General features: G+C 65.1%; 61 protein-coding genes and 1 riboswitch (2 of these 62 only partly in view). Of the genes, 33 read left to right on the forward strand and 28 right to left on the reverse strand.

What is annotated here, in order from left to right; all coding sequences use genetic code 11:
- The 3 genes from M2334_RS14190 to M2334_RS14200 all read left to right on the forward strand — a co-directional run.
- Positions 1-365: the 3' end of a methyltransferase domain-containing protein gene (locus tag M2334_RS14190; RefSeq protein WP_264605752.1), read on the forward strand. It extends 442 nt beyond the left edge of the window; 365 of the gene's 807 nt are visible here — the last part of the coding sequence; its start codon lies off the left edge, out of view; the stop codon is at positions 363-365.
- Positions 358-891 (forward strand): GNAT family N-acetyltransferase, encoded by a 534-nt coding sequence (locus M2334_RS14195; protein WP_264605753.1) that lies wholly within the window; start codon positions 358-360, stop codon positions 889-891. The genes M2334_RS14190 and M2334_RS14195 overlap by 8 nt, the downstream gene beginning before the upstream one ends.
- 188 nt (positions 892-1,079) lie before the next feature.
- Positions 1,080-2,123 carry a CAP domain-containing protein gene (locus M2334_RS14200; RefSeq protein WP_264605754.1) on the forward strand — a complete coding sequence of 348 codons (1,044 nt, stop codon included), beginning with the start codon at positions 1,080-1,082 and terminating at the stop codon, positions 2,121-2,123.
- 42 nt (positions 2,124-2,165) lie between these two features.
- On the opposite strand, the gene purL is transcribed toward M2334_RS14200, so the two are convergent.
- Together purL and M2334_RS14210 are read right to left on the reverse strand one after the other, a co-directional pair.
- Positions 2,166-4,403, reverse strand: coding sequence for a phosphoribosylformylglycinamidine synthase subunit PurL (purL, locus tag M2334_RS14205; RefSeq protein WP_264605755.1), 2,238 nt, complete (start codon positions 4,401-4,403; stop codon positions 2,166-2,168).
- Between the two features lie 142 nt (positions 4,404-4,545).
- Positions 4,546-4,923, reverse strand: a complete 378-nt coding sequence (locus tag M2334_RS14210) for a hypothetical protein (RefSeq protein WP_181558733.1) — start codon at positions 4,921-4,923, stop codon at positions 4,546-4,548.
- Between the two features lie 124 nt (positions 4,924-5,047).
- Here M2334_RS14210 and M2334_RS14215 point away from each other — a divergent pair, with 124 nt between their 5' ends.
- The 5 genes from M2334_RS14215 (at position 5,048) to queA (ending at position 8,650) form a co-directional block, all read left to right on the forward strand.
- Positions 5,048-5,293, forward strand: a complete 246-nt coding sequence (locus tag M2334_RS14215) for an exodeoxyribonuclease VII small subunit (RefSeq protein WP_264576537.1) — start codon at positions 5,048-5,050, stop codon at positions 5,291-5,293.
- Positions 5,294-5,300: 7 nt separating this feature from the next.
- Entirely contained in the window at positions 5,301-6,203 is a 903-nt protein-coding gene (locus M2334_RS14220) for a polyprenyl synthetase family protein (RefSeq protein WP_264605756.1), read from the forward strand.
- Positions 6,204-6,213: 10 nt separating this feature from the next.
- On the forward strand, positions 6,214-6,732 hold the full coding sequence (coaD, locus tag M2334_RS14225) for a pantetheine-phosphate adenylyltransferase (protein ID WP_264605757.1): 519 nt from the start codon (positions 6,214-6,216) through the stop codon (positions 6,730-6,732).
- Between the two features lie 77 nt (positions 6,733-6,809).
- A complete protein-coding gene (locus tag M2334_RS14230) occupies positions 6,810-7,526 on the forward strand; it encodes a peptidylprolyl isomerase (RefSeq protein WP_264572047.1) in 717 nt (238 codons plus the stop codon).
- A gap of 92 nt (positions 7,527-7,618) precedes the next feature.
- Positions 7,619-8,650 (forward strand): tRNA preQ1(34) S-adenosylmethionine ribosyltransferase-isomerase QueA, encoded by a 1,032-nt coding sequence (queA, locus tag M2334_RS14235; protein ID WP_264605758.1) that lies wholly within the window; start codon positions 7,619-7,621, stop codon positions 8,648-8,650.
- A gap of 18 nt (positions 8,651-8,668) precedes the next feature.
- Here the strand turns inward: queA and M2334_RS14240 are convergent, their stop codons facing one another.
- Together M2334_RS14240 and M2334_RS14245 are read right to left on the reverse strand one after the other, a co-directional pair.
- A complete protein-coding gene (locus M2334_RS14240) occupies positions 8,669-9,076 on the reverse strand; it encodes a DUF1489 family protein (RefSeq protein WP_264576541.1) in 408 nt (135 codons plus the stop codon).
- Positions 9,077-9,162: 86 nt separating this feature from the next.
- On the reverse strand, positions 9,163-9,501 hold the full coding sequence (locus M2334_RS14245; protein WP_319801352.1) for a GIY-YIG nuclease family protein: 339 nt from the start codon (positions 9,499-9,501) through the stop codon (positions 9,163-9,165).
- Between the two features lie 239 nt (positions 9,502-9,740).
- Between M2334_RS14245 and cobA the strand changes: the two genes are divergently transcribed.
- The 6 genes from cobA to M2334_RS14275 all read left to right on the forward strand — a co-directional run bounded on the left by cobA (position 9,741) and on the right by M2334_RS14275 (position 15,253).
- Complete coding sequence (gene cobA, locus M2334_RS14250; protein WP_264592748.1) at positions 9,741-10,541, forward strand: uroporphyrinogen-III C-methyltransferase; 801 nt, start codon at positions 9,741-9,743, stop codon at positions 10,539-10,541.
- Positions 10,542-10,545: 4 nt separating this feature from the next.
- Positions 10,546-10,845 (forward strand): DUF2849 domain-containing protein, encoded by a 300-nt coding sequence (locus tag M2334_RS14255; RefSeq protein ID WP_264605759.1) that lies wholly within the window; start codon positions 10,546-10,548, stop codon positions 10,843-10,845.
- 99 nt (positions 10,846-10,944) lie between these two features.
- Positions 10,945-12,576: a nitrite/sulfite reductase gene (locus M2334_RS14260; protein WP_264578182.1), complete on the forward strand. Its 1,632-nt coding sequence runs from the start codon at positions 10,945-10,947 to the stop codon at positions 12,574-12,576.
- Positions 12,569-13,009: a DUF934 domain-containing protein gene (locus M2334_RS14265; RefSeq protein WP_264574461.1), complete on the forward strand. Its 441-nt coding sequence runs from the start codon at positions 12,569-12,571 to the stop codon at positions 13,007-13,009. The genes M2334_RS14260 and M2334_RS14265 overlap by 8 nt, the downstream gene beginning before the upstream one ends.
- Positions 13,002-13,781, forward strand: a complete 780-nt coding sequence (locus tag M2334_RS14270; protein ID WP_264574460.1) for a phosphoadenylyl-sulfate reductase — start codon at positions 13,002-13,004, stop codon at positions 13,779-13,781. The genes M2334_RS14265 and M2334_RS14270 overlap by 8 nt, the downstream gene beginning before the upstream one ends.
- 287 nt (positions 13,782-14,068) lie before the next feature.
- Positions 14,069-15,253, forward strand: a complete 1,185-nt coding sequence (locus tag M2334_RS14275; protein ID WP_264595113.1) for an NAD(P)/FAD-dependent oxidoreductase — start codon at positions 14,069-14,071, stop codon at positions 15,251-15,253.
- A gap of 163 nt (positions 15,254-15,416) precedes the next feature.
- On the opposite strand, the gene M2334_RS14280 is transcribed toward M2334_RS14275, so the two are convergent.
- Entirely contained in the window at positions 15,417-16,919 is a 1,503-nt protein-coding gene (locus tag M2334_RS14280) for a replicative DNA helicase (protein WP_181558720.1), read from the reverse strand.
- Between the two features lie 161 nt (positions 16,920-17,080).
- Between M2334_RS14280 and M2334_RS14285 the strand changes: the two genes are divergently transcribed.
- The gene (locus M2334_RS14285) at positions 17,081-17,380 is read left to right on the forward strand and encodes a GIY-YIG nuclease family protein (RefSeq protein WP_264595114.1); all 300 of its coding nucleotides are present in this window, start codon (positions 17,081-17,083) and stop codon (positions 17,378-17,380) included.
- A 78-nt stretch (positions 17,381-17,458) separates the two neighbouring features.
- Here M2334_RS14285 and bcp read toward each other — a convergent pair whose 3' ends face one another.
- Both bcp and M2334_RS14295 read right to left on the reverse strand, forming a co-directional pair.
- Positions 17,459-17,923 carry a thioredoxin-dependent thiol peroxidase gene (gene bcp / locus M2334_RS14290; protein ID WP_264606094.1) on the reverse strand — a complete coding sequence of 155 codons (465 nt, stop codon included), beginning with the start codon at positions 17,921-17,923 and terminating at the stop codon, positions 17,459-17,461.
- Positions 17,923-20,640, reverse strand: coding sequence for a bifunctional [glutamine synthetase] adenylyltransferase/[glutamine synthetase]-adenylyl-L-tyrosine phosphorylase (locus M2334_RS14295; protein ID WP_264605760.1), 2,718 nt, complete (start codon positions 20,638-20,640; stop codon positions 17,923-17,925). Before M2334_RS14295 ends, bcp begins: the two co-directional genes overlap by 1 nt.
- A gap of 128 nt (positions 20,641-20,768) precedes the next feature.
- Between M2334_RS14295 and M2334_RS14300 the strand changes: the two genes are divergently transcribed.
- Complete coding sequence (locus M2334_RS14300; RefSeq protein WP_264605761.1) at positions 20,769-21,557, forward strand: ArsR/SmtB family transcription factor; 789 nt, start codon at positions 20,769-20,771, stop codon at positions 21,555-21,557.
- On the opposite strand, the gene M2334_RS14305 is transcribed toward M2334_RS14300, so the two are convergent.
- The 3 genes from M2334_RS14305 to tgt are packed head-to-tail and all read right to left on the reverse strand — an operon-like array spanning position 21,554 to position 24,448.
- Complete coding sequence (locus tag M2334_RS14305; RefSeq protein WP_181558716.1) at positions 21,554-22,102, reverse strand: pseudouridine synthase; 549 nt, start codon at positions 22,100-22,102, stop codon at positions 21,554-21,556. The two genes, M2334_RS14300 and M2334_RS14305, sit on opposite strands and share 4 nt — an antisense overlap.
- Before the next feature lie 7 nt (positions 22,103-22,109).
- Entirely contained in the window at positions 22,110-23,252 is a 1,143-nt protein-coding gene (locus tag M2334_RS14310; RefSeq protein WP_264605762.1) for a cupin domain-containing protein, read from the reverse strand.
- Positions 23,253-23,260: 8 nt separating this feature from the next.
- Positions 23,261-24,448 (reverse strand): tRNA guanosine(34) transglycosylase Tgt, encoded by a 1,188-nt coding sequence (tgt, locus tag M2334_RS14315; RefSeq protein ID WP_264605763.1) that lies wholly within the window; start codon positions 24,446-24,448, stop codon positions 23,261-23,263.
- 441 nt (positions 24,449-24,889) lie between these two features.
- Here tgt and M2334_RS14320 point away from each other — a divergent pair, with 441 nt between their 5' ends.
- The 5 genes from M2334_RS14320 to thiC all read left to right on the forward strand — a co-directional run bounded on the left by M2334_RS14320 (position 24,890) and on the right by thiC (position 29,409).
- Positions 24,890-25,297 (forward strand): hypothetical protein, encoded by a 408-nt coding sequence (locus M2334_RS14320; RefSeq protein ID WP_264605764.1) that lies wholly within the window; start codon positions 24,890-24,892, stop codon positions 25,295-25,297.
- Positions 25,298-25,496: 199 nt separating this feature from the next.
- On the forward strand, positions 25,497-26,327 hold the full coding sequence (locus tag M2334_RS14325) for a MipA/OmpV family protein (protein ID WP_264592249.1): 831 nt from the start codon (positions 25,497-25,499) through the stop codon (positions 26,325-26,327).
- Positions 26,328-26,360: 33 nt separating this feature from the next.
- Complete coding sequence (locus M2334_RS14330; protein ID WP_264576553.1) at positions 26,361-26,900, forward strand: hypothetical protein; 540 nt, start codon at positions 26,361-26,363, stop codon at positions 26,898-26,900.
- 4 nt (positions 26,901-26,904) lie between these two features.
- A riboswitch (TPP riboswitch) is annotated at positions 26,905-27,015 on the forward strand.
- 58 nt (positions 27,016-27,073) lie between these two features.
- Positions 27,074-27,484: a DUF2065 domain-containing protein gene (locus M2334_RS14335; RefSeq protein WP_264605765.1), complete on the forward strand. Its 411-nt coding sequence runs from the start codon at positions 27,074-27,076 to the stop codon at positions 27,482-27,484.
- 29 nt (positions 27,485-27,513) lie between these two features.
- On the forward strand, positions 27,514-29,409 hold the full coding sequence (gene thiC / locus M2334_RS14340) for a phosphomethylpyrimidine synthase ThiC (protein ID WP_264605766.1): 1,896 nt from the start codon (positions 27,514-27,516) through the stop codon (positions 29,407-29,409).
- A gap of 35 nt (positions 29,410-29,444) precedes the next feature.
- On the opposite strand, the gene M2334_RS14345 is transcribed toward thiC, so the two are convergent.
- Genes M2334_RS14345 through M2334_RS14355 form a run of 3 tightly spaced genes read right to left on the reverse strand, consistent with a single transcriptional unit; the run spans position 29,445 to position 30,959 of the window.
- A complete protein-coding gene (locus M2334_RS14345; protein ID WP_264595122.1) occupies positions 29,445-30,389 on the reverse strand; it encodes a hypothetical protein in 945 nt (314 codons plus the stop codon).
- Positions 30,390-30,435: 46 nt separating this feature from the next.
- Positions 30,436-30,702: a Txe/YoeB family addiction module toxin gene (locus M2334_RS14350; RefSeq protein ID WP_264574446.1), complete on the reverse strand. Its 267-nt coding sequence runs from the start codon at positions 30,700-30,702 to the stop codon at positions 30,436-30,438.
- Positions 30,699-30,959: a type II toxin-antitoxin system Phd/YefM family antitoxin gene (locus M2334_RS14355; RefSeq protein ID WP_264574445.1), complete on the reverse strand. Its 261-nt coding sequence runs from the start codon at positions 30,957-30,959 to the stop codon at positions 30,699-30,701. Before M2334_RS14355 ends, M2334_RS14350 begins: the two co-directional genes overlap by 4 nt.
- Positions 30,960-31,022: 63 nt before the next feature.
- On the opposite strand from M2334_RS14355, the gene M2334_RS14360 reads away from it, so the two are divergent.
- Together M2334_RS14360 and M2334_RS14365 are read left to right on the forward strand one after the other, a co-directional pair.
- Positions 31,023-31,412: a nuclear transport factor 2 family protein gene (locus M2334_RS14360; RefSeq protein ID WP_264574444.1), complete on the forward strand. Its 390-nt coding sequence runs from the start codon at positions 31,023-31,025 to the stop codon at positions 31,410-31,412.
- A 91-nt stretch (positions 31,413-31,503) separates the two neighbouring features.
- Positions 31,504-31,746, forward strand: a complete 243-nt coding sequence (locus tag M2334_RS14365; protein ID WP_264572022.1) for a hypothetical protein — start codon at positions 31,504-31,506, stop codon at positions 31,744-31,746.
- On the opposite strand, the gene M2334_RS14370 is transcribed toward M2334_RS14365, so the two are convergent.
- The 3 genes from M2334_RS14370 to M2334_RS14380 form a co-directional block, all read right to left on the reverse strand.
- On the reverse strand, positions 31,743-32,159 hold the full coding sequence (locus M2334_RS14370; protein WP_264605767.1) for a DoxX family protein: 417 nt from the start codon (positions 32,157-32,159) through the stop codon (positions 31,743-31,745). The two genes, M2334_RS14365 and M2334_RS14370, sit on opposite strands and share 4 nt — an antisense overlap.
- Positions 32,160-32,172: 13 nt before the next feature.
- Positions 32,173-32,307, reverse strand: coding sequence for a hypothetical protein (locus M2334_RS14375; protein ID WP_264572020.1), 135 nt, complete (start codon positions 32,305-32,307; stop codon positions 32,173-32,175).
- Between the two features lie 104 nt (positions 32,308-32,411).
- Positions 32,412-32,666 (reverse strand): DUF2061 domain-containing protein, encoded by a 255-nt coding sequence (locus M2334_RS14380; RefSeq protein ID WP_264595124.1) that lies wholly within the window; start codon positions 32,664-32,666, stop codon positions 32,412-32,414.
- Between the two features lie 209 nt (positions 32,667-32,875).
- On the opposite strand from M2334_RS14380, the gene M2334_RS14385 reads away from it, so the two are divergent.
- On the forward strand, positions 32,876-33,331 hold the full coding sequence (locus M2334_RS14385; protein WP_264595125.1) for a COG3650 family protein: 456 nt from the start codon (positions 32,876-32,878) through the stop codon (positions 33,329-33,331).
- A gap of 14 nt (positions 33,332-33,345) precedes the next feature.
- Here M2334_RS14385 and M2334_RS14390 read toward each other — a convergent pair whose 3' ends face one another.
- Positions 33,346-34,128, reverse strand: coding sequence for a transglutaminase-like domain-containing protein (locus M2334_RS14390; protein WP_264576563.1), 783 nt, complete (start codon positions 34,126-34,128; stop codon positions 33,346-33,348).
- A 139-nt stretch (positions 34,129-34,267) separates the two neighbouring features.
- Between M2334_RS14390 and M2334_RS14395 the strand changes: the two genes are divergently transcribed.
- Both M2334_RS14395 and M2334_RS14400 read left to right on the forward strand, forming a co-directional pair.
- The gene (locus tag M2334_RS14395; protein ID WP_264595126.1) at positions 34,268-35,845 is read left to right on the forward strand and encodes a hypothetical protein; all 1,578 of its coding nucleotides are present in this window, start codon (positions 34,268-34,270) and stop codon (positions 35,843-35,845) included.
- Between the two features lie 425 nt (positions 35,846-36,270).
- On the forward strand, positions 36,271-36,966 hold the full coding sequence (locus M2334_RS14400; protein WP_264584266.1) for a PEPxxWA-CTERM sorting domain-containing protein: 696 nt from the start codon (positions 36,271-36,273) through the stop codon (positions 36,964-36,966).
- A 90-nt stretch (positions 36,967-37,056) separates the two neighbouring features.
- Here M2334_RS14400 and M2334_RS14405 read toward each other — a convergent pair whose 3' ends face one another.
- Positions 37,057-37,926 carry a 3-hydroxybutyryl-CoA dehydrogenase gene (locus tag M2334_RS14405; RefSeq protein WP_264595127.1) on the reverse strand — a complete coding sequence of 290 codons (870 nt, stop codon included), beginning with the start codon at positions 37,924-37,926 and terminating at the stop codon, positions 37,057-37,059.
- 134 nt (positions 37,927-38,060) lie between these two features.
- Here M2334_RS14405 and M2334_RS14410 point away from each other — a divergent pair, with 134 nt between their 5' ends.
- Positions 38,061-39,164, forward strand: coding sequence for a DUF1176 domain-containing protein (locus M2334_RS14410; RefSeq protein ID WP_264605768.1), 1,104 nt, complete (start codon positions 38,061-38,063; stop codon positions 39,162-39,164).
- Between the two features lie 19 nt (positions 39,165-39,183).
- On the opposite strand, the gene M2334_RS14415 is transcribed toward M2334_RS14410, so the two are convergent.
- The 4 genes from M2334_RS14415 to M2334_RS14430 form a co-directional block, all read right to left on the reverse strand.
- Entirely contained in the window at positions 39,184-39,765 is a 582-nt protein-coding gene (locus tag M2334_RS14415) for a MarR family winged helix-turn-helix transcriptional regulator (RefSeq protein ID WP_264576568.1), read from the reverse strand.
- A gap of 130 nt (positions 39,766-39,895) precedes the next feature.
- The gene (locus M2334_RS14420; RefSeq protein WP_264605769.1) at positions 39,896-42,814 is read right to left on the reverse strand and encodes a TonB-dependent receptor domain-containing protein; all 2,919 of its coding nucleotides are present in this window, start codon (positions 42,812-42,814) and stop codon (positions 39,896-39,898) included.
- A gap of 201 nt (positions 42,815-43,015) precedes the next feature.
- A complete protein-coding gene (locus M2334_RS14425; protein ID WP_264605770.1) occupies positions 43,016-44,272 on the reverse strand; it encodes a gallate dioxygenase in 1,257 nt (418 codons plus the stop codon).
- Between the two features lie 230 nt (positions 44,273-44,502).
- Positions 44,503-45,108 carry an SOS response-associated peptidase gene (locus M2334_RS14430; protein WP_264605771.1) on the reverse strand — a complete coding sequence of 202 codons (606 nt, stop codon included), beginning with the start codon at positions 45,106-45,108 and terminating at the stop codon, positions 44,503-44,505.
- 80 nt (positions 45,109-45,188) lie between these two features.
- Between M2334_RS14430 and M2334_RS14435 the strand changes: the two genes are divergently transcribed.
- The 3 genes from M2334_RS14435 (at position 45,189) to M2334_RS14445 (ending at position 47,008) form a co-directional block, all read left to right on the forward strand.
- Entirely contained in the window at positions 45,189-45,647 is a 459-nt protein-coding gene (locus M2334_RS14435) for a cupin domain-containing protein (protein ID WP_264595129.1), read from the forward strand.
- Positions 45,648-45,725: 78 nt separating this feature from the next.
- Positions 45,726-46,142, forward strand: coding sequence for a group II truncated hemoglobin (locus M2334_RS14440; protein ID WP_264595130.1), 417 nt, complete (start codon positions 45,726-45,728; stop codon positions 46,140-46,142).
- 209 nt (positions 46,143-46,351) lie between these two features.
- The gene (locus M2334_RS14445) at positions 46,352-47,008 is read left to right on the forward strand and encodes a flavin reductase family protein (RefSeq protein ID WP_264586555.1); all 657 of its coding nucleotides are present in this window, start codon (positions 46,352-46,354) and stop codon (positions 47,006-47,008) included.
- Positions 47,009-47,317: 309 nt separating this feature from the next.
- Here the strand turns inward: M2334_RS14445 and yihA are convergent, their stop codons facing one another.
- The 6 genes from yihA to rpmH all read right to left on the reverse strand — a co-directional run bounded on the left by yihA (position 47,318) and on the right by rpmH (position 51,528).
- Positions 47,318-47,980 (reverse strand): ribosome biogenesis GTP-binding protein YihA/YsxC, encoded by a 663-nt coding sequence (yihA, locus tag M2334_RS14450; RefSeq protein WP_264578152.1) that lies wholly within the window; start codon positions 47,978-47,980, stop codon positions 47,318-47,320.
- A gap of 67 nt (positions 47,981-48,047) precedes the next feature.
- The gene (locus tag M2334_RS14455) at positions 48,048-48,701 is read right to left on the reverse strand and encodes a TrmH family RNA methyltransferase (protein WP_264578151.1); all 654 of its coding nucleotides are present in this window, start codon (positions 48,699-48,701) and stop codon (positions 48,048-48,050) included.
- A gap of 54 nt (positions 48,702-48,755) precedes the next feature.
- The gene (gene yidC, locus M2334_RS14460) at positions 48,756-50,477 is read right to left on the reverse strand and encodes a membrane protein insertase YidC (RefSeq protein WP_264605772.1); all 1,722 of its coding nucleotides are present in this window, start codon (positions 50,475-50,477) and stop codon (positions 48,756-48,758) included.
- Between the two features lie 49 nt (positions 50,478-50,526).
- Entirely contained in the window at positions 50,527-50,739 is a 213-nt protein-coding gene (yidD, locus tag M2334_RS14465; protein WP_181558690.1) for a membrane protein insertion efficiency factor YidD, read from the reverse strand.
- A gap of 169 nt (positions 50,740-50,908) precedes the next feature.
- A complete protein-coding gene (gene rnpA / locus M2334_RS14470; protein WP_264606095.1) occupies positions 50,909-51,349 on the reverse strand; it encodes a ribonuclease P protein component in 441 nt (146 codons plus the stop codon).
- A gap of 44 nt (positions 51,350-51,393) precedes the next feature.
- Complete coding sequence (gene rpmH, locus M2334_RS14475) at positions 51,394-51,528, reverse strand: 50S ribosomal protein L34 (RefSeq protein WP_014074358.1); 135 nt, start codon at positions 51,526-51,528, stop codon at positions 51,394-51,396.
- A gap of 263 nt (positions 51,529-51,791) precedes the next feature.
- Here rpmH and ruvA point away from each other — a divergent pair, with 263 nt between their 5' ends.
- The 3 genes from ruvA to ybgC all read left to right on the forward strand — a co-directional run.
- Entirely contained in the window at positions 51,792-52,409 is a 618-nt protein-coding gene (gene ruvA, locus M2334_RS14480) for a Holliday junction branch migration protein RuvA (protein WP_264572363.1), read from the forward strand.
- A gap of 34 nt (positions 52,410-52,443) precedes the next feature.
- On the forward strand, positions 52,444-53,463 hold the full coding sequence (ruvB, locus tag M2334_RS14485) for a Holliday junction branch migration DNA helicase RuvB (protein WP_264572002.1): 1,020 nt from the start codon (positions 52,444-52,446) through the stop codon (positions 53,461-53,463).
- A gap of 116 nt (positions 53,464-53,579) precedes the next feature.
- Positions 53,580-53,993: the 5' portion of a tol-pal system-associated acyl-CoA thioesterase gene (ybgC, locus tag M2334_RS14490; protein WP_264605773.1), read on the forward strand. 45 nt of this gene lie beyond the right edge of the window; the window shows 414 of its 459 coding nt (coding positions 1-414); the start codon lies at positions 53,580-53,582; the stop codon falls past the right edge of the window.

Below are 53,993 nucleotides of genomic sequence, written 5' to 3' on the forward strand. Positions count from 1 at the left end.
GCCTTTTGGCGCCGGGCGGGAGCCTCTGCTTCGCCACAATGGGCGCCGAGAGTTTCAGCGACTGGCGCATGACCCATGCGCGCGAAGGGCTGGCTTGCGGCTTGCGCGACTATCCGAGCCGCGATGAGGTGGCCCCGATGGCGCAGGCTTTGGGCCGGTGCGATCTTGTCGAGGAGCTGGTCCCGCTGCCCGTGCCCGGCGGGCTGGCGCTGGCCCGGCATTTCCACGCCATCGGCGCGCGGGTGCCGCAGCCCGGCTATCGCCGCCTCGCGCCCGCTCTGCTCCGCCGCGTGATGGCGCGGTTCGATGCCGATGGCGGGACTTCAAACTACCACATCATCTATGGCAGGCTGTGGCATGACTGATCGACCGACCCTGCGCAGGGCAGTAGCCGAGGATGCCGAAGCCCTGGCGAGGCTGAAGCTTACCTGCTTTCGCGAGACCTTTCTGGAGGACTTCGCGGTCCCTTATCCGCCCGATGACCTCGCCCGGTTCGAAATTGAAGCCTATGGCACGCAGGCCGTCGCCCGCGAACTGGCAGACCCGACCCACGCCAGCTGGGTGTGCGCCACCGCGTCTGGAGAGCTGGTTGCCTATGCCCACGCCGGGCCGAGCAAGCTGCCGCACCCCGAGGTCACCGCGCACTCCGGCGAACTCTATCAACTCTACGTCCGCCGCGGCCATCAAGGGTACGGGTTGGGAGGCGCCTTGCTGAAAAGCGCGCTGGATTGGCTTGCAGAGCGCTATCCGGGGCCAAGCTGGCTGGGCGTCTGGTCCGGCAATGACCGGGCGCAGGCAGTCTACGCGGCCGCCGGCTTCCACAAGGTCGGCGATTATCTGTTTCATGTCGGTGACCACCGCGACGAGGAATATATTCTGCGCCGCGACTGAAAGCGATGCAGCGTTTCTGCCGCCCGACGAACCGCAGCACCGTTTAGAGTTTTGCCATAGTTCGGCGCCTAGCCTGCGCCAGAACGACACGGTGCCAAAAGCCGTGGCAAAGCTGGGAACGGACGGACAAGATGCGGGCTGCAGAAATCCTCAACAGGTCGGACCTGCCGCGTGGACAGCAGATATGGATGGGGCTCGCCTCAAGCCTGCTGGCGCTCTCGCTGGCCGGCTGCGGTGGCAGTGACAGTGGCGGTAGCGGATCCACGCCGATCACGGTAGCGCCGACCCCCACCCCCACGCCCGCGCCAACCCCGGCGCCCACACCCACGCCAAGTCCTACGCCGACGCCGACGCCGACCCCCACCCCAACGCCGACAAGTTGGACGGCGGCGGCGGCCGCGCTCTACGATACGCAACCGAATGTCGCCTCGTGCAACACCGGCGTGCTCAAGACCAGCGTGCGGATGGACATGCTGGCCAAGGTGAACGCGGTGCGCGCGCTGCATGGGCTTCCCGCCGTCGTTTACGCGGCGTCTGCCAATCAGGGCGTCGACGATTCCTCGCTCATGATGGCCGCGAACAGGACGCTCGACCACAATCCTCCACCCACATGGACATGCTACACGACCGCAGGTCGCGACGCCGCTGCCTCGGGCAATCTCATCGGCGGATGGGGGTCATTGCCATGGCGGACCGAAGACGATCTGCTGGCGGGATGGATGACGGAGCGCAATAGCCTCTCGATCGGCCACCGTCGCTGGATCCTGAACCCGTTCCTCGGTCAGATTGCTTATGGGCGGTCCGTGTATCAGCTGCCTTCGGGCGAACGCGCAGATGGCGCGACGATGAAGGTCTTTGGTTTCAGCACCAGCGTCGCGGCACCAGCCCCGAGCAGCCTGCCCGATTTCATCGCCTATCCGCAGGGCAATTATCCGCAGCGTTACTTCGGCGCGAGCGACATTCTCTCGTTCACCGTGCTCGCCAACAAGACCGGGGCCTATGGCGCCAACGGAAACGTCGGCTTTAGTGGCGCCATCATCACGGTCAGCAGCGGTGGCACGAGCCTGCCGGTCACCAACGTGAAGTATGACAATGACGGATATGGGGTGCCGAACAACATCGAGTGGCGCGTGACGGGCCTGCAGGCCAACACAACCTACACCGTCAAGATTGTAGGCATCACCGGCGCCCCGCAGAGCGGCTACGAATACACTTTCCGCATGGTGCCCTGACCCGGCCGCATGGCGCCCTGAGCCGGCACCGACGGGCGCCGGTCAGGCGTCCATCAGGGCCGGGAAGAAGCCTTCGTGCGCGGTGCGCAGATCGGCCAGCGCGACCGAATGGTCGCTCTCCGGCAGCTCGAAGATGATGCGATTAGCAATGGTGCGACCCAGCCGCGCGACCGTGACGCCGCGCGCCTCGGCATGGCTGAGCATCTCGACCAGCGCCGCATCGCGCACGGTCACGACATACAGGCCCTGATCCTCGGCGAAATAGGTTTCCGCCGTCGTGCCGGCCAGCGGCTGATCGAGGATCGCGCCGATGCCGCCGGCAAGCGCCATCTCCGTCACCGCGACGGCGACGCCGCCATCCGACACGTCGTGACAGGCCGTGATGGCGCCGCAGCGAATGGCCTCGCGCACGAAATCGCCGGTCCGGCGCTCGGTGGCGAGATCGACCGGCGGCGGCGGCCCCGCATCGCGGCCTTCCAGCCCATGGACCTGCCGCAGCCAGAGCGACTGGCCGAGCGATCCGGTGCGCTCTCCGACCAGAAAGATGATGTCGCCGACATCCTTGAACGCGATGGTGCACATCCGCTCGACATCCGGGAGCAGGCCGACCCCGCCAATCGCCGGCGTGGGCAGGATCGCGCTGCCGCCGCCGGTCGCCTTCGATTCATTGTAGAGCGAGACGTTACCCGACACGATGGGATAATCGAGCGCCCGGCAGGCCTCGCTCATGCCCTCGAGACAGCCGACGATCTGGCCCATGATCTCCGGGCGCTGCGGATTGGCGAAGTTGAGGCAATTGGTGATGGCGAGCGGCTGGCCGCCGACCGCCGTGATGTTCCGCCACGTCTCGACCACCGCCTGGCGACCGCCCTGCACCGGATCGGCATAGCAATAGCGCGGCGTGCAGTCGGTGCTCATCGCCAGCGCCTTCTTGGTGCCATGCACGCGCACGACGGCCGCGTCACCACCGGGCGCCTGCGCGGTGTCGGCGCCGACCATGTGGTCATATTGCTCCCAGATCCAGCGGCGCGATGCGAGATCAGGCGAGCCTATCAGCGCGAGCAGATCGGCTGCCGGGTCCTTACTATCCGGCGCGCTGGCGAGCGGTACGAGCGGCGGAGTCGACACATGCGGGCGATCATAGAGCGGGGCATCGTCGGCCAGCGGGCCGAGCGGGATGTCGCAGACGGTCTCGCCATGGTGGACCAGCACCATCCGGCCCGTATCGGTCACTTCGCCGATGACCGCGAAATCCAGCTCCCATTTGTGGAAGATCGCCTCAGCAAAGGCCTCCTTACCGGGCTTGAGCACCATGAGCATCCGCTCCTGGCTCTCCGAGAGCATCATCTCATAGGCGGTCATGCCGGTTTCGCGCTGCGGCACCTTGTCCATGTCCAGCCGGATGCCGACGCCACCCTTGGAGGCCATTTCCACCGATGAACTGGTCAGGCCTGCCGCGCCCATGTCCTGAATCGCGACGATGGCGTCAGAGGCCATGAGTTCGAGGCAGGCCTCGATCAGCAGCTTTTCGGTGAACGGATCGCCGACCTGAACGGTGGGGCGCTTCTCTTCTGAATCCTCGCCGAAATCGGCCGAGGCCATGGTCGCGCCATGGATGCCGTCGCGCCCGGTCTTGGAGCCGACATAGACGATCGGATTGCCCACACCGGAGGCTGCGGAATAAAAGATCTTGTCCGTCTCCGCGACGCCCACCGTCATCGCGTTGACGAGGATGTTGCCATCATAAGCGGCATGGAAATTGGTCTCGCCGCCGACCGTCGGCACGCCCACGCAATTGCCGTAACCGCCAATGCCCCGCACGACGCCGGAGATGAGGTGCTTCATGCGCGGATGATCGGGCCGGCCGAAGCGCAGCGCATTCATGTTCGCGATCGGACGCGCGCCCATGGTGAACACGTCGCGCAGGATGCCACCGACGCCGGTCGCCGCGCCCTGATAGGGCTCGATGTAGCTCGGGTGGTTATGGCTCTCCATCTTGAAGATCGCCGCCTGCCCATCGCCAATGTCGATGACACCGGCATTCTCGCCGGGACCGCAGATCACCCAGGGCGCCTCGGTCGGCAACTTCTTCAGGTGGATGCGGCTGGACTTGTACGAGCAGTGCTCACTCCACATCACCGAGAAGATGCCGAGCTCCGTGATATTCGGCTCGCGGCCGATGGCGTTGACAACGCGCTCATATTCCTCGGGGGTGAAACCGTGTTCGGCGACGATTTCGGGGGTGATGCCTGAGGCGCTTGGGGTGGTGCTGGTCGACATGAGCGGCCTTTATCGCCGCCAGCGGGCGGGCACAACCGCCCGATCGGCCCTTGTAACGAAAAAGGCCGACCCTCTCGGGTCGGCCATTCTTTGAGCATCGGCCCGCCAGGGCGGACCGTGCGGTTGAACCAAGATCAGCCGATCAGCCCGCCTTGCAGGCCTGGCCGTTATACGTGACCGTCTCGCCGGCGCCTTCCAGCTTCGTCGCGCCATCGGCGGAAACGAAGGGCTGGCCGGCTTCCGGTGCCTTGAGACCGGTGATCGGGCCGCCACGTTCGGTGCGCAGGTTCGCCGTCACATCGTCTGTCATGAAGTCGACGAAGATCAGGCTATTGTCCTTGCAGCGATAGGTGGTGCTGGCACGGAGCATGGGAGGCAGGGCGACGTTACCGGCATTAGCCAGTTCCGCAGCCATCGGGTCGTTCGTGCCAGTGTTGAAGGTTTCAGGCTCGGACTTGCACGCAGACAAGGCGAGCGCGGCCGCGCAAAGCGCGATTGAGGGGTATGTGAGGGTTTTCATAGCCCCGCGGCTATTGCGATTCGCTCCCGCGAGGTCAACTTGATTTGCGTGACAATACGCCATTTTTCGGGGGAACGCTGAGAGCACGCTTGACCCTGTGGGGGAGCCGGGTCAATGCATGGGCATGGCAGACGAGACCGAGAACGGCACCCTCAGCTTCGAGGACGCGCTCAAGCGCCTGGAGGCGATTGTCCAGCAACTGGAGCGCGGCGACGTGCCGCTGGACCAGTCCATCACCCTTTATCGCGAGGGCGAGGATCTGCGGCTGCAATGCCAGAAGCGGCTCGATGCCGCGCAGGCCCGGATCGAGCAGATCACGGCGAGCGCCGATGGGTCCGCCGCGCGGACCGCCCCTTATCCCAGTGAATGATCCGCTGATGCGCCAGGACGCCGGAACCCGGCTCGAAGCCGCCCTGACGGAGATTGCCGAGGCGATCGACGTGCAGTTCGACCGGCTGCTGCCGGTGCCGGAGGACCAGCGCGCGCGGCTTTACGAGGCGATGCGCTATAGCGCCATCGGCGGGGGCAAGCGCCTGCGCCCGCTGCTGGTGAAGGCAAGCTGCGACCTCTTCAACATTGGCTGGGAAAGCGCGGTACGCGCCGGCCTCGCCGTCGAGTGCATCCACGTCTATTCCCTGATCCACGACGATCTGCCCGCGATGGACAATGACGATATGCGGCGCGGCAAGCCGACGGCCCATCGCGCCTTCGATGAGGCAACGGCAATCCTGGCCGGCGACTGCCTGCACGATCTCGCCTTCGCCGTGCTTGCGGACGAGCGCACGCACGCTGATGCCGCCGTGCGCTGCGAACTGATCGCCAGCCTGGCCCAGGCCAGCGGCCCGGCGGGCATGGCCGGCGGGCAGATGATGGACCTCGTCGCTGAAACGACGCAGTTCGATCTGCCGGCGATCACGCGACTGCAATTGCTCAAGACCGGCGCGCTGATTGTCTTCTGCCTGGAAGCCGGCGCCATTTTCGCGCGGATCCCCGAGGAGCGACGCACGAGCCTGCGCGGCTATGCGCATGATGTCGGCCTCGCCTTCCAGATCGCCGACGATCTGCTCGACATCGAAGGGGACGCTGCCGTGACCGGCAAGGCCGTGGGCAAGGACGCCGCCGCCGGCAAGGCAACCTTTGCCTCGCTGATGGGCGTGGAGAAGGCCCGGCAGCAGGCCTCCCTACTGGTGGCGCAGGCCAAGGACCATCTGCGCGATTTCGGCGAGGAAGCCGATCTGCTGCGCGACATTGCCGATTTCGCGATCGGCCGCAGCTATTAAGGACGCGCACATGGTTCACCGCATCGGCCTTTATCCGGGAACCTTCGACCCTATCACGCTCGGCCATATGGACATCATCCGGCGCGGATCGAAGCTGGTCGACCGGCTGGTGATCGGCGTGACGACCAATCCCAGCAAGTCGCCTTTGTTCACGCTGGACGAGCGGCTGGCGATGATCCGGCGGGAATGTGCGGAAATCGATGCCGACATCGACGTGCGGCCCTTCGATTCGCTGCTGATCGATTATGCCCGCTCGGTGGGCGCCTCGCTGATCCTGCGCGGCCTGCGCGCGGTGGCGGACTTTGAATATGAGTATCAGATGGCGGGCATGAACCAGTATCTCGATGCCAGCATCGAGACGGTGTTCCTGATGGCCGACGTCGCGCTGCAGCCGATCGCCTCGCGCCTCGTGAAGGAAATTGCAGGGCTGGGCGGCGACATCGGCAAGTTCGTTTCGCCCGGTGTTCGCACCGATGTGATGGCCCGGCTCGGCATGAGCGTCGACGTCGGCAGGGCAGACGAGACTTGACGGGTCATCATTGGTTCAGCCATGCGACGCTAGTTGGCGGCCGGGCCCGGTTCGGCCGTGGAATGAGGATGGACGACATGCGTGTTACCCGACTGTTTGGCTCCGGCATTGCGCTTGCCGCCGCCTGCGGCCTCATGCTGGCCAGCGCCAATTCCGCGCAGGCCCAGCCGGGCGGCGGTGCGCAGGATGCCCTGGCGAAGGCCGAAATGGCGGCCCGCGCGCAGAAGGATGCCGACGCCCTGCGCGAGGACGCGGAGAAGTCCACGGACAAGCCGCTTGTCGCGATGACGCCGGTCACGCCCGAAAACACCTGGGTGCTGACGCTCTCGGATGGCGCCACCGTGCGCATCCTGCTCCGCCCGGATGTGGCCCCCGGCCATGTCGAGCGGATCAAGACGCTGACGCGGGAAGGCTTCTACAACGGCCTCAAGTTCCACCGCGTGATCGATGGCTTCATGGCGCAGGGCGGCGACCCGAAGGGTGATGGCACCGGCGGCTCGCCGCTGCCGGATCTCAAGCAGGAGTTCAGCTGGCTGCCGCACATGCGGGGCACCGTCTCCATGGCGCGCGCGCAGAGCGATGACAGCGCCAACAGCCAGTTCTTCATCATGCTGATGCCACGCATGCAGCTCGACCACAAATATACGGTGGTGGGCCGGGTGATCGATGGCATGGCCGGTGTCGACCAGATCGCCAAGGGCGAGCCGCCGGCCCAGCCGACGACCATCGTGCGCGCCTATATCCAGAGCGATCAGCAGGCCGCTGCACCGGCCGGCAGCAACACCGCAGGCTGAGCGCGCCGACACGCGCGAGGGATTACCGGCCAGCAGGACCTCGCTGACCGGCACCTGTTCAACGCCCGCCGCAGACGCTAAGGGCGCCAGCCATGCGCGTTGACCTTTTCGATTTCGACCTGCCGCCCGAGCGGATTGCCCTGCGTCCGGCCTCGCCACGCGATGCCGCGCGGATGCTGGTGCTCCAAGGCCAGGACGGGGGCCTGCGCGACATGGGCGTGCGCGATCTGCCGACCGTGCTCCGTGCCGGCGACTGCCTTGTCTTCAACGATACGCGCGTCATCCCCGCCCAGCTGGAGGGGCAACGCGGCGAGGCAAAGGTCGGGGTGACGTTGCACAAGCGCCTGGGACCGCGCGACTGGCAGGTCTTCGTCCGCAACGCCAAGCGAGTGCGGCCCGGCGACATCATCGCCTTCGCGCAAGGCGTGCACGCGCAGGCCGGCGAGCGGGACGCGGATGGCGGCATGACGCTCAGCTTCCTCGGCGACGAACCGGTGGAACTTCTGCTCGAACGCGCCGGCCAGATGCCCCTGCCCCCCTATATCGCCAGCAAGCGGCCCACCGACCAGCGGGACCGCGAGGACTATCAGACGATGTTTGCGCAGGAGCCGGGTGCCGTCGCGGCGCCCACAGCAGCCCTGCACTTCACGCCCGGCCTCGTCGCAGCGCTCGCCGACGCGGGCATTGGCCAGGCGACGCTTACTTTGCATGTCGGTGCCGGCACCTTCCTGCCGGTCAAGGCCGAGGATACCGACGAACACCGCATGCATGCCGAATGGGGGCGGATCGACCAGGCGACGGCGGATCGGCTGAATGCAGTCCGCGCCAAAGGCGGGCGCCTGATCGCGGTGGGCACGACCAGCCTGCGCCTTCTCGAAAGCGCCACGGGGGAAAATGGCATCATTCGGCCGTTCGCGGATGAAACGCGCATTTTCATCACCCCGGGCTATCGCTTCCGCGCCATTGACGGGCTGATGACCAATTTCCACCTGCCCCGCTCGACCCTGTTCATGCTGGTCAGCGCCCTGATGGGGCGCGAGCGGATGCAGGCGGCCTATGCCCACGCCATCGCGCAGGGTTATCGCTTCTACAGCTATGGCGATGCGAGTCTGCTGCTCCCCTGAGGGCGCGCAGCGCCGCGCCTAGATCAGCCCGAGCCGGCCGAGATCGGCCGCCAGCTGATCGGGCAGCATATCACCGCCCTCGCCATCCCCCATGTCCGGCGGCGCATCCTCGTCAGCCAGATAGCGCCAACCCTGATGGGCGCGCTTGGGTCGCGGCACCACCGGAATGAGTCGCGGCGCAAGGCGTATCCATTGCCGCCCGTCCGACCGCGCCTCGAACCCGAGCAGCGGACTGCGCCCGACGATCTGATGCGCCAGTACCCAATAGAGCGATCCGCCCGCCATCTCTTCATGCCGCTTGGGCAGATAGCGCGTCGTCAACCGCGCCTCGCCACCCTCTCCGGCCTGTGCATGGCTCTCCAGCCAGTCCCGCAAAGTGGCGGCGCTCTCCGACTGAAAGGCGATCTTGGTCATATGAAGGGGCATGATGCCGATCTAGGGCTTGGGGGCGAATTGGCAATGGCGGCGGTTGGTCGATTTGGAGGATGCGGCCGGCTCACGCGATATCTTCGTCATTCCCGCGAACGCGGGAATCCAGTCAATCGAGCGGCGCAAAACCGAGGCTGACTGCAAAGTCCGGCCAATCGGGATTTGGCTTGCTCGATCAGATCAAGTTTCCAGGCTCTGCGCCACTTCTTGATCTGCTTCTCGCGTAGGATCGCATGTTCCATCGTCGCGTGCTGCTCGAACCAGACCAACAGCTTGACTCCATGTTCCGCCGAAAAGCCGCCGAAGGTTTCAGTACGGTGCTGAGCCACGCGCTGCATCAAATCGGATGTCACGCCCAGATAGAGCGTCCCATTGCGGCGCGACGCCAGCAGATAGGCATAAGGTTCGATGCTCCGCTTCATGGCGAGCTCGCTACTGGATTCCCGCGTTCGCGGGAATGACAGGTGAGTGCCCCGTCCCGACAGCCAGTCGCCACCCACTCGCAGACAGCAGACCTCCCCACATTCATTTCCATCCCTCCGTCATAACGAAGCATCCACCACCTCGCCCAAGCCACCCAAAGCCCCCACAATAGTTTCGCTTCGGCCTGCTAAAGCAAGCGTCGGTTGCGGGCTTGGGTCCTCGAACGCATCTACCACCCATGGCGCACTCTGAGTCCTTTACGGCCGGCACGGTCTATCTCGTTGGCGCAGGTCCGGGCGATCCTGATCTGCTGACGGTGCGTGCTGCCCGTTTGATCGGCCGGGCGAGCCTGATCGTGCATGACGGTCTGGTCGATGCCGCCATCCTCGCTCTGGCTTCGCCGGAGGCGGAGCTGATCTCAGTCGCCAAGCAACGCTCGCGCCATTCGATGAAGCAGGAGGCGATCAATTCGCTGCTCGTCGGCGAGGCGCTTTCGGGCCGTGATGTCGTGCGCCTCAAGGGCGGCGATCCCTTCATTTTCGGCCGTGGCGGCGAAGAGCTGGAGGCCTGCCGCGAGGCTGGTGTGCGCTGCGAGGTCGTGCCCGGCATCAGCGCGGCGGTCGGCGGCGGCGCCAGTGCCGGCCTGCCACTCACGCATCGCGAGGATGCCAGCATCGTCAGCTTCGTCGCGGGGCAGTGCAAGGGTCTTTCCGAGCAGAATTGGGTTGGCCTTGCCGGGCCCGGACGCACGCTCGTCATCTATATGGGCCTCGCGACCAGCCAGGATATTGCCGAGAAGCTGATGCGCGACGGGCTCTCGCCCTCGACGCCGGTCGCGGTCATTGAGAAAGCGACGCGCCCCGATCAGCGCGTGCTGCGCAGCCTGCTCGCCGATCTCGGCGATCTTGTGGCGCGCGAGGCGGTCGAGAGTCCGGCGCTGATCGTGGTGGGCGAGGTCGTGCGGCATGCCGATGCGCTCGATTGCCTGCCGCTTGGATCATTTCACATTCAGCACAGCACAGGTGCGGGGAGCCACTGACGACATGAATATCCTGACCGGCAATGATCTCGCCACCGGCGACGTCATCTGGTGGACTGGCCAAGGCTGGTCCATCCATGTGAACGACGCCGTGGACGTCGGCGAGAAGGGCGCGGAAATCGCCCAGGCCGAAGCCGCCGCGCGTCGCGTGAACGAAGCCTATGTGATCGACGGCGAGCAGGACGGAGAAGGCAGTATCCGCCCCGCCCACATCAAGGAGCGTATCCGCGCGCTCGGCCCGACCGTGCGCCTCGACCTGAGCCTCAAACCCGCCGACCCCAATGCCGGCAACTGGGTGATCTGATGGCGCGCCAAACCACCCTGCCGTTCGTGTCGAGCGAAGTCGAGACACGCCGCACCCAACGCTTCTCGACTTCGCTCGAAGCGAACGGAAAGTAAGACCATGTATCAGTACGACACTTACGATCAGGCGATGGTGGATGCCCGCGTTGCCGAATTCCGCGACCAGACCCAGCGTCGCCTCGACGGGCAGCTGAGCGAGGCGCAGTTCCGCCCGCTCCGCCTGATGAACGGCCTGTATCTCCAGTTGCACGCCTATATGCTGCGCGTCGCCATTCCCTATGGCACGCTGTCGGGCAAGCAGATGCACATGCTCGCCCACATCGCGCGCAAATATGACCGCGATTACGGCCATTTCACCACCCGCCAGAACATCCAGTATAACTGGATCAAGCTCGCGGACGCGCCGGACATTCTCGCCGATCTGGCTTCGGTGGAGATGCACGCCATCCAGACCAGCGGCAACTGCATCCGCAATATCTCGTCCGACCAATATGCCGGCGTCTCCGCCGACGAGGTCGCCGATCCGCGCCCGCTCGCGGAACTGCTGCGCCAGTGGTCGAGCTTCCACCCGGAGTTCACCTATCTGCCGCGCAAGTTCAAGATCGCGGTGATCGCGAGCGCAGAGGATCGCGCGGCCATGCGCCTGCACGATATCGGCATCGAGCTGGTGAAGAAAGACGGTGAAATCGGCGCCCGCGTGTTCGTCGGCGGCGGCATGGGCCGCACGCCGATGGTGGCGCCGGAAATCCGCGATTTCGTGCCCTTCGCCGAAATCGTCTCCTATCTGGAGGCGTGCCTGCGGGTCTACAATCGCCACGGCCGGCGCGACAATAAGTACAAGGCGCGGATCAAGATCCTCGTCCACGAGATGGGCCGGGAGGAATATACCCGCCAGGTCGAGGAAGAGTTCGCGCATATGAAGACGCTCGGGCTCGATCCGCCGCTGGCCGAACTGGCTCGCATTGCCGATCACTTTGCGCCGCCCGCCTATGAGACCGGTCTTTCGGACGAGATCGACCTCTCCGACCGCGATTTCGCGGCTTGGGTGAGCACGCAGGTGAAGCCGCACAAGGTGCCGGGCTATGCCATCGTCAACATCAGCCTGAAGCCCATTGGCGGCATTCCGGGCGATGCCTCCTCCGCGCAGATCGACCTGATGGCCGACCTGGCCGAAAAGTATAGCTTCGATGAGCTGCGCGTTACCCACGCCCAGAACATCGTGCTGGCGCATGTGAAGAAGGCGGATCTCTACGCGCTGTGGAAGGCGCTGGAAGAAGCCGATCTCGGCACCGCCAATCTCGATCTCATCAGCGACATCATCGCCTGCCCGGGCCTAGATTATTGCAGCCTTGCCAATGCGCGCTCGATCCCGGTCGCGCAGAAGATCGCGCAGCGCTTCTCCGATCTCGATCGGCAGAAGGAGCTGGGCGAACTGAAGCTGAAGATCAGCGGCTGCATCAATGCCTGCGGCCACCATCATGCCGGCAATATCGGCATTCTCGGCGTCGACCGGAAGGGTGTGGAGAATTACCAGCTCCTGCTCGGCGGTTCCGGCGCGGACGATGTCAGCCTCGGCCAGATCACTGGTCCTGGTTTCGACGAGAACGGCATTGTCGATGCGGTCGAGAAGGCCACCAACGTCTATCTCGCCAACCGGCAGGAGGGCGAGCGCTTCGTCGACACCTTCCGCCGGATCGGCATGGCCCCGTTCAAGGAGGCACTTTATGCTTGAATATCTGTCCCTGCGTGAAGGCGGCGAGGCAGCCGAATTGCCCGCCGTGACGCTGGAGGCCTTTTCCGGCCAGAGCAATTCGGCCGCCGTGCGCATCGAGCCGGGCGAGGACGCCCGCGAGTTGCTGCCGCATCTGGACCGCGTGGCGCTGGTGGAAGTGAACTTCCCCGTGTTCGGTGACGGACGCGGCTATTCGGCGGCGCGCATCCTGCGTGAGGCTGGCTATGCCGGCGAGTTGCGCGCGGTGGGTGATGTCGCGGTCGATCAGATCAGCCATATGGTTCGCTGTGGGTTTGACAGCTTCCGGCCGGACAAGCCGCTCGACCCTGCGCTGATCGAAGCAGCGCTCAACCGCTTCCCCGGCGTCTATCAGAAGACCGTCGATCCGCGCGCGCCGATCTGGGCGCAGCGCCACGGAGCAAGCAATGGCTGAAGCCGCTCGCCAGATCGACCGGATCGACGCCGCCCCGCGCTGGACGCAGGCGGATGCGGACGCGCTCAACGCGCGCTTTGCGGGCGTGGATGCGGGCACGATGCTCAAGACGCTGTTCGCCGAGGATGCGCTGGGCACGGTCGCCGTCGTCTCCTCCTTCGGCACGGAAAGCGCGGTGCTGCTTCACCTCATCGCGCAGGCGGACAAGAGCGTGCCGGTGATTTTCGTCGATACGCTCAAGATGTTCCCCGAGACGCTGGACTATCGCGATACGCTGATCCGCACGCTCGGCTTCACCGATAGCCGCGTGGTCGAGCCGAAGGCCGACGTGCTGGCGGCGAAGGACGACAAGGGCCTGCGCTGGTCCTACGACCCCGATGGCTGCTGCGAAATCCGCAAGGTCGAGCCGCTGGCGCGCGCCAAGCAAGGCCTCGATGCGTGGATTAGCGGGCGCAAGGCCTTCCAGTCCGTGACGCGCCAGAACCTGCCGCGCTTCGAGATCGAGGACGGGCGCCTGAAGATCAATCCGCTGGGTGATTGGGACAAGGCGGCGCTGGAAGCCTATTTCACCGCGCACGACCTGCCCCGCCATCCGCTGGAAGCACAGGGCTATCTCTCGATCGGCTGCGAACCCTGCACCAGCAAGGTGATGCCGGGCGAAGACCCGCGTGCCGGTCGCTGGCGCGGCTGGGACAAGGTGGAATGCGGCATCCACACCAGCTCGACGCCGCTGGCGGACCCGGAAGACCCGGCCAACCAGCCGGCGTTTTGAAGGGGAAGCTCGGCGCCGAGGGTCTCGGGGCCTGTTCGAGATTGCCGCTTGATCTATCGTCACCCCGGGCTTGACCCGGGGTCCAGCTAACTGAATAGCCCTCTCCCCTTAAGGGGAGAGGGTTGGGAGAGGGGAAACTCGGCGCAGCAACTCGCCCCTCTCTACTCCGGCTAGCCGATAAATCGGCAAGCCTGCGTATCTCTCCCCTCAAGGGGAGAGAGTAACTTGCCCAAACCTGGTCGTCACGGCGTAGGCATTGCGCCTCATCCTTAGGTTCGAAAGCCCCCATGCCCACCTCCCCCACCCCCTATGACGCCATTATCCTCGGCGCCGGCGCGGCGGGGTTGATGTGTGCGGCGGTGGCCGGGCAGCGGGGGCGCAAGGTGCTGCTGCTCGATCATGCCGACGAGCCGGGCAAGAAAATCCTCATTTCCGGCGGCGGACGGTGCAATTTCACCAACCTCCACACCGCGCCGGATCGCTACCTCTCCAGCAATCGCCATTTCGCCAAATCCGCGCTCAGCCGCTACACCGCGCAGGATTTCCTCGCGCTGGTCGAGCGCTACGGCATCGCCTGGCACGAGAAGACGTTGGGGCAACTCTTCTGCGACGGTAGCGCGCGGCAGATCGTCGCCATGCTCCTGGAGGAGTGCGCGAAGGGCGCTGTCGACATCGCCTGCGCCTGCCCGATCCGGGAGGTCACCCATGCGGATGGCCAGTACCACGTCGACACGCCGCGCGGCATCGCGACCGCGCCGGCGCTGGTCATCGCCACCGGCGGGCCGTCCATTCCCAAGATGGGCGCGACCGGCTTTGCCTATGATCTTGCCCGCCAGTTCGGCCTCAAGATCGTGCAGCCGCGCCCGGCGCTGGTGCCGCTGACCCTCAGCGGTGACGATGCGCTGTTTCGCGAGCTGTCCGGCGTCTCGGCCGATGTCGTCGCCCGCACCGGCAAGACGCGCTTTCGCGAGGCGGCGCTGTTCACACATCGCGGCCTCTCCGGTCCGGCGATTCTGCAAATCTCCTCCTACTGGCGCCATGGCGAGGGCGTTGGCATCGATTTTCTGCCCGATCATCCGCGCGACTGGCTGCTTGCCGCCAAGCGCGAGGCCCCGCGCATGACCCTGCGCCGCCTGCTCCGCGCCGCGCTGGCGGAGCGCCTCGCGGACCGGCTGGCGGCCGATCTTGCGCTGGAGGCGGAGCTCGGCAACCTGCCCGACCGCGCCCTTGCCGCCGCACAAGCGCGTCTGGCGGACTGGACGTTCATGCCCAATGGCAGCGAAGGCTATGCCAAGGCGGAGGTGACAGCGGGCGGCGTCGATACCGCCGGCCTCTCCTCGCAGACGATGGAGGCCAAGGCGGTTCCAGGTTTGCACGTGATTGGTGAGGCGGTGGATGTGACCGGCTGGCTGGGCGGCTATAATTTCCAGTGGGCGTGGGCCAGCGCCCATGCGGCGGGACAGGCGGTTTAAGTCCGCCGCACCATCATCGCACCCACGTGCTCCTGCGGAGGCAGGAGCCCAGGGCGGAGAAGCCGGTCGATTGTGCCCTGGGTTCCTGCCTTCGCAGGAACACAACATCTGCCACAACCGCCCCTAGCCGCCGGGAAGAGCTCAGGCGCCCTCCTTCAATCCTTCACTCATAACCATCATCCGCCCCGGCATAGCTATCGTCCGCCAGATCGGTGAACCGCGTGATCTTGGAATCGAAGTAGAGCCGCACCTTGCCCGTGGCGCCGTGGCGCTGCTTGGCCACGATCAGCTCGGAATGGCCGGTGATCCGGTCCATCTTCTCGCGCCAGGCGGCATAAGCGCCCTCGTCCTCGATCTTGGGCTCCTTGCTCATCTCATAATAGTCCTCGCGGTAGAGGAACCACACCATGTCGGCGTCCTGCTCGATCGAGCCGGATTCGCGCAGGTCCGAGAGTTGCGGGCGCTTATCCTCGCGGCTTTCCACCGCGCGGCTGAGCTGGGAGAGCGCGATCACCGGCACCATCAGCTCCTTGGCGAGGGTCTTCAAGCCACGGCTGATCTCGGAAATCTCGTTGACGCGGCTGTCGCCGGTCTTGCCCGAGCCTTGCAGCAGCTGGAGATAGTCGACCACGATCATGCCGATATTGTGCCGGCGCTTGAGGCGGCGGGCACGGGTGCGCATCGCCGCGATGGTGAGGCCAGCGGTATCGTCGATGAACAGCGGTAGATCCTGCAACTCGCGCGAGGCGCGGACGAGGTTCTGGAACTCGCTATGGTTGATCCGCCCCATGCGCAGCTTCTCGCCGCTGATGCCCGACTGCTCGGCGAGAATACGCGTCGCCAGCTGGTCGGCGGACATTTCCAGGTTGAAGATCGCAACCGGCGCGCCGATCGACTTTTCCGGCGGGATGCCGTCGGCCATGTCGCGCATCCACCGGCTGGCGGCATTATAGGCGATGTTGGTCGCCAGCGAGCTCTTGCCCATGCCCGGGCGCCCGGCAACGATGATGAGGTCCGACGGATGAAGGCCACCGGTGCGGTTGTTCAGGCCATCCAGGCCCGAGGTGATGCCCGAGACATGGCCGCCGGAATTGAGCGCCTTCTCCGCCATGCCGACTGCAAGCCGCGTCGCCTGCGCGAAGGTCTTCATGCTGCCGGTATCGCCGCCCTGCTCGGCCACGGCATAGAGCGCCAGTTCCGCCTGCTCGATCTGCCCCTTAGGGTCGATGGCATCGGAGGTATCGAGCGCCTTGTCGACCAGCTCCCGTCCGACGCCGACCAGCTCGCGCAGCAGCGCCAGATCATAGACCTGCCGCGCAAAATCGCGCGCGCCGATCACCGCCGCGCCGCTGCCGGTGAGCTGCGCGAGATAGGCCGGGCCGCCCAGTTCCTTGAGCGCCGGGTCGCTCTCCAGCAGTGGCTTCAAGGTCACCGGATTGGCGACCATGTTGCGATCGACCAGCTTGAGGATCGCCTCATAGATGCGCCCGTGCAGCGGCTCGAAGAAATGCTCGGCGCGCAACTCCATCTGCACGTCCTCGACGATCCGGTTGTCGATCATCAACGCGCCGATCAGCGCAGCCTCCGCCTCCACATTGCGCGGCATACGGGCTTCAGAGCCGGGCACATCGGGCACCGGAGCAAGACGGATCGTGTTTTCTGACATGGGGGAGGCATTGTCCTCTCTTCCGAGGTGCGGCGCAAGAGCCGAGGGTGCGTCCAACTGTGGAGGACTGTGGATAAGACTGGGGATGGATTTTGGAAGCGCCACCTCAACTCCGTCACCCCGGGCTTGACCCGGGGTCTCGCTTCTCAGCACATAAGTCCATGGATCGGGAGCGACAGGGTGGCTGGGTCTACATCATGGCAGATCGCTATCGCGGCACGATGTATGTCGGCGTGACCGCTCATCTCGGCGCGCGCGTTCTTCAGCATCGCAGCGGAACAGGATCGGACTTCTGCGCCCGCTATGGATTAGCCCGACTGGTGTGGGCGGAGCCGGGCGAGGACATTGCCCAATGCATCGCTCACGAGAAACGGCTCAAGCGCTGGCGACGCGAATGGAAGTTCGCGCTGATCGAACGGGATAATCCCGACTGGAATGACAGGTTCGATCTGCTTGTCTGAAGAAGCGGGACCCCGGGTCAAGCCCGGGGTGACGCGAGAAGAGAGGTCGATCTGCCGCGCAATCCGTGGCACAAACCCTCATCCCAGCCCCTTCACCGCCTCCAGAACCTCGGCGGCGTGACCCTTCACCTTCACCTTGGGCCACACGCGCACGATCTTTCCGTCCACATCCGCCAGGAAGGTCGCGCGCTCGATGCCCATATATTTGCGGCCATAAAGGCTCTTCTCGACCCAGGTGCCGAAGGCCTCGCACACGCTGCCATCGCCATCGGACGCCAGCGTGACGGCGAGGCTGTGCTTGTCGGCGAAGCGCTTGAGCTTGGCCGGCGCCTCCTTGGAGACCGCGATCACCGGCACGCCCAGCGCGCCGAAATCACCGATCAGCCCGGTGAAGTCGATCGCTTCGGTGGTGCAACCCGGCGTATCGGCCTTGGGGTAGAAATAGACGACCAGCGGCTTGCCACGAAAATCCGCGAGCCGGATCGGCGCCTCGTCCGCACCGGTGAGAGTGACGTCGGGCAGGGTATCGCCTTGGCTCAGCATCATGTCGTTCCTTCCGATGGCGCCGCCTGGCCGGCCAGCGCGTTCCAGCTCGTGGCGATGATCTGCCGCGCGGCATCGATTCGGGCAAGCAGCTCGCCCCAGTCGCGGGCCCCGCAGGCCCGTGCGACCAGCCAGCGGCTTTCCTCCACCGGTTCGCTCGATTGCGGCGCGACGAGGCGAGCGACGACCAGATAGCGAGTCAGCAGGTCCGCGGCCTCACGCAGCGCGTCATCAAGGAGCCCGGCGGCGACCAGTTTCTCCAGCGCGATGTTGAGACTGGGCGAGAAGCCAGTGCGATGGGTGAGCTGCGTCACATGGATGAGGAATTCCAGATCGACGAGGCCGCCCGGCATCAGCTTCACGTCGAGTGGCCCGGCTGGCGGCTTGTGGGTGGCGATGTCGCGCCGCATCTTCACCGCCTGCGCGAGCAGTTGCGCGAGGTCGCGTTCGACCATCAGCGTCTGCCGGACGATCTCGTCCAGCGCGGCGCGGGCGCTGGGCGATCCGAACACCGGACGGGCACGGGTGAGCGCCAGATGCTCCCAGGCCCACGCCGCCTCCGCCTGATAGCGCGCAAAGCTTTCGAAGCTGACCGCGAGCGGCCCCTGGTTGCCCGAGGGGCGCAACCGCGTATCGACTTCATAAAGCGCTCCGGCGGCCGTCGGCACGGAGAGCGCGTTGATCACCCGCTGGGAGAGGCGGTTATAATAGAGCGTCGCGCCCAAGGGCCGGCGCCCGTCCGATTCCGCGTTGAAATCGCCGCTGAACAGGAAGATCAGATCGAGGTCGGAGGCGTGGGTGAGCAATCCGCCACCGAAACGCCCGAGCGCCAGGATGGCCAGCTCGCTACCCGGCACCCGGCCATGGGTCTGCTCGAACTCCGCCACGGCAGCTGCGGCGAGCACATCCACCGCCGCCTCCGCCACCCGCGCATAGCCTCGCCCGACCTCAAGCGGATCGACCTCGCGACTAACGATCTGCACGCCCAGCGCAAAACGCCGCTCGCCCACCACATGGCGGACATGATCGAGCCGGTGCTGGAAGTCATCGCCAGCATCATGCGTGCGCATCGTCTCGATGAGCGTCGGCACATCGGGCGGCAGATCGAGCGCGCTCTGGTCGATCAGCCCGTCGAACAGCGCCGCGCGGCGCCCCAGCGCATCGGCGAGCGTGGGCGCGTGCGAGAGGATCGTCACCAGCGTCTCGGCCAGCGCCGGGCGGGCCACCAGCAGGCGCAGCAGATTGACCGCCGTCGGCAGGCCTTCGATCACCTGATCTAGCTTGTTGAGCGCGGTAAGCGGCGCGGGCGCACGGGCGATCTGGCGCATCAGGCCGGGCAGCAGCTCCTCCAGTGCCTCGCGCGCCGGGGCGCTGCGCAGCGGGCGCAGGCTGCCGTCCCGCCAGCGGGTGATGCGCGCGACGAAGGGCTCGGTCTCCTCGATGCCGATGTCTTCCAGCCGCTGCGCCAGCGCGCGCGGCTCATCGGGCAGGCGATCATCGCCCTCCTCATCCTCGCCGACCAGACCATCGAAGGTGAGGCCGGTCGCTTCGACATGCGGCCGCAACGCCGCAAGCAGTGCCGCGCCGTCGGCATAGCCGGCCAGCTGCGCGACATTGTCCAGCGCGGCCGGGCTTTCCGGGAGCATGTGCGTCTGCCGGTCATCGACCATCTGCAGGCGATGCTCGATCGTGCGGAGCATCACATAGGCCGCATCGAGCCGCGCGCGCTCGTCAGGCTGGATCAACCCCGCCTCGCCCAGCACGCGCAGCGCCGCGCGCGTCGCCGGCGCCCGCAGCGCAGGGTTGCGCCCGCCCTGAATGAGCTGGTGCGCCTGCGCGAAGAACTCCACTTCGCGAATGCCGCCGCGCCCGCGCTTCAAGTCGAAGCCGGGGCCAAAGCGCTGGCCACTGGCATAATGCGCGCGGATGCGGCGCGAGACATCGCTGATCGCCCGGATCGCGCCGAAATCGAGACTGCGCCGCCAGACGAACGGCCGGATCGTGCTGAGGAACTCCTCGCCCAGCGTGATGTCGCCAGCCGCCGCGCGGGCGCGCACGAACGCCGCCTGCTCCCAGCCGACTGCCGCGCTCTCATAATAGCTGATCGCCGCTTCGACCGGCAGGATGATCGGCGAAACCTCGGGCGATGGGCGCAGCCGCAGGTCGACCCGGAAGACGTACCCGTCCCCGGTCCGCTCGGTGAGCAGCGCCACCATCCGCCGCGCCAGCCGCAGCGCTGCTTCCTGCGGCTCTTCCTTGCCGCGCGTCGGGATCGTCTGTGGATCGAAGATCAGGATCGGGTCGATGTCCGAGCTGTAATTGAGCTCCCGGCTGCCATGCTTGCCCAGCGCGATCACCGCGATGCCGCGCGGCGGCTCATCCGGGTAGCGCTCGGCAAAGGCCGCGTTCAGCGCCGTTTCGATGGCTTCGTCAGCAAAGTCGGAGAGCCGCCGGGTGACGATATCCAGATCCCAGAGCCCGGCCAGATCGGCAATCGCTGCCACCAGCGCCAGCCCGCTGCGCCGCGCCCGCAGACGCCGATCCACCGCCGCATCGGGCTCCAGCGCCCGCCCGGCCGCCCATGCGGCCTCCGCATCCCCCTGAAGCAGCAGCGCGACCAGCTCGGGATAGACATCGATCTGGCGCGCCAGAAACGGCGAATGCGACCGCGCGCGGGCGAGGGCATCGGTAATAGGGGTGGTGGTCAGGCTCTCCATTGCCGCCTCTTAGCGACAGGAGGGTTGGGCGGAAAGGTCCGTCACGGCCCCGCCGCCACGCCTGCTCCCATCCAACTGCCCGCCGACTGATTGACATGTGACTATATGGTCACTTATCAAGCTGGCCCATGGACGCAGTCTTCGATGCTCTCTCCCACCCCGATCGGCGCGCGCTGCTTGACTTGCTGTTTGAGCGCGACGGACAGAGCGTGAGCGAATTGCAGGCCCGGTTTCCCGTCTCCCGCTTTGCGGTGATGAAGCAACTAAAGCTGCTTGCTGCGGCCGGGCTCGTCACAAGCCACAAGAGCGGGCGGGAAAAGCGCCACTATCTCAATCCCGTGCCGATCCGCCTCGTCGCGGATCGCTGGATATCCCGCTACGCGGCACCCTTTGTGGGGGCGCTCGCTGATCTCAAGACACAGGCAGAAAGGACCTCAGCCGTGGTCGATCCAAGGCATGTTTACGAACTCTATGTGCGCGCGCCAGCCCAGGCGGTGTGGGACATTCTGACCGATGACGCCAAGACGCCGCTCTACCAGCATTTTAACATGACCTCACAGACGGAATGGCGCGTCGGCGGTGCGATTTCCTTCATGATGGACGACCGCCCAGTGATCGTCGGCGAGCTTCTCGCGCTCGAGCCGCCCAAGCGTCTGGTCATGACCTTTCACGCCCGCTGGTCAGCGGAAGTGGCTGCCGACAAGCCATCACGGGTAACTTGGACCATGGAGGATATCCCCGGCGGGGCCTGCAAAATCACCCTGATCCACGATGACTTTGGTGGGGATAGTGCCACGAGCCGTCAGGTCGGGGGTGGTTGGCCGGAAACCCTATCGCGTCTCAAAACGCTGGTGGAGACCGGCACGCCTTTTGAAATCACCCCGGCTTATGCCCCCGCGGGCGGTGACAGCGCCTAAACCGCCACCTCGCGCCACGCCCCCGGCGCCAGGCCGTCCAACGTCCACTGCCCCACTTGCCAGCGCACCAGCCGCAGGGTCGGGTGGCCGACCGCTGCGGTCATGCGGCGCACCTGGCGGTTGCGGCCTTCGCTGATGGTGAGGCGCAGCCAGCAATCGGGCACGCTCTTGCGCACGCGAATTGGGGGATCGCGCTCCCAGAGGTCCGGCGGTGCGATGCGGTCGGCCTGCGCGGGGCGGGTCATGCCGTCATTGAGCATGACGCCGCGCCGCAAGCGCTCGAGCGCCGGCTCGTCCGGCTCCCCTTCCACCTGCACGAGATAAGTCTTGGGCGTCTTGTAGCGGGGATCGGAGATGCGCGCCTGCAAGCGGCCGTCATCGGTGAGCAGCAGCAGCCCCTCGCTGTCCCGGTCCAGCCGACCGGCAGGATAAACGCCCGGCACATCGATATAGGCCGAGAGCGTCGGGCGCGGCGACGGCGAGCGCGCATCGGTGAACTGCGGCAACACGCCATAGGGCTTATTGAAGAGGATGAGCCGCGCCATCGTCCGCTTAATCCTCTGGATCGAGGGTGACGCTGCCCTGACTGGCCAGCGCCGCGATCAGCGCCAGCACCGCCGCATCCGGGGTCTTCACCGGCACGTCATCCCCTGCGCAGAGCTGCTCGGCGAAGCGCGCCGCCTCCCCCGTGCAGGCAAACGCCTCGCCATCGACGAACAGCGTCAAGGCATCCGCCCCGTCACGGACAAACACGAACCGGCTGGCCGGATTGCGTCGCACCGGCAAGCCGTCGTTCAGCGCATCCTGCACGTCCTCCGCCAACACCGGCGCTTCAGGCCGCCAGTCTGCCTGCGGATATTTGGGCGTGCTGCTCGCTTGCCCGAACCAGCGCGCGAATCCGGCGCGATCCGCCAGTGCCTGCGTCGCCAGATCGTGCAGCCGCGCCAGTGCCTCGGCTGTGATCTCGCCAGGATTGGTCTGTAGCGGCAGGCCGGGGTCGGCATAACGATCATCCTCGGCCAGCCCTTCTGCGACATGGGCGCTCCAGTCCTCGATCAGGTCGCGCTGGGAAGGCGCGCGAAAGCCGATGGAATAGGTCATGCAGTCCGGCCCGACCGCCACGCCATCATGCGCGATGCCCGGTGGCAGATAGAGGATGTCGCCCGGCTCCAGCACCCATTCCTGCGTCGGCACGAAGTCCGCCAGCAGGCGCAGGTCGTCATGCGGGCGCAACGGCGTCGCCTCGTCGCACAGACCGCCGATCTGCCAGCGCCTTTTGCCTGCGCCCTGGATGAGGAACACGTCATATTGGTCGAAATGCGGCCCGACCCCGCCACCATCGGTGGCGTAGCTCACCATCACATCATCCATCCGCCAGTTGGGGATGAAGCGGAAGGGTGCCATCAGCGCGGCTACCTCCGCGACATAATGGTCGACCGCCTGCACAAGCAGCGTCCATGGCGCATCGCCCAGCTCGCCAAAGCGCGCCTCGTGCAGCGGGCCGTGCTCGACGGCCCAGTCGGTGCCGGCCTGCGTAATGAGGCGCGATTCCACCTCCTCCTCGCAGGCCAGGCCGGCGAGATCATCGGGCTCCAGCGGATTGACCCACTCGGCCCACGGATTGCGGATGAGCAGCGGCTTGCGCTGCCAATACTCCCGCAAGAACAGGTCGATATCGAAATCGGCGAGCGTCATCGCCGCGCTCAAAACGCCTTGCTCGCATAATCGGCGCGGAAGCGGCTCGCGAACTCGGTGAGCCGCCCGGCGGCGATCGCATCCCTCAGCCCCGCCATCAGCGCCTGATAGAAATGGAGATTGTGCTGCGTCATCAGCATCGCGCCCAGCATCTCGCCGGCCTTGACCAGATGATGAAGATAGGCACGGCTGACGCTGCCGCAGACCGGGCAGGTGCAGCGCGCATCGAGCGGTGTCGGATCCTCGGCAAAGCGCGCATTGCGGATGTTGAGCGGCCCGGCCCAAGTGAACGCCTGCCCGTTCCGCCCGGAGCGGGTCGGCAGCACGCAATCGAACATATCGATGCCGCGCTCCACCGCACCGACGATATCGTCCGGCTTGCCCACGCCCATCAGATAGCGCGGCTTTTCGGCCGGCAGATGGCCCACGCAATGGTCGAGGCAGGCGAACATCGCCTCCTGCCCCTCGCCCACGGCAAGGCCACCGACGGCATAGCCATCAAAGCCGATCTCAACGAGCGCCTGCGCAGACTGCTTGCGCAGCTCCTCATCGAGCGCGCCCTGCTGGATTCCGAACAGCGCCGCCCGCGCGGCATGGTCTCCGCCCGCATCGAAGCCCGCGCGCGAGCGCGCCGCCCAGCGCATCGAGCGCTCCATGGCCTGCGCCTGCGCATCGCGGCTGGTGGTGGTCGGAACCAGCTCGTCAAAGCACATCACGATATCGCTGCCGAGCAGCCGCTGGATTTCCATCGATCGCTCGGGGCTGAGCATATGGCGCGAGCCATCGATATGGCTGGCAAAGGCGACGCCCTGCTCGGTGACCTTGGTGAGCGCAGACAGGCTCATCACCTGATAGCCGCCGCTATCGGTGAGGATCGGCCGCTCCCAGCCGGAGAGCGCATGCAGCCCGCCCAGCGCCGCCACCCGCTCCGCACCGGGTCGCAGCATCAGGTGATAGGTATTGCCCAGGATGATATCCGCGCCCGCCGCGCGCACTTCCGCCGGACGCATCGCCTTGACGGTCGCCGCCGTGCCGACCGGCATGAAGGCCGGCGTGCGGATCACGCCGCGCTTCATGACGATCTCGCCGGTGCGGGCCTTGCCGTCCGTGGCGGCGATGCTGAAGGCGAACCGCGCCGACTGCGGATCGGCGGGCACGCGGAAGGGCGGGGGAGTATGCGGGGCGCTGTCGCTCATGCCCGCGCCATAGCGCGCCGCGGCCGCATTGACACCCCCCGGCGGGCGACGTGTGTCAAGCCAAGAGGATATAGCGAACACCCTTCACCCTTCTCCCCTTGAGGGAGAAGGATCCGCAGCCTTGCCGCCTTCTGGCGGCTAGGCGGAGTTGGATGAGGGGTGGCGGATCTCTGATCCGCGCGATCCTGGGGATCGCTCACCCCTCTCCCAGCTTCGACTAAGGCAGCAGGCTGCCAAGTCTGCGCATCCCTCTCCCTCAAGGGGAGAGGGCATGAAACCCACCGGCAACCTTCCTTCACCGCCGTTAGATAATCCCGCAAAATTCCATCTGGACCGCCCGCGCACCCGCGCTAAAGTCCGCGCCAGCCGAGGAGCCCACAAGGCCCCGGACCAATCGCCTGCCCCATGCTGCCCGGGGGCGGGCATCATCGGGAGAGATCAGTGGCAGAGTTCGACATGATTGATGCAACGGCCTGGGCGGCGATGCTGCTCGGGGCCTTTACGCTGGCCACCGCCATCGGCGCGCTGCGCAAGCCTGGCCTGTGGCAGACGATGGTCAAGGAGATCGAGCAATCGCCTGCGCTGCAATTGCTGTGCGGACTGGTAGAATTGATTCTGGGCGCCGCGGTCTATCTCGCCAATCCATGGATTCCGGCGGATATCCTCACCTGCATCATGAAGGCCATTGGCGGCATCATGATGATCGAGGCGCTGGTCGTGCTCGCCTTCTCGGACCTCTACTTCCACTTCTGGCTGCGCAATCTGGCAAACATGCAGCGCATCTGGGTGGCGCTGACGCTGGCCTGCGGGCTGGCCCTCACCGTGGCGGGACTGATGCGGCTCAACTGACCGCGCGCGGCATGCTGCGTGATGCCGGAAGGACGCAGGCTGACAGGATTGTGGACGGTGAGACGGGCGTGATCGGCGCAGCGGGAGCCTTCTGCCTCCTGCGGCGTTGCACGGATCAGCCTCTTGTCGGAGTTTCAACTTGCGCCCTTTCCCTTCCCTATCCCCTTGTCTTCTCGCCATTCTGGCCGTCGCCCCCGCTTTGTCGGCACCCGCCCTCGGCCAGACCACAACGGCGGCAAGCGAAGCTGCCGAGCAGCGTGAAGCCGCACGCGCCCGCGCGGGGGACCGGCTGACCATCGGCCTGGGCGCCGCAGTGATCCCGGAATATGAGGGCGCCAACGGCACCAGCATCACGCCCGTGCCCGGTGCGGTCGGCAAGTTGGGCGGCCTCAACTTCCTCTATGTCGGCAATCGCGCCAGCATCGATCTGATCAACGATGGCGGCTCGCGCTGGGATTTCCAGCTCGGTCCGGTCGCCACCATCGGCCTCAACCGCACCAATGTCGACAAGATCGACGACGAGCGCATCCGCGCGCTCGGCAAGGTCGGCACCTCGGTCGAGCTGGGCGGCTATGCCGGCATTGCCCGCTGGGGCCTTATCACCAGCAACTATGACCGCCTCTCTGCAACGGTCACCGCGCGCAAGGATGTCGCCGGCGCCCATGGCGGCACGATCATCACCCCCTCGGTCAGCTACATGACACCGCTGAGCACCAAGAGCCTCGCGGTCGTGTCCTTTAGCGCCAATCATGTCGATGGCGATTATGCCGGCACCTATTTCTCGATCACCCCCGCACAGAGCGCCGCAAGCACCCTGCCCGTCTACACCGCCGGCAGCGGCTGGAAGGACTGGACGCTCGCCGCCGCCGGCAACATCGCCCTGACGGGTGATCTGTCGGGCGGCCTCTCGCTGGTCGGTGGCGTCGCCTATACCCGCCTGCTCGGCGACATCGCCGACAGCCCGGTGGTGCGCCTCGCCGGATCGCGCAACCAATGGATGTTCGGCGCGGGACTGGCCTACACATTTTGACGAAATGGCGGCGCGCCGGTACGCCGGTGCGCCATGGAACGTTGGACCCAAGCGCTTTTCACGCACTCATCGACCCGAGAGGCTATTCTCGAACACCGTTTTCTTGCGGCAATAGGGAGTCAGCTTTGGGAGGAAGGCGAATTCGACCTCGCTGTCTCGCATAGCGAGGTCGACAATGCCGGGCATGACGTGATCATCGAAGCGCGCGGGGTAGTGAGGCACATTCAGCTCAAGGCGCTCCATGCGGCCGGGCGTGCTCGCCATTTTCCTGTTCAAAAGCGCCTGGAGGATAAACCTTCAGGTTGCGTCGTTCTTATGCGTCATGATCTCAGAACGCTGATGATCACTGGATATGGCTTCTACGGAGGCATGCCCGGCGAAAAAATGCCTAGCTTGGATGGAAAGATCGTCAAGCACAGCAAGGCAGATGCAAAAGGGAACAAAGCCCTACGCCCGGGCTTGCATCTGCTGCCAGTTTCCCGCTTCCAACCGGCCCCGGACGCGCAGTCTCTGACGCGACTGCTCTTCGGCGAGCCCGGTTTACAGCTTGGCCCCGTCGACAAAGCAGGGTAAGGATAGCCCTTCCCCGGGGAGCCTGCTGACTGGCTGAGAGGGATGGGTAGCGCCATCCGACCCGTTGAACCTGAACCGGCTCGTACCGGCGGAGGGAGCGGAGCGTGGCCAGTCTTGCCACCCTCATTCCCTGAGCCACAGGCGGGCCGGCCCTTGAGAGGAGGGTGGCGGCGATGATGACGGGCAGCGTGCTCACCCTGCAACTGGCGCAGGTGCTGGGGCTTTATCTTATTCTCATTGGCCTTGCCGGCCTCTCCGCGCCGCAACGCTGGCGGGCGCTGCTGGATGATTTCGACCGCGCGCCGGGGCTGGTGCTGCTCGCCGGCGTGGTGACCTTCGCCATCGGCGCGGCCCTTGTGCTCGTCCACAGCAGTCTGACCGATCCGCTCGCGACCCTCGTCACGCTGTTTGGCTGGGGTGCGCTCATCAAGGGCGCGCTGCTGATCGCCGTGCCGGGGCCATTGCTGCGCATCGGCCGCGCGGTTGCTTCCGCCACCGCCACCCGCATCTGGGCGATCGCCGCGATCATCCTTGGTCTTCTGCTCGGCGTTGCCGGGCTCACCGGCCGCGCCGGTTTCCTCTGATTCCTCCGTTCACAGAAAGGCTCATCCCCATGGCTGACATCCCCGCAAAGGCCGAGATCGGCGTGACCACCGGACCCATTCGTGGCAGCCGCAAGATCCACGTCGGCCCGCACCGCGTGGCGATGCGCGAGATTCACCTCGAGCCCAGCTCCGGCGAGCCACCGGTGCGCGTGTATGACACGTCCGGCCCCTATACGGACCCGGACGCGCGGATCGACATCATGGCTGGCCTCCCCGCCCTGCGCCGCGACTGGATCCTCGGGCGCGGCGATGTCGAGGCCTATGATGGCCGCGCGGTGAAGCCGGAGGACAACGGCCAGCTCGGTCCGGATCGCTCCGGCGGCGTCCGCCCCTTCCCCAATGTCGTCAAGCGGCCGCTGCGCGCCAAGGCCGGCGCCAATGTATCCCAGATGCATTATGCCCGGCGCGGAATCATCACGCCGGAGATGGAATATGTCGCCGAGCGCGAGAATCTCGGCCGCGCGCGCCTCGCCAACTATGTCCGCGATGGCGAGAGCTTCGGCGCCAGCATCCCCGATTATGTGACGCCCGAGTTCGTACGCGATGAGGTGGCCCGCGGCCGCGCGATCATCCCCAACAACATCAACCACCCCGAGAGCGAGCCGATGGCGATCGGCCGCAACTTCCTGGTGAAGATCAATGCCAACATCGGCAACAGCGCCGTCGCCAGCGACGTCGCGAGCGAGGTCGACAAGATGGTCTGGTCGATCCGCTGGGGCGCGGACACGGTGATGGACCTCTCCACCGGCCGCAACATCCACGACACGCGCGAGTGGATCATCCGCAACTCGCCCGTCCCCATCGGCACCGTGCCCATCTATCAGGCGCTGGAGAAGGTCGGCGGCATTGCCGAGGATCTGACCTGGGAGATCTTCCGCGATACGCTCATCGAACAGGCCGAACAGGGCGTGGATTATTTCACCATCCATGCCGGCGTGCGCCTTGCCTATATTCCGATGACCGCCAAGCGCGTCACCGGCATCGTCTCGCGCGGCGGATCAATCATGGCGAAATGGTGCCTCGCGCACCACAAAGAGAGCTTCCTCTACGAGCATTTCGACGAGATCACGGAGATCATGAAGGCCTATGACATCGCCTACAGCCTTGGCGATGGCCTGCGCCCCGGCTCCATTGCCGATGCCAATGACGAAGCGCAGTTCTCCGAGCTTTATACGCTGGGCGAGCTGACGCACCGCGCCTGGAAGCAGGATGTGCAGGTGATGATTGAAGGGCCGGGCCATGTGCCCATGCACAAGATCAAGGAGAATATGGAGAAGCAGCTGCAGGTCTGCGGCGAGGCGCCCTTCTATACCCTCGGCCCCCTCACCACGGACATTGCGCCGGGCTATGACCACATCACCAGCGGCATCGGCGCCGCGCAGATCGGCTGGTATGGCACGGCGATGCTCTGCTACGTCACGCCCAAGGAGCATCTGGGCCTGCCCGACCGGGACGATGTGAAGGTAGGCGTGGTGACCTACAAGCTCGCCGCCCACGCGGCCGATCTTGCCAAGGGCCACCCGGCCGCCAAGGTCCGCGACGATGCGCTGAGCCGCGCCCGCTTCGAGTTCCGCTGGCGCGACCAGTTCAACCTCAGCCTCGATCCCGAAACCGCCGAACAATATCACGACCAGACCCTGCCCGCAGAAGGCGCCAAGACCGCGCACTTCTGCTCCATGTGCGGCCCGAAATTCTGCTCGATGAAGATCACGCAGGAAGTGCGCGACTTCGCCGGCAAGCAGAATCAGGGCGTGGAAGGCTTCATCGCCACCGGCCCGACCGGTGCGGAGACGGCGGCGGCGAGCAAGGCTGCGGCGCTCAAGGGGATGGAAGAGATGAGCAAGGTGTTCCGCGAGACGGGGAGCGAGCTGTATATGGGGAGTGGGGGACGGGAGCGGGATTGAGGGCCAAGGCGGCGGGATATCCACCTTGTAATTCTCTAGGCAATTTTATTGTTTGGCAGATAAGCTTCGCCAGTTTCGTCGGCATGGCGCCAGAGTTTCTCCATGAGCTCTGGCAGCCTTTCCCCTCCAGCGACAACTCGCATAACATGCGCTCCGTCAATGCAGATGAATTTCAGTGAGCCTTTGCTATTAAGCCCTTTCAGCGCCTCCACGGAACAGCCATTGATCGATATGTATATCCCTCTCGTATCTGCAGTCTTTCCCTCAATCTTATAGATGAATGCACCAAATTCTGCGCCCGCAATTGGGCTCTTTACCCATTTCGCTTCGACGAGATTGGTTCGGGATCGCCAAGAGAATGATCCGTCAATCTGCTCACCTTTTAACTTGAAAGACGAACGAGGATCCAATCCTTCAAGTTCAAATAGGTCATTTAGGAAAGATTCTAACAGATATCCCCGGGCTTGTGCATTGCCTTCCGTCATTAAACTAAGGAAACGTTCATGTAGTATAACGCGTGCCTGTTCTCTTTTTAAAAGAGCATCCGTCCGCTTACGCTCCTCGGTTGCTCGTTGTTGGGAGCGGAGAAGTTCCTTCTCTTCCCGAATACGTCGCGCTTCGAAAGCGTCGCTCTTCTGCTTATTTTTCAATCCTTCAATTGCGGCCAATGCCGATGCAGAAGCGTCCGGGAAATTGCCGCTCGTCAAACCCGTAACAATTGCGGATACAATACGGGTGCCTTCGGCCCCCGCCGAATCAAGATCCGATAAAACTTCCTGAACAACGAATCTCTTAGGCGCTCTGTCATATTCTCTGTTTGAGGAGTTCGACGCGATAAGCTCTGCTCGATCCCGAGCAGCCTTGAGCATTTCGCCAGGCACACCGGATCGAATAAGATATCTGTCTAAGGCTTTGTGGTAATTAAAGCATTCGCTCAGAGCGTCCTCGACATATCCCAGAGTTGCCGCATCAAACCGCATCTAATCGTTCCCCTCAAGCGCGATGTGGGGATTACTAGGCCAATTCTCAATAATGATACCGGCACTGCGCCACTTGTAGCGTCTGGTCCTTCCCGCTCCCCGCCACCCGATACACCAGCCGATGCTCATGGTTGAGCCGACGCGACCACCAGCCTGACAAATTGCCACCCAACGGCTCAGGCTTGCCGGTGCCTTTGAAGGGATGTCGCCGGCATTCCTCGATCAGCCCGTTGAGCTTCTCGGACATTTTGGGGTCATGGTCCTGCCAATGGCGATAATCTTCCCACGCCGTCGGCCAGAACGTCACGTTCACGGGAGTGGCACGCCCTCGTTATCAACACCGGCACCGCCCGCCTCGAAGCCCCGCACGGCTTCCAGCAAGCGCTCGGCATTTTTGGGCGAACTCAGCAGGTACAGTGTTTCCTCGATCGACGCCCATTCGCTCGCGGAGACCAGCACCGCTCCTTCACCACGCTGACGCGTGATGGCCAGCGGTGCGCGATCCGCAACGACCTTGTCGATCATCGACTTCAAATTCTCGCGCGCTTCGGAATAGGATACAGCCTGCATATCCTAAATATGGACAGAGCTTTGTACAATGTCAATCGCGTCACTATCTCTGGCACGGGCCGTATGACCACCCCCACCGACCTCCCCATCCGCGCCCGACGCGCCGCCTTCAATCGCGCCATTGCCGATGGCGACGCGCAGGCCATCGGCGCGATCCTGGGCAAGGACTGCGTGATGATCACCGGCACGGATAGCGCGGTCATCGCCGGGCGGGCCGCTCAGCTGAGGGTGTGGCAGCGCGAGTTCGCCTCGCCCAGCCGGCTCGTCTATGAGCGCATCCCCGCCGCCATCACCGTCTCGCCGGTCGAGCCGATCGCACTGGAGCAGGGCGAATGGCGCGGCGTCGCGCGGGAGAGTGGCGCGCTGGCGGCCTCGGGCGTCTACACCGCCAAGTGGCGCGAGGTGGCCGGGCAATGGGTGATCGAGGCGGAGATTTTCGTCACGCTCGCCTGAGCCGCCCGTGCGCCGCGCACGGCTCTGTCCTCCTCGCCTGCCATGCGCTAGGGGATGGCACCCCTTTCCCACGCAACCCATAGGAGCCGGCATGGCCGATCTGTATCTCAAGGCGCTGGAATCCGAGCGCAAGGCCCTGTGGGCGACCTGCCGCTTGAAAGGCCTGCCGCGCGACACGCCCGAGCGGGAGCGGATCGCGGCAATCGATGCGGACATTGCCGCGCACAAGGCCAAGCAGGCTAATGGGAAGCCAGCCGGCGGGAATCCAGCCGGTGCCAAGGCGCCCGCCAAATCTGCCGGCGCGAAGAAGGGCGGCGCGGGCAGCGCGCGCTAGGGCTTGCGCGCGGCGCCGGTCCGCCAGGGCCAGTCGGTCACGCCGCTCGCCCACAGCGCCCACCAGATGATCACCGGCTGCAGCGCCAGCCGGGGCGCATGATACCACCAGCCCAGATGCGTGCCGCCGATGGCGATGTCACCCAGCGCATGGTTGAGGTTCGCCGGCCAGACGCACAGCGCATAGAGCGCGAGGCCCATGCCCGCCGCACTGCGCAGCGGCGGGATCATGAGACCCAGCGCCCCGGCGATCTCGGCAACGCCCGTCAGCATCACCACCTGTGCCGGCCAGGGCACCCAGTCCGGCGTGATGGCGATGAAGCCGGCCGGCGTCCGCAGATGCGCAGTACCGGCGACCAGATAGGCCGCCGCCAGCACCCACCGTGCCGCGCGTCGTTGCCAGGAGGTGGGCATCGCGCGCCTGATCTTAGCTGTTCCGCATATTCTCCAGCCCCTTGACCACGCCGGTCTTCTGGCTGGGCTGGGACGCATTCTGCTTGGGCGGCTTTTCCGCCTTCGGCTTGCGGACTTCCTTGTTCGACTTTTTCTGGCCCTTGGCCATTGGCGTTCCTCTCGGGGTGACGGGCGCATCAGCCCGCACCGCACATCCTACGCCTGCCGCTGCGCAAAAGCGCGTTTATTCGCGGATCGCCTTCCGTCGGACGATCACCCCCAGCGCACCGCCGCCATGCGCGCATCGAACGCCTCGCCCGGAACCGCTGCTGGAGCCGCCGCCGCGCGGGCATCGGCCGCCTTCCAGGCCTTCTCATGGAAGAAGAAGGCCACGGCATTCACCGCCGGTTCGATGAGCGCGATGCCGCCAGCCATCGCCAGCGATCCGGTGAGCAGATACGCCACCGTGAACCCCACGGTCAGATGAACGGCCAGATAGGTCAGCGTCTTGGTCAGGTCACGGGGCATGGCAGTCCTCAATATCTTTCCACTGGTCGGGCACGGCAGCGGGGTGGCTGATCATTTATTGAGAACCGTTCGCAAATTCAAATCGATTGATCCGCTTACAGTGATGGATCGGGCGTGCGCTCCATCTCTCCCCGACCTGCCCGACCATGATAGCCCGCCAGCATCGCAAAGCGCTTGCCCGCAAAGCATAGCGGGCGCAGAGGGAAGGCATGATCGACGCCGTCACCCTCAATATCGTCCGGGCGCTGCCCCTCGCGCTGCTGCTCGCCGGTTGCCAGTCGCATGGCGATGAGCCCAATGTGCCCGGGAATCGCGACGACAACCGCCCTTATTCGGAGATTGCGGCGAACGAGACCGTGCGCTTCACCGGCACTGAGCCGTTCTGGGGTGGTCAGGTCGTCGGCAAGACGCTGGTCTATGAAACGCCCGAGACGCCCAAGGGCGAGCGGGTCGCGGTGGAGCGGTTCGATGGGCGCGGCGGCCTCTCGTGGAGCGGCACGCTGAACGCGGCGCCCTTCACGATGACGTTGACGCCGGGCGATTGTTCGGACGGCATGTCCGACCGCACCTATCCGTTCGTGGCCACGCTCCAGATCGGCGATGCGCTGCGCTCGGGCTGCGCCTGGTCCGATGCCCATCCCTTCAAGGGCGATGCGGCACCCTGAGCCGGGCGCCGGCTTTATTGCTCGACCACCTCAACCTCGACCGTCTGACTGTTCATGATGACCGGGCCGAAGGAAGTCAGGAAGGCCACGTCGGCCGCATCCCGGCCGATGCCGATCTTGGCCATCTCCCCTTCCGTGGCCATGCCGGTCGCATCGACCAGATGCCAGCTGCCATCCAGGAAGACCTCGGCGACCGCGTGGAAATCCTGCGGGGTGACATTGGGCGCATAAACGCTGGCGAAGCGGGCGGGGATGCAGGAGGCGCGGGCGAGCGCGATCACCATATGCGCGAAATCGCGACACACGCCCTGCCGGCGCACGAAGGTCTGCAGCGCCGTCGTCTCCGGCGTGCTCACGCCGGGCAGATAATGGAAATGCCCGCTGACATAATCCCGGATCGCCGCGATGCGCTGTCCGCCCTGCAGATCGCCAAACGTCTCGCCGACAAAGCTGATGAACTGGCTGCCAGGGCAATAATGGGAATCGAGCAGATACTGCACGGCCTCGCCCGGCAGCATGTGCGGCGGCAGCGCTTCCAGCCCGCTCACATCGGCGAGCAGGCGGTGGATCTCCACCGTTGCATGATAATCCGCCTTCAGCTGCCCCTGCGCGCGCATCAGCACGCGCTCGCCGATATGATCGTGCGCGGCGACACGCGCGAAATGGTCGAGCACGCTCAGGTCCAGCCGGGCATCGGATACCGTCTGCTCGGGCAGGTGCGCCGCTTCGATATGGAGGATGAGATCGGTCGGCTGGGGCAGCGCATAATCGATCGCGGCATGGATACGCAGTTTCATCCCCGCGCAACGTGCGGGCGGCATATTGGTGGCGGGGGGCGCTCTAAAAAAGACATCGTGCATCGCGGACAGCCTCATTTCACCCTTGTCGTCCCTCGCGCGCCTGCCTAGCGTCCGGCAGCGGGGGAGATGAATAGCAATGCCGATCAAACTGTTAGCATGGGCCGCACTGTTCTTTGCGACCATGGCACGGCCTGCGCAGGCGGCTTGGCTGGAAGCCTCCAGCGAGAATTTCGTCATCTATGCCGATCAGAAGCCGGAGGAGATCAAGCAATTCTCCGACCAGCTCGAACGCTTCCACCACGCCATGGGCTATGTGCTCTCGGTTGAGATGGAGCCGCCCAGCCCGTCCAACCGCGTGACCGTCTATGTCGTGCGCAGCGACAAGGACGTGCGCAGGCTACAGGGCGGCGACAGCAAATATACCTACGCGTTCTATGTGCCGCGCGCGGGGGATGCCTTCGCCATCGTTCCCCGGGTGAAGACCAGCAACACCACGCTCGATATGCCGATGCTCGCGCTGCTGCACGAATATGCGCACCATTATCTGATCTCGACCAGCAGCTACGGCATGCCGCTCTGGTTCTCGGAAGGCGCCGCCGAGTTCTTCGCCTCTGCCCAATTCCGCAAGAACGGCAATGTCGGCTTGGGGATGCCCGCCAGGCACCGCGCCGGCGACCTGATGTACGGCGATGTCATCCCGGTCGCGCAAATCCTCAATTCGGGCCATTATCCGAAATCCGCCTCCCAGGGTGCCGCCTTCTATGGGCGGAGCTGGCTGCTTTATCATTACCTCACGTTCAGCAAGGAGCGTCCCGGGCAACTGGCGATCTATTTGCGCCTGCTGCGCAGTGGCAAAAGCCTCACGGAGGCGGCGACAGGCGCCTTTGGCGATCTCAACGCCCTGCAGCGGGATCTGGACAAATATCTGGGGCAGAGCCGGATGACCTATCTTGAGCTGCCTGCTGCCACGCTCAAGCCCGGCCCTGTCTCGGTCCGCGCGCTGAGTGAGGGCGAAGCGGCGGCCATGCCGCTGCGGATCGAGCTCAAGAACCGCCCCTCGCCTGAAGAACTGGAGACGCTAGTGGCGGACTTGCGTGCTCTCGCGCCGCGCTATCCGAACGATGCCGCGCTGCACGCCACGCTGGCCGAAGCCGAGCTGGAAGCGGGTCATGAGGATGCTGCCCTTGCCGCTGCCAACACCGCCCTCGCGCTCGATGACCGGCAGGTGAGCGCCTATCTGGCGAAAGGAAAGGCACTGTTCCGCAAGGCGGAATCCGCCCCGGACGCCAGCGCGGCCTATGCCGAAGCGCGACGCCCGTTCATCGAGCTCAACAGGTTCGAGAATAATCATCCCCTGCCCCTGCAATATTTCTACCGCAGCTTCCTTGAGCAGGGCCGGCGCCCGACCGAGAATGCGGTGGCCGGGCTGGAGCGCGCTGTGGTGCTGGCGCCGTTCGACCAGAATCTCCGTACGATGCTGGTGATGCAGCTGCTGCGGGACCAGCGCTATGATGACGCGCTGATCAACCTCGGTCCGCTGGCGTTCGATCCGCATGGCGGCCCCAGCGCGACGTGGGCACAGAGCCTGCGCGATCGCATCGAGGCGCATGACCGCAGCCAGCCGCTCGATGTGGACGCCCTGCTGCAGGACCTCGCAGCGGCGCAGGCCGAGGATGTCGGCGATGAGGGCGGCGAGAACATCAGGGGAAATTGAGCCCCCTCACCGTCACCCCGGGCTTGACCCGGGGTCCAGCTTTTCTTTCGCACGCATCGCCAAATACATTGCGGCTTTCCGTGTTCGGACGTTTCAAGCGGCACGCCTTCTTCGCAAGAAGGCCAGCTGGACCCCGGGTCAAGCCCGGGGTGACGATCGGGAAATGCGGCAGCGGCGCCGCCGCCCCTTCATTGTTTCCCGATTCGCAGCGTCACGCCACTCGCAAATGTAGCGTCTTATAAACGCTCATCGTAGTTAATGACCCCATTTGGATCATTAACTAGTTCTCTTAAAACTTCTCCTCAGAATTTCCTGATTATTTTGCGATAATCGAAGTTAACGAGCGTCCAATCGTAGTTAATACCATTTTGTATCGAGAAGTATTCCTTCACACCGGCTTCAGGACTTTTGAAGGGAACATCGCCGTGAAGAAAACGCTTATCGCTCTCGCTGCCGGTGCAGCCGCTATCGCCTCCGCAACTGCCGCGAACGCGAGCACCTTCGTCATCAACAACCTCTCGACGCAGTATAGCAGCCCGAGCGGCGAGGTGAGCATTGGTTCGTCGTGGTGGAACACCACCTCCTACAGCGGCTCGTTCTCGCCCCAGAATATCTCCGGCACGTGGGACGGCAAGGCGGTCAGCTTCCTGGCTTACTGTCTCGAAGTCACCCAGGACTCGAGCACCGGCACGTTCAATGTCGTGTCGCTGAGCGATTATCTGGGCGGCTCTCTTTATAACGACGTCGCCGCGCTGGTGAGCAATTATGCCGGTGGCGACAAGACTCAGTCCGCTGCCCTGCAACTGGCGCTCTGGGAGACTCGTTACGAAACGAGCAACTCGAAGAATCTGGGCGCCGGTTACTTCGAGCTCGAATGGGCGAGCCAAGGCGAGTCCGCGCTGATCAACACCGCCAATTCCTACCTTGCCAACAAGGGCACGATTAACAGCAATCTGGATTTCTGGGTCGCGACCAACAGCAGCAAGCAGGACCTGCTGTTCTACACCGTCAAGCCCGCCGTGCCGGAGCCGGCCACCTGGGCGATGATGATCATCGGTTTCGCTGCGATCGGCCGCACGCTGCGCGCACGCCGCCCCAACATGGCGATCAGCTTCAGCTAAGCACAGCCTTTACGATGTGGGAGCGGGAGCCTCGTGTCTGCGGACACGGGGCTCCTTGCTGTGCGGCCAGCGCGCGCCCCGAAAGGCCTTTCACCGCGTCGGCACGGGCTCGTCGCCGGCGTAATCGTAGAAGCCCCTGCCCGTCTTGCGCCCCAGCCAGCCGGCTTCGACATATTTGACGAGCAGCGGCGCAGGCCGGAATTTGGGATCGCCCGTCGTGTCCTGCAGCACCTTGCAGATCTCCAGACAGGTATCGAGGCCAACGAAATCAGCCAGGGTCAGCGGACCCATGGGATGGTTGAGGCCCAGTTTGATCGCGCTATCGATGTCTCTCACGCTGGCAACGCCCTCGCCGAGTGCGAAGATCGCCTCGTTGAGCATCGGCAGCAGGATGCGGTTGACGATGAACCCCGGCGCATCGAACGCATGGACGACCTCCTTGCCCAGCGCCTGCGCATAGACCTCCACCGCCTGCACCGTCTCCGGCGAGGTGGCGAGGCCGCGAATGACCTCCACCAGCGCCATCACCGGCACGGGATTGAAGAAATGCACGCCGATGAACCGCGCCGGGTCGGGCGCCGCCTGCGCGAGCCGCGTGATCGGAATGGACGAGGTGTTGGTTGCAAGGATCGCATCCGGCGCCAGGACCGCGCCCACCTCCGCGAAGATGGCGCGCTTGATGTCCTCCCGCTCGGTCGCGGCCTCGATCACCAGATCGCACCGGGCGACCTCATCGAGCGCCACCACGGGCGTGATCCGTGCCAGCGCCGCCTGCGCATCCGCCTGCTCCAGCTTGCCATTCTCCACGGCGCGCGCGAGTCGCTTCTCGATCCCGGCCTTGCCCTTGTCCGCACGCGCGAGATCGATATCACGCAGCAGCACATCCATGCCGGCCTGAGCGCTCACCTGCGCAATGCCCGCGCCCATCTGGCCGGCGCCGATCACAGCGATTCTGCGCATATCTGTGTCCTTTCGATCCACTTGGCCCGGCTTGCTGACCACGGGCTGTCGCAACACATGCAGCTTGGCGCTACACCATTGGCTTCAACTGCATTATGACTCGCGGAATGACAAGGATTTCACGGCTTCTGCGCATGGGCGCCCTGGCTCTCGCGGGCCTGGCAACGGTCGCGCCCGCTGCCCCGCCGCGCGGCGAGCAGACGTCGGGGTCTGTCCTCTCGACCGCGCCCGTTGTGGCAGAACCGGTGCTGGGTCGTCTGCGTGTTTTCGACAACTGGGCCGTGGGCTGCGACAATCGCCTATCCTGCAGTGCGGTATCGCTGAACCCGGAAGGGGTGGATACGCCCAACCGGCTGCTGGTCCTCATTCACCGCGATGGCGGCCCCGCAGGCGCCACCAGCCTGCGCGTGCTGCTGGCCGATCGGCTGCGCGACCGGGTCGATTTCATGATCGATGGCACGCGCCGCGTGCGGCAGAAGGTCGATGGCGACACGATTGCGCTGGATGGCCAGACCGCATTGGAGGTCGTGCGGTCCATGGGCTCCAGCTATGTGTTCGAGCTGTACGATCGCAACCGGACGGTCATCGGCGCCCCGTCGCTGCAAGGCGTCGCAGCGGCACTGCGCTACATGGATGAGCAGCAGGGCCGCATCGGCAGCCGCGGCGCGCTGGCCGCCATCGGTGATGGCCCGGCCGACATGGCGCGGCCGCTGCCGGCCGATCCCGTGCTGCCCAAGACGATCCCGCTCCTCGCCGAAACCGCGACGCCTGCGCTCACGCCGCAAGAGCAAGCCACGGCCCAGCGCCTGGCGCAGTGCGAGAGTGGGCTGGAGAGCAGTCGTCAGCCCGATCTCCATACACTCGATGCCGGGCATGTCCTGCTGCTGCTGCCCTGCGATGCGGGCGCATATAATGTGAGCGCCGTCCCACTGATCGCGAGCGGCGAGCCCGGCAACCGGACGATCGCCTTCGCCCCGTTCGATCATCTCCCCGGCTTCACCGGCGATGCCAGCGCCCCGCCGCTGATTATGAACGCCCGCTGGAATCCTTCGCGCGGTGAGCTTTCCAGCTTCGCCAAGGGACGTGGCCTTGGCGACTGCGGCACGGCGGAGACCTATCGCTGGGATGGCACCCGTTTCCGGCTGACGGAAGCCCGCTCCATGCCGGTCTGCCGGGGCGCCTGGGAATGGCCGGTGCTGTTCTCGCTGAAGGAAGAGGCCACAACGGGACGGCCGTAACCAGCCGCATGACCGCGCCTCAGCAGTAATCGTCCAGCCGGGCGTGGACCTGTTCCAGGACCTCCAGCGCAATGGCCAGCTTCTCAGGTGGAATGTCCCGCAGGATGTCCGCGCGCAAATCATTGGTGATCGCCATGATGTCTCGCGTGGCGGCCAGCCCTTTTTCGGTGATCCGGTTGTGGACGACCCGGCGGTCGACCTGGCTCTGCGCGCGTTCGATCAGGCCGTCGCGTTCCAGCGTGTTGAGCATATGGGCCATGGTCGGCCCTTCGACGCCGATCAGTTGGGCCAGTTCGCGCTGGGAGAGGTCGTCGCGGGCGCAGGCGAGCAGATACATCGTCTCCCACCGCGCCATGCTTTGCCCAACACTGCGGACCTTGTCATTGGCAAGCTTGCGCCAGCGCCGTGCCGCGACGACCAGCGCGCGCGTGGTCCGGAAAAAGGTGACGGTCCGCTCGTCGGGCTTGGCCCCGGCGTAGAAATTGGAGAGATGTCGCGTGGCATCCTCAATGGGAAAACCGCCAAATCGCGGAAGGCTGCGCGATGTCGCCGCGTCCTCTTCGCTGGTGGAACCCTGTGCGGACGGAGCCTTGTCGACCATCATTCTCCCTTACGTGCCGTTCCAGCAGACCTCCCGCACCTGCACCCGCTCCGTCAAGAGCGATCCGTCGGCCGGCCTGTGCGCCAAAGGGTGCCGTGCCGGACGAAACGCGCCCGGCACGGCAGGGGGATCAGAAGGACGTGCGGATGCCGGCCTTGTACATGCGCCCAACCGGGTTGAAGAGCACGTTGTTACCGCTGCCGTTCGCACCGGGGAAGTTCGGCGGATCGACATTGAACACATTGTCCACGCCGAAATAGACGCTCAACTTGTTATCGCCGCCGACCGGCACCTTCACCGTGCCCATCATGTCGACATAGGTGCGCGATGGCATGGCGTTGGTGCTGGAACTGCTGGAGGCCGTGATCACATAGCCGGGCTGCTCGGCGCCGATGAACGCCGCGTTGTAGAAGCCCTTGTTGATCCAGCGAACATGGGTGGAGAGCGAGAACAGCTCACCCAGGTCGAGGCCCACGGTCGCGTCAACCGTCCAGTCGGGGATGCCCGGAGGCGTACCGCCGCGCAGACCCGTCTGGCCGGCCCGTTCGACCGGCCCCACGGCGTCCACGGTCACCAGATCGATGACATGGCTGGCCATGACGGACAGGTTGACTGCGCTGGCCGCGCCGACCGGCTGGCGATAGTTCAGCTCCATGTCGATGCCGCGCGCGTTGAGCTGGTTGACGTTCTGAACCACGTCGCGAACATTGGTGATGACGCCATTGGCCGCACCACCATCGCGCGTGACCAGCGAGCAGCTCAGCGTATCGCCCTGCGAGCAGCGCGTCACGATGTTCTGCTGGCCGAGCGTGCTGATCGCATCCTTGATCTTGATGTCATAATAATCGACCGACGCCCGGAACCGCCCGAGCATCCCACCGCTTGGCTGCAAGACGATGCCAGCGGTGAACGTGTCCGCCTTTTCCGGCCGCAGATTGGGGTTGGAGCCCAGCGTGATCGGCACGACCGTCTGCTGACCGCCACGCGCCGGATCGTTGAGAATGCCGGACGCACTCGTGATCGGGCCGAACAGTTCCGAGACGTTGGGCGCGCGGATGTCGCGGGACTTGGTGACGCGGAAGCGGACCGCATCGACGGGCGCCCAGACGCCGCCCACCTTCCATGTGGTCACATTGACCGTGCTGCTCGGGAAGAAGTCGCTGGACCGCTTGTAGTGGGTCCGGCGGACGGCGCCGTTCAGGCTCAGTTCGCGGAAGAACGCCGTGTCGCGCAGGATCGGCACTTCGGCCTCACCATAAGCCTCGACCACCTGAATCTTGCCCGAGATGACCGATCCGTTGCCGGTGAAGAAGGCCAGCGCCTTGGAATTGGCATCGGCATCGCCGCTGACGCTGTCGCTGCGATATTCCGCGCCCACGGCGACGCCGAGCGGCCCGGCGGGCAGATCGAACAGCGAGCCGGTGACGTTGGCAGCGACGACATGCTGGGTGGTGATGTTGGTCTGGAAGGCATCGGCCGTGACATAGGCCTTGGCCGCCGCGAAGGTGGCGCCTTGGCCGGAGCCGAAGGGATTGAGGGCCACGCAGGCAGGGTCGTTATTGGTTGTGCTGGCATCGGCATTCACCCGGCACACCGGCGCCCCGCCGGGCCCGGCCACCGCGTCGAGCGCCTTGAGAATGCGCGAGGTGATCGTGCCACCCGTGATGTCGCTGCGGAACTCGTTGCGGCCGAACTGATAATAGATGTCCGCCGACCAGTTGGGCGAAATCTCATATTTGGCGGACGCGACGGCGCGATAGACATCGTTCTTCACGACCAGCTGGCCCGGGCCAATATCCTTGAAGCCCTTGCCCAGCGTGAAGCTGGTGAGGCCATTAGCATCCATGATGGTGCGCAGGTCCAGCGCGGGATTGCCGGAGGTCGGAATGAACGGGTTGTCGCGCTGGATGGTGATGGCCGTATTGCGATACGGCACCGCGCGGTGGCGCCCTTCGCCATGACCGTAGTTGAAGCCGAACTCCATCGTCAGGGCCGGCGTGGCTTCCCACGTGGCGAACGCCATGGCGTTATAGCGCTTGGTCGGCGAGACGATCGGGAAATCGAAATAGATGTTCTCGCCCGGCCCATCATTGGTGCCGCCAAGCTGATAGAGGTTGTTGGCCAGCGTGCCCTGCGTGGTGCGGAACGGCGTGCCGTCGGCGCGGAAGCCGATGCCGTCGATCGCGCGGAGAGCCGGGACGAGGCGGCCGGCATAAGCGGAGCTCGGCGGCGTGGTGATACCGTTATAGGGCGCCGTCCAGGGGTAGACGCCCGCCAGGATGTTGTTGGCGGGCAGGCTCGTCACGCCGGGATTGCGGCTGATGTTGATGAAGCCATTGGCGCACCAGTCGCGCGAGGGGCAGCTTTCCACACCCTCCGCCTTTTCATATTCGCCGCCCACGAGCAGATGCAGCGTCTCGCCGATCTGCCAACCGCCGGCCGCGCCGAACTGGGTGGTGAAATTGTCGCCATATTGCGAAAAGCCGACTTGGGCATTGGCCTTGTAGCCCGTGAACGCCTTGTCGATGAGCAGGTTGACGACGCCGGACACGGCGTCCGAACCATAGACGGCGGACGCGCCGCCCGTGACGACCTCGGCACGCTGGAGCATGATCGAGGGGATCATGTTGGTGTCGACTGTCGCCTGCGTGGTGGACGGCACGAAGCGCTTGCCGTCGACGAGGGTCAGCGTGCGCACCGCGCCCAGACCACGAAGATCGAGGATGCGACCGCCGACATAGCCGCCCGCCGCGCCCAGACCGGTCGAGGCCGGTGAGTTGGTCGCGCGGAAGGCAGGCAGTTCGTTCAGCGCATCGCCGAGATTGGTGATGCCGCGTGTTTCCAGTCGCTCAGCGCCCAGAACCGCCACGGGGGTCGGCCGGTCGAAACCGGAGGCGATGCGCGATCCGGTGACCACGATGGCCTCGTCGCTTGCATCTGCTCTATCGCTTTGGGGGGCGCTGTCCTGCGCGAAAGCAGGGAAAGCGAGGACGGTGGCGAGGGCCGCGAAACAGGGGTGCTGACGCAGCACGCGCGCAGGTCTCTTCATTGCAAAGTCTCCCAGACAATTATCGTTGTTAGGGAGCTATCTATTCATCAGATTCTGTTAGTTTGCAATCTACTTTGTCGGCGTCCGGGCGAAGGTCGATATGGTGTGGCGCAAATGCGGCAGGCTGTCGCGGGATGCTCCATGAGAAAGGCGGCAAACCAAGGTCCGCCGCCCTCTCACGTGCAATCCGAGCCGCGCGGCTTATTGCTTGCCGGCCACCGAATAGGTGATCGCGGCATTGCGGGTCTTCTGGAAATCGGGAACGCTCAGGCCCTTGAAGGCGGCATAAACGTCGATATTGCCGATGCCGAGCACCGCGGCCATCTTCTCCAGCATGAAGAAGATGACGCCGTAATGGATCATGCCGATCCAGCTGCGGCTGCGGATCAGCTCCTTCTCTTCCTCGCTCAAATCCGACTCGGCAAACAGCCCTTCCTGATCCTCGACAAACCGCTTGCGGAACTCCGGCTCGATCAGGCGGTGGAGGAAGTGATTGATGCGGAAGCCCTTGACCGCACGGTCGATGGTGAAGGGATAGGTGCCCTCGATCGCCTCGACGCCCGCCAGCTCGCGGGACGCGCGGGCACGCAGTTGCTCGTCGGTTTCGGCTGGCGGCACCGGATCGCCCAGATCCTTGAAGAGCATCGTGGCGATGGCCGTCATGGAGGGGAGGAAGTAGCTCTGGTGCAGCTTCTCGACCTGTTCGGAAAGCGCGCCGCGCATCAGCAGCCACATCACCACCTCGGCCCCTTCCCAACCGCCGAGCTTGGCGAGATCCGTCACCGTCGCGTCGAGCAATGATTCAGGATCATTGGTGAGCTTCTCCATGAACTCCATGTCCCAGGCGGTATTGTTGAACCCGCACCGCTCGCCATGGACCTGATGGGAAAGGCCACCGGTACCCGCAATCGCGACCTTGATGTCCTTGGGATAGCTCTGGATCGCGCGACGCAGCGAGCGGCCGAACTTCCAGAAGCGACGCGCCTTGGGGATCGGATGCTGAAGCACGCCACACTGCAGCGGCACAAGGCGGCAGGGCCAGCCATTCTCGTGAGGCAGCAGGACCGAAAGCGGCGAGAAGGCGCCATGGTCCAGCCCCATGCCCTGCCAGTAGGCCAGGTCGAACTCGTCGGCGACCATGCACTCGGCAATGTGCTTGGCGAGCGCGGGATCGCCCTTGATCGCGGGCAGATCGCGCTTGCCGCCGCCTTCGTCCGCCGGCTCATACGCCTCGCCAATGCCCAGCGCGAAATGCGAGTAATGGGTGAAGAAGGAGGTCATGTGGTCGTTGTAGACATACAGGATCACATCGGGCTTCTCGTCCGCCAGCCATTGCTTGACCGGCTCGAATCCCTCGAAGATCGGCGCCCAGACGGGATCGGTCTGCTTGTTCGCATCCTTGGCGAACGCGATGGTCGGCGTGTGCGAAACGGCGAAACCGCCGATGATCCTGGCCATGGGCCTCTCCTCTTGTCTCTGCGGCGCAAGCACGGACTCGTCGCCGGTGGCGCATAGTGTAGGTTGCACCCTATTTGTACGCAACACAAACGAAGTAGCCGAAGGGCGGCATTGGCGAGCGTCCCGACCTCCTCTCTCGTCATTCCCGCGAACGCGGGAATCCAGGGGCGCATGGGCAGTTCCGCTGGCTTCTGGATTCCCGCGTTCGCGGGAATGACGAAGGGGACTGTCTAGCGCGGCCCCGCCTCATCCATCGTCATCGCCTGCGAGGGATAAGGCGCAACCAGCCGCTGCGCCTCTTTCCAGTCCGCGCGCAGCCAGCGGCCATGATCTTCAGCGTGGAGGATCACCGGCATGGTGCGCGGGTTGACCGAGGCGACCAGCCGGTTCGGCTCGCAGGTCAGCAGCGCAAAACTCGCCACCTCGCTGTCCCGCCAGATGCCCGCGAACGCGAAGATCGCCGCATCCGGCAGCGAGAAACGATGCGCGACGCGCTTGCCGGTGCGTGGATCAGGCGCCTGCGACCAGAGCTGAAAGCTGGTAACCGGCACCAGGCAGCGGAACTCCGTATGCCGCAGCGTGCCGACCCAGAACGGACTCTCGACATTGCGCACATGCGCGACCGGCGCGCCGCCCGTCAGAGCCGCGGCCGGCGGCGGCGGCACGCCCCATAGCCGCGGCACCAGCCGGCGCACGCCATCGCGCCCATGCACGATCACCGGCCCATAGCGCCCCGGCGTCATATAGCCTCCCGGCCACGGGTCCTCACGGGCATCTGCATGGAGCGCCCCGCCGATCTGCGCGGCACTGGCATCGAGGCGATAGAGGGACGTCATGGTTGCGCCCACCCTTCCCGGCGCGGGACCGCGCGGTCAAGCTCTTGCGCGGTGCATCGTGATCGGGCGACAAAGACCGCATGACCGACCCAACAGCCCGCGCCCTCATCGACCGCCTCGCTCTCCAGCCGCATCCGGAAGGCGGATGGTATCGCGAGACCTGGCGGGCTGAGGCCATGCCCGGCGAACGCGCCGGGGCGACGGCGATCTATTTCCTGCTCGAGGCTGGTCAGCGCTCTCACTGGCACAAGGTGGATGCGAGCGAGACCTGGCTCTGGCACGCCGGCCACGCGCTCAGCCTCTCCACCGCGCCGGGCGACGAAGGCCCGGTGACAGCCCTGCGCCTCGGTGGCGATGTGCTGGCGGGCGAGATCCCCCAGCATGTCATCGCCCCGTACCACTGGCAGGCCGCCGAGGCCGACCGAGGCTGGGCACTTGTCTCCTGCATCGTCACGCCGGGTTTCGACTTTGCCGGTTTCACGCTCGCACCGCCCGGCTGGGCCCCGGGTTGCGCACCAGGCGATCCCTCCCCGGCTTGATCCAGCGCAAGGCGGCGCGGCGCCGGCCCTGACATGCAAGCCTCATGATGAGGAGCCCTGCGCCATGAGCCATGCCGAATGACCCAATCGACCACCGCCGAAGCATCCCCACCCGATCCCGCGCCGCTACCCTATGACGAGATCGGCGGCACGCCGGCCGTGCGCGCGCTGGTCGAGCGATTCTACGATCTCATGGAGCAGGACCCGCGCTTTGCCGAATTGCGCGCGATTCACGCGCCCGATCTCGCGCCGATGCGGGAATCGCTGACCGGATTCCTCACCGCCTGGCTCGGCGGCCCACGCGACTGGTTCACGCAAAAGCCCGGCGCCTGCATCATGTCCGCGCATCGCCAGATCGGCTTTGGCGATGTGGAAAGCCGGCAATGGACGCAAGCGATGGCGCAGGCGCTGATCGACACCGGCGTAGAGGAAGCGCTGGCTGAAAAAATGAACGCCGCCTTCGCCCGCATGGGCAGGGCGATGCAGGGGGATTAGACCGGTTGGCTTAGGGCCGTCCTGCATCGTTTCCGCTATCGGCCCGCCTCGGAAAACCGCGTGGCGGCCGAACTGTCGTGAATGCGGTCTTCAATCACACCCCCCGAAAATATCTTAGACGGAAGCGCAGACACGTCTTATAGGCCTAGCGAGTCAGAAACCGGAAATAATTCCGGCATAGTGAAGCTTGCCAAGGGACCAGCGTCATCATGAGAGAATTTCACTCCTACCGCCCGGCCGAGGGCCATCGCCTCAAGCATCAGCCGGCCAACGCGATCGTCGCGCCCCGCCCGATCGGCTGGATCAGCACGGTCAGCACCGAGGGAGTCGCCAACCTCGCCCCGTTCAGCCTGTTCAACATTGCCAGCTATCGCCCACTGATCATCGGCTTCTCTTCGGGCGGAGAGAAGGACAGCGTCCGCAATGCGCGGGAAACCGGTGAGTTCGTCTGGAACCTCGTTGGCCGCGACGTTACAGACGTGATGATCCTGACGGGGGACGAGGTGGGGCCCGAGGTCGACGAGTTCGAGATGGCGGGGATCGAGAAGATCGCCTCGATCGATGTCGCGCCGCCGCGCGTGGCGGCGAGTCCTGCCCAGTTCGAATGCAAGGTGACGGAGATCGTCCACCTCAAGGATCTGGATGGCGTCCCCAGCGATTTCCGGGTGGTGTTCGGCCAGGTCGTGCACGTGCACATCAATCAGGACTGCATCCTCGACGGCATCTATCAGACCACCCATGCCGTGCCGGTGTCGCGCGGGGGCGGCCCGGCCGATTATTATGAGACGCGCGCCGATGCCCTGGTCCAAAAATGGCGGCGCGGCCCCGTCACGCCCGTCGACCGCAAGCGAGAGTTTTCCAAGTGATCTGACGGCTCAAAATGTCTGACCCGCCCCCCCCCGAGTCTCGACACGGACGATATGGGCGACGACATTTGAAGCGGCCGCCAGAGGTGATACGGCGGGACTGTCGGCTTTGACCGTCAGCGGCCAGGTCTTTTGGATTTGCAGGGCGATAGGCTGGTATTGGGCTGAGAGCTGCCAGCGCTATCGCCTGCAATGCTCGAACGCGCTCGGCGCGATGGAGACGCCCGACATAAGCCATGTTACGGCAGGAGGGGGCCAATAGCGCGAACGGCATCCCTGAGATGCCGCGCCCAGCCCCGCAGCCAGCCCTCAGTCGAGCGCCTCAATCACCGCCGCGCGCAACTCCGGCAGGCCCATGCCCTTCTCGCTCGATGTCGGGATGATCTGCGGATGGGCCGCCGGGCGCTTGCGTACTTCTGCCGCGGTTTGCTCGGTGACGACAGCGAGGTCGGTCGCCTTCACCTTGTCGGCCTTGGTCAGCACCATGCGGTAGCTCACCGCTGCTTCATCCAGCATGTCGAGCAGCGTGCGGTCAACATCCTTGAGGCCGTGGCGGGCATCGACCAGCACCAGCGCGCGCTTGAGGACGGCACGCCCGCGCAGGAAATCGTTCACGAGGAAGCGCCACTGCTTCACCACATCCTTGGGCGCCTTGGCATAGCCATAGCCGGGCATATCCACGAGACGGAAGCGCAGCGGCTCGCCCACGTCGAAGAAATTGAGCTCCTGCGTGCGCCCCGGCGTGTTGGATGTGCGCGCAAGGCCATTGCGGTTGGTCAGCGCATTGATGAGCGAGGACTTGCCGACATTGGAACGCCCGGCAAAGGCGACCTCCGGCACATCCGCTGGCGGCAGGAAGTTCAGCCCCGGCGCGGATTTGAGGAAGCTGATCGGCCCGGAAAAGATCCGGCGGGCCTCCTCGATGCGGGCGGCGGTGTCGTCGTCAATATCGCTGTGCGGGTTGTGATCCATGCCGCTCCCCTAGCGTCTTAACCTGCAAGCGTCACCTGAAAGGCGGAAAAGCTGATCGATAACTCGATCACATTGGGTCGCGCTGCGGCGCAATAACAGTGGGGAGCGGCTCGGAGCGTTCGCCTCTCCGCTTCCGGAGCCTGAAGCGACTCTGATATTCGCGTCTCTGCTTCGCCACTTCGTACAAAACGATGCCCGAACTGGTCCCCAGGTTCAGGCTTTCAATAATACCGAACATCGGAATGCTCACACACATCTCGCTCCGCTCGACAGCCAACTCACTGATTCCCAGCGTTTCACTCCCAAACCACACAGCGAGCTTGTGATGGAGCGTGTAATCGCCTTCATCGAGGAAAATCGAGGTTTTGCCCTTCACGTGCGGCGAGGTCACGATTGACTTGAAGCCGTTTGCTTCAAGATGATCAAAACATTCTGCCGTACTGTCAAAGCGCTTCACAAACGTCCATTTGACGGCAGATACCGAGGTTTTAGAGATTGCCTTATTCTCTCGGAGGTTTTGCCAGTCGTCAGGCAATGCGCGCCGAGGATCGACCACATAGACCTTCTCGACCCCCAGACCATTCGCATTTCGAATGACCGTGCCGATGTTCTTCACATCACTTGGGTTCTCGATCACCGCAATGAGGTTCTTGCAGCGAAACGATCTGATTTCATCCGCACGTTTACGGAGATTTGGCTTCGACGGGCGTTTTTCTTCCATGAACCCTCCAGCGACCAAGCTGCCCGCCACGCACAAACAAAGTTTGCCCCCGCCTCAACCCTTCGCCGGATCCGCTGCCGGCTGCCCGAGCACGGGATGCTGGCGATACAGCCACCATTGCTGCGCGATGGTGAGGATGTTGGATGTGCACCAGTAGATCAGCAGGCCGGCCGCGAACGGCGCCATGATGAACATCATCATCCAGGGCATCAGCGAGAAGATCTGTTTCTGCACATCGTCCATTGGCGCCGGGTTCAGCTTGAACTGCAGCCACATGGTGATGCCAAGGATCACCGCCAGCACGCCGATGCCGAGGAACGAGGGCGGCGTGAACGGCAGCAGGCCGAACAGGTTGAGGATGTGCGCCGGATCGGGCGCGGACAGATCCTTGATCCACAGGTAGAAAGGCTGGTGGCGCATATCCACCGTCAGCATCAGCACCTTGTAGAGCGCGAAGAAGATGGGGATCTGCAGAAAGATCGGCAGGCAGCCCGCGAGCGGATTGACCTTCTCCGTCTTGTACAGCGCCATGATCTCCTGCTGCATCTTGGGCTTGTCGTTCTTGTAGCGCTCCTGCAGCGCCTTCATCTTCGGCTGGATGGCGCGCATCGCCGCCATGCTGGCGAACTGCCGCTGGGCGACCGGGAACATCAGGCCACGCACGATGAAGGTGAGGCAGATGATCGCCACGCCGAAATTGCCGATGTGGCGGAACAGCCAGTCGAGCAGATAGAAGATCGGTTTCTCGAACCAGCGGAACCAGCCCCAGTCGATCGCGCGGTCGAACAGCGCGATGCCCTGCTGGTCCATATAGCGGTCGAGCACCGGGGTTTCCTTGGCGCCGACGAACAGCCGGCTCGTCGTGCTGAGCGAAGTGCCGGGCTGGACGACGGCGGGCGCATAGGTCAGGTCGGCCTGATAGCGGTCGCTCGCGCCCTTGCGGAACTGCGCATCGACCGGCAGCGTCTGCGCCGGGATGAGCGCGGCATGCCAATAGAGATCGGTAAAGCCCAGCCAGCCGCCGGTGGTGGAGAAGCGCTTGTCGCCATCCTTGTCCAACTTGTCGAAGCCGATGTCATAATTGGCCGATCCGTTGAACACGCCCATCGGGCCGGTGTGGATCGTCCAGGTCGACTTGTCCTTGCTGTGGCCAGTGCGCGAGAGCAGGCCATAGTTGCGGACGGCGATGGCATTGCCGCCCGCATTCTCGACCGTCTGCGCGACAGTGAGCAGATAATCCGCGTCGATCGACAGGCGGATGAGGAAGGTCTGGCCCGCGCCGTTGCTCCAGCGCAGCGTCACCGGCGTCTGCGGGGTCAGCTTGGTGCCGTCGGCTGTCCACACGGTGTTCGCATCCGGCACGCGCACGCCTTCGCCGCTCCAGCCGAAGCTCGCGAAATAGGCGTCCGCCGTGCCGCTCGGCGCGAGCAGGCGGACCGGGGGCGATTTTTCATCCACAGTCTGGCGGTGCGTCGGCAGCACGACATCATCGATGCGGGCGCCGCGCAGATTGATGGAGCCGCGCAGCTTGGGCGTCTCGATGGCGACGCGCTGGCTTTCGCCCAGCACGGCCTCGATCGGGCGAATCGCCTGCGCGCCTTCGGCCAGCGGCCCGCCGCGCACATTGGGCGCCGCGCCCTGCTGCTTCGCCTGCTGCTCGGCCCGCTCGATCGGCTGGGCCGATGGCGGGAAGAAATAATTGCTGATGACCGGCCAGCCAAAGAGAATAGCAATGGTCAGCACCACGGCGAGAAGGATGTTGCGCTTGTCGTCCACGTCTCTTTGGCTTCCGTCTCTTTGTCAGCTCATGTCAGGGGATTCGGCGTCAGGGCACCGGATCATGGCCGCAGCCGCCCCATGGGTGGCAGCGCAATAGCCGCTTCAACGCCAGCCAGCCACCCCTTATCGCCCCATATTTCCGCAGGGCCTCGATGGCATATTGGGAGCAGCTCGGCGAATAGCGGCAGGAGGGCGGCAGAATCCGGCTCGGTCCGATCTGCCAGAAGCGCGCCACGAGGATGAGAAGGCGCGCGATCATGGGGCGAAGTGGTCGAGTGTGCGGCGACGCCATGGTCTTCCAGCCTCGACCACCGTGCTCCTGCGAAGGCAGGAGCCCAGGGCGGCAAGGGCAGTCGGTTGGGCCCTGGGCTCCTGCCTTCGCAGGAGCACGGGTTGTGCGGGGCCAAGGCGACAATCCCTGATCGACGTCATGCGGGCGGCTCATTGCGCGGCGCAGGGTCATTGTGAGGCGCCGGGGGCGTCACCCTCTTGCTCCCACCGGAGCCGCGCCCACCCCGACCCCGTCCGCCTTCGCGCGGCGGGGCACCCTTGCCGCTGGCGATGCGCCGCAGCGCTTTCTCAAGCTCGGCGGCCAGCAAGGCATAATCGCGCTCGACACCGCCCTCGCGGCCGATCAACACATGATCGGCGCCGGCAATGGCGTGCGCGGGCAGGATCTCGCGCGCAAGCGCACGAAAACGGCGCTTCATCCGGTTCCGGATGACAGCGCCGCCGATTTTCTTGGTGACGGTAATGCCGAGGCGGGCCGTAGGATCGCCATCGCCCCGATCGCGCACCAGCAGTACGAAGCCTGGCATGGGTGCGCGCTGGCCGCGATTGGCGGCCAGATAGTCGGCGCGGCGGGTCATGCGACCCACGACGCGCCGCAGCGCGCCGTCCGCGCCGGGCTCGATCAGGCGGTCAGCTTCTTGCGGCCGCGGGCGCGGCGCGCGTTCAGCAGCTTGCGGCCGGCTGCCGTCGCCATGCGCAGGCGGAAACCGTGGCGGCGCTTGCGAACAAGGTTGCTCGGCTGAAAGGTGCGCTTCATCGTTCATTCCTCAAAATCGAATCAGGTTCTGCAGACTCGACAAAAATGGCCGCCTCGCCCCGATCCGGGAGGAGCGGCCGTCTGTCCGAAGGCGCGCGGATAGGCAAAGCGGGCTTATTTGTCAATCAGCGGCACGGAAAAGGACGCCGCGCTGCGCTGCTCTCTTAGGCGGGCCGCGCGGCTAACTGCAAGGGAATGAATAGCCAGGCGCGCCTCATTCAGAAACGGTGGAAACGAAGCGGGAACATCGCTACACCCGCCTCATGATCGCGCATTTGAAAGGCCTGCTTGTCTCCACCGGACTGGATAGTGCCGTCATCGATGTCGGTGGCGTGGGCTATCTCGTCGGCATGTCCTCGCGCAGCCTCTCGGCGCTCGGCAGCGTCGGCGGGGCCGTGACCGTGCATACCGAGATGCTGGTGGGCGAGGAGTTCATCCGGCTGGTCGGCTTCGCAAGCGAGGCGGAGCGCGACTGGTTCCGCCTGCTCACCGGCGTGCAAGGTGTTGGCGCCCGCGTGGCGCTGGCCATTCTCTCCGCGCTGGAACCGAGTGACCTGCACCGCGCCATTGCCGCGCAGGACAAGGCGATGGTCGCCCGCGCCAATGGCGTCGGCCCCAAGCTCGCCGAACGCATCGTGCGCGAACTCAAGGACAAGGTCGGCGCCATCGCGACCGGATCCTTCGCCATCGGGCTGGATGCGAGCGGCGCGGCGATCCCGGCCGCGACGGGCGTGCAGGCCGATGCCCTCTCCGCCCTCGCCTCGCTGGGCTTCAAGCCGGGCGAAGCGAGCATCGCCGTCAGCGCCGCGCTGGACGAGCTGGGCGACAGCGCCTCTCTGGATGCTCTGGTCCGCCTCGCGCTGCGAAAGGCTGCCAAGTGACGGGCCGGTCAACGCGCGCTAGGGTGCCGGGCTGATGGCAAGCTCCCCCCTCCTCACCGCTGGCCGCACGCCTGAAGATATGGATGCCGCGCTGCGCCCAAAGACGCTGGACGATTTCGTCGGGCAGAAGGGCGCGCGCGAGAATCTGCGGATCTTCATCAACGCCGCCCGCGCACGCGGCGAAGCGCTCGATCATGTGCTGTTTTTCGGCCCGCCGGGCCTGGGCAAGACGACGCTGGCGCAGATCGTCGCGCGGGAGATGGGCGTGGGGTTCCGTGCCACGTCCGGTCCGGTCATCGCCAAGGCGGGCGATCTCGCCGCGCTGCTTACCAATCTCGATGAAGGCGACGTGCTGTTCATCGACGAGATTCACCGGCTCAATCCGGCGGTGGAGGAAATTCTCTACCCCGCCATGGAGGACCGCGCGCTCGACATCATGATCGGGGAAGGCCCCTCGGCCCGCTCGGTGCGGATCGATCTACCGTCTTTCACGCTGGTCGGCGCGACGACGCGGCAGGGCATGCTGGCCACGCCGCTGCGCGACCGGTTCGGCATCCCCGTGCGGCTCAACTTCTATACCGTCGATGAGCTGGAGCATGTCATCACCCGCGCCGCGCGGCTGCTCGACCTGCCGATCGCCCCCGATGGCGCGAGCGAAATCGCCCGCCGCGCCCGTGGTACGCCGCGCATTGCCGGACGGCTGCTGCGGCGGGTTCGTGATTTCGCCCATGCCGCCGGCCATGATGTCGTCGATGCCGCCGCCGCCGATGCCGCGCTGACCCGGCTGGAGGTCGACCAGCTCGGCCTCGACCTGATGGATCGCCGCTACCTGCGGATGATTGCCGACATTTATAAAGGCGGCCCGGTTGGTGCCGAGACGCTCGCCGCTGGCCTCTCCGAACCGCGCGACACCATCGAGGATGTCATCGAGCCCTATCTGCTCCAGCTTGGCATCATCGCGCGGACGGCCCGGGGCCGCATCCTGAATGCGCCGGGCTGGAAGCACCTCGGCCTCAATCCGCCAGAGGGCAGCCAGGACGGTTTGTTCGACTGAGGCGACGAGCGGCAAGCGATCCTCCCCGGTCCCGTGCGATAGAACGAAGACCTGCTGCGTTCTGACGCTTGAAAAGGCTTCCCGCCGCGAGTCGCGTCGGTTAGGACTGGTCACCCATGCCTTCGCAAAGCGCCCTTCATCCCGCTTCGGGACAGTTTGAGAACGGAGAACATCGCTTCCCCGTGCGCGTCTATTTCGAGGACACAGACCTTTCCGGCGTCGTCTATCACGCCAATTATCTGCGCTATATGGAGCGCGCCCGCTCGGATATGCTGCGCCAGCTCGGCATCGATCAGCGCGCGGCGCAGGAAGCCGGCGAGGGCGTGTATGCGGTGACGGACATCGCGCTGCGCTACCGCGCGCCGGCGCGCCTGGACGATGATCTCACCGTGCGCAGCCACCTGACGCAACTCGGCGCGGCGCGCTGCGTTATAGCCCAGTCGGTTTGGCGCGAGGACATGGAACTGACACGAGGCAGCGTCACTGTTGCTTTCCTCGACAGCACCGGTCGCCCGCGCCGCCAGCCGGCG

Source organism: Sphingobium sp. B11D3D (assembly GCF_025961755.1).
In the GTDB taxonomy this organism is placed as follows: Bacteria; Pseudomonadota; Alphaproteobacteria; order Sphingomonadales; family Sphingomonadaceae; genus Sphingobium.

Coding starts and splice junctions, on each gene's coding strand:
- M2334_RS14195 (WP_264605753.1), top strand. CDS start 358: ATGACTGATCGACCGACCCTGCGCAGGGCAGTAGCCGAGGATGCCGAA.
- M2334_RS14200 (WP_264605754.1), top strand. CDS start 1,080: ATGGGGCTCGCCTCAAGCCTGCTGGCGCTCTCGCTGGCCGGCTGCGGT.
- purL (WP_264605755.1), bottom strand. CDS start 4,403: ATGTCGACCAGCACCACCCCAAGCGCCTCAGGCATCACCCCCGAAATC.
- M2334_RS14210 (WP_181558733.1), bottom strand. CDS start 4,923: ATGAAAACCCTCACATACCCCTCAATCGCGCTTTGCGCGGCCGCGCTC.
- M2334_RS14215 (WP_264576537.1), top strand. CDS start 5,048: ATGGCAGACGAGACCGAGAACGGCACCCTCAGCTTCGAGGACGCGCTC.
- M2334_RS14220 (WP_264605756.1), top strand. CDS start 5,301: ATGCGCCAGGACGCCGGAACCCGGCTCGAAGCCGCCCTGACGGAGATT.
- coaD (WP_264605757.1), top strand. CDS start 6,214: ATGGTTCACCGCATCGGCCTTTATCCGGGAACCTTCGACCCTATCACG.
- M2334_RS14230 (WP_264572047.1), top strand. CDS start 6,810: ATGCGTGTTACCCGACTGTTTGGCTCCGGCATTGCGCTTGCCGCCGCC.
- queA (WP_264605758.1), top strand. CDS start 7,619: ATGCGCGTTGACCTTTTCGATTTCGACCTGCCGCCCGAGCGGATTGCC.
- M2334_RS14240 (WP_264576541.1), bottom strand. CDS start 9,076: ATGCCCCTTCATATGACCAAGATCGCCTTTCAGTCGGAGAGCGCCGCC.
- M2334_RS14245 (WP_319801352.1), bottom strand. CDS start 9,501: ATGAAGCGGAGCATCGAACCTTATGCCTATCTGCTGGCGTCGCGCCGC.
- cobA (WP_264592748.1), top strand. CDS start 9,741: ATGGCGCACTCTGAGTCCTTTACGGCCGGCACGGTCTATCTCGTTGGC.
- M2334_RS14255 (WP_264605759.1), top strand. CDS start 10,546: ATGAATATCCTGACCGGCAATGATCTCGCCACCGGCGACGTCATCTGG.
- M2334_RS14260 (WP_264578182.1), top strand. CDS start 10,945: ATGTATCAGTACGACACTTACGATCAGGCGATGGTGGATGCCCGCGTT.
- M2334_RS14265 (WP_264574461.1), top strand. CDS start 12,569: ATGCTTGAATATCTGTCCCTGCGTGAAGGCGGCGAGGCAGCCGAATTG.
- M2334_RS14270 (WP_264574460.1), top strand. CDS start 13,002: ATGGCTGAAGCCGCTCGCCAGATCGACCGGATCGACGCCGCCCCGCGC.
- M2334_RS14275 (WP_264595113.1), top strand. CDS start 14,069: ATGCCCACCTCCCCCACCCCCTATGACGCCATTATCCTCGGCGCCGGC.
- M2334_RS14280 (WP_181558720.1), bottom strand. CDS start 16,919: ATGTCAGAAAACACGATCCGTCTTGCTCCGGTGCCCGATGTGCCCGGC.
- M2334_RS14285 (WP_264595114.1), top strand. CDS start 17,081: ATGGATCGGGAGCGACAGGGTGGCTGGGTCTACATCATGGCAGATCGC.
- bcp (WP_264606094.1), bottom strand. CDS start 17,923: ATGCTGAGCCAAGGCGATACCCTGCCCGACGTCACTCTCACCGGTGCG.
- M2334_RS14295 (WP_264605760.1), bottom strand. CDS start 20,640: ATGGAGAGCCTGACCACCACCCCTATTACCGATGCCCTCGCCCGCGCG.
- M2334_RS14300 (WP_264605761.1), top strand. CDS start 20,769: ATGGACGCAGTCTTCGATGCTCTCTCCCACCCCGATCGGCGCGCGCTG.
- M2334_RS14305 (WP_181558716.1), bottom strand. CDS start 22,102: ATGGCGCGGCTCATCCTCTTCAATAAGCCCTATGGCGTGTTGCCGCAG.
- M2334_RS14310 (WP_264605762.1), bottom strand. CDS start 23,252: ATGACGCTCGCCGATTTCGATATCGACCTGTTCTTGCGGGAGTATTGG.
- tgt (WP_264605763.1), bottom strand. CDS start 24,448: ATGAGCGACAGCGCCCCGCATACTCCCCCGCCCTTCCGCGTGCCCGCC.
- M2334_RS14330 (WP_264576553.1), top strand. CDS start 26,361: ATGGAACGTTGGACCCAAGCGCTTTTCACGCACTCATCGACCCGAGAG.
- M2334_RS14335 (WP_264605765.1), top strand. CDS start 27,074: ATGATGACGGGCAGCGTGCTCACCCTGCAACTGGCGCAGGTGCTGGGG.
- thiC (WP_264605766.1), top strand. CDS start 27,514: ATGGCTGACATCCCCGCAAAGGCCGAGATCGGCGTGACCACCGGACCC.
- M2334_RS14345 (WP_264595122.1), bottom strand. CDS start 30,389: ATGCGGTTTGATGCGGCAACTCTGGGATATGTCGAGGACGCTCTGAGC.
- M2334_RS14355 (WP_264574445.1), bottom strand. CDS start 30,959: ATGCAGGCTGTATCCTATTCCGAAGCGCGCGAGAATTTGAAGTCGATG.
- M2334_RS14360 (WP_264574444.1), top strand. CDS start 31,023: ATGACCACCCCCACCGACCTCCCCATCCGCGCCCGACGCGCCGCCTTC.
- M2334_RS14365 (WP_264572022.1), top strand. CDS start 31,504: ATGGCCGATCTGTATCTCAAGGCGCTGGAATCCGAGCGCAAGGCCCTG.
- M2334_RS14370 (WP_264605767.1), bottom strand. CDS start 32,159: ATGCCCACCTCCTGGCAACGACGCGCGGCACGGTGGGTGCTGGCGGCG.
- M2334_RS14375 (WP_264572020.1), bottom strand. CDS start 32,307: ATGGCCAAGGGCCAGAAAAAGTCGAACAAGGAAGTCCGCAAGCCGAAG.
- M2334_RS14380 (WP_264595124.1), bottom strand. CDS start 32,666: ATGCCCCGTGACCTGACCAAGACGCTGACCTATCTGGCCGTTCATCTG.
- M2334_RS14385 (WP_264595125.1), top strand. CDS start 32,876: ATGATCGACGCCGTCACCCTCAATATCGTCCGGGCGCTGCCCCTCGCG.
- M2334_RS14390 (WP_264576563.1), bottom strand. CDS start 34,128: ATGAAACTGCGTATCCATGCCGCGATCGATTATGCGCTGCCCCAGCCG.
- M2334_RS14395 (WP_264595126.1), top strand. CDS start 34,268: ATGCCGATCAAACTGTTAGCATGGGCCGCACTGTTCTTTGCGACCATG.
- M2334_RS14405 (WP_264595127.1), bottom strand. CDS start 37,926: ATGCGCAGAATCGCTGTGATCGGCGCCGGCCAGATGGGCGCGGGCATT.
- M2334_RS14410 (WP_264605768.1), top strand. CDS start 38,061: ATGGGCGCCCTGGCTCTCGCGGGCCTGGCAACGGTCGCGCCCGCTGCC.
- M2334_RS14415 (WP_264576568.1), bottom strand. CDS start 39,765: ATGGTCGACAAGGCTCCGTCCGCACAGGGTTCCACCAGCGAAGAGGAC.
- M2334_RS14420 (WP_264605769.1), bottom strand. CDS start 42,814: ATGAAGAGACCTGCGCGCGTGCTGCGTCAGCACCCCTGTTTCGCGGCC.
- M2334_RS14425 (WP_264605770.1), bottom strand. CDS start 44,272: ATGGCCAGGATCATCGGCGGTTTCGCCGTTTCGCACACGCCGACCATC.
- M2334_RS14430 (WP_264605771.1), bottom strand. CDS start 45,108: ATGACGTCCCTCTATCGCCTCGATGCCAGTGCCGCGCAGATCGGCGGG.
- M2334_RS14435 (WP_264595129.1), top strand. CDS start 45,189: ATGACCGACCCAACAGCCCGCGCCCTCATCGACCGCCTCGCTCTCCAG.
- M2334_RS14440 (WP_264595130.1), top strand. CDS start 45,726: ATGACCCAATCGACCACCGCCGAAGCATCCCCACCCGATCCCGCGCCG.
- M2334_RS14445 (WP_264586555.1), top strand. CDS start 46,352: ATGAGAGAATTTCACTCCTACCGCCCGGCCGAGGGCCATCGCCTCAAG.
- yihA (WP_264578152.1), bottom strand. CDS start 47,980: ATGGATCACAACCCGCACAGCGATATTGACGACGACACCGCCGCCCGC.
- M2334_RS14455 (WP_264578151.1), bottom strand. CDS start 48,701: ATGGAAGAAAAACGCCCGTCGAAGCCAAATCTCCGTAAACGTGCGGAT.
- yidD (WP_181558690.1), bottom strand. CDS start 50,739: ATGATCGCGCGCCTTCTCATCCTCGTGGCGCGCTTCTGGCAGATCGGA.
- rnpA (WP_264606095.1), bottom strand. CDS start 51,349: ATGACCCGCCGCGCCGACTATCTGGCCGCCAATCGCGGCCAGCGCGCA.
- rpmH (WP_014074358.1), bottom strand. CDS start 51,528: ATGAAGCGCACCTTTCAGCCGAGCAACCTTGTTCGCAAGCGCCGCCAC.
- ruvA (WP_264572363.1), top strand. CDS start 51,792: ATGATCGCGCATTTGAAAGGCCTGCTTGTCTCCACCGGACTGGATAGT.
- ruvB (WP_264572002.1), top strand. CDS start 52,444: ATGGCAAGCTCCCCCCTCCTCACCGCTGGCCGCACGCCTGAAGATATG.